Below are 56,786 nucleotides of genomic sequence, written 5' to 3'. Positions count from 1 at the left end.
AAGAAGCGGGCTGCGGTGAGATGGAACACGATGAGACGGCGCGCCAGGTCGCGACCGTCCGGAGAGCGGTGAATTTCGGTGCATGTCGTACTCGCCGGTGGGGGGACCGCCGGCCACATCGAGCCCGCGCTCGCCCTCGCGGACGCCCTGCGCAGGCAGGACCCCACCGTGGGCATCACGGCCCTGGGCACGGAGAAGGGCCTGGAGACCCGACTGGTCCCCGAGCGTGGCTACGAACTCGCGCTGATCCCCGCCGTACCGCTGCCCCGTAAGCCCACCCCCGAGCTGATCACGGTCCCGGGCCGGCTCCGCGGCACGATCAAGGCCGCCGAGCAGGTCCTGGAGCGCACGAAGGCTGACGTCGTGGTCGGCTTCGGCGGGTACGTGGCGCTGCCCGGCTACCTCGCGGCGAAGCGCCTCGGCGTGCCGATCGTGGTGCACGAGGCCAACGCCCGGCCCGGCCTCGCCAACAAGATCGGTTCGCGGTACGCCTCCCAGGTCGCCGTCTCGTCCCCGGACAGCAAGCTGCGGGACGCCCGGTACATCGGCATTCCGCTGCGCCGCACCATCGCCACCCTCGACCGTGCGCAGATGCGGCCCGAGGCCCGCGCCGCGTTCGGCCTCGACCCGAACCTGCCGACGCTGCTGGTCTCCGGCGGCTCGCAGGGCGCCCGCCGCCTCAACGAGGTCGTGCAGCAGGTCGTTCCGCATCTGCAGCGCTCCGGCATCCAGGTCCTGCACGCGGTCGGCCCGAAGAACGAACTGCCGCACGTGGACAACATGCCGGGTATGCCGCCGTACGTCCCGGTACCGTACGTGGACCGGATGGATCTCGCGTACGCCGCGGCCGACATGATGCTCTGCCGCGCGGGCGCGATGACCGTCGCCGAACTCTCCGCCGTCGGACTCCCGGCCGCGTACGTCCCGCTGCCCATCGGCAACGGCGAACAGCGGCTCAACGCCCAGCCGGTGGTCAAGGCCGGCGGCGGTGTCCTGGTCGACGACGCCGAACTGACCCCGGAATGGGTCCAGCAGAACGTGCTGCCGGTCCTCGCCGACCCTCACCGGCTGTACGAGATGTCCCGCGCCGCCGCCGAGTTCGGCCGCCGGGACGCCGACGAACTCCTCGTCGGCATGGTCTACGAGGCGATTGCGGCACGCCACCGGGCGTGAGAAGGCAGGGGAGCGTGGCCGGACCCACCACCGCCGAACGAGGCGAACGCAACCAGGGGGAAGCACCGGCCCGCCCACCCCGACCGACGGGCGGCGGCCGCCGACTTCGGCTGCCGCCGACCCGCACGCTCGTGATCGCGGGCGTCGTCGCCGTACTGCTCACGGCCGGAGTCGTCTGGCTGCTGTACGGCTCGCAGTGGTTGCGCGTGGAGCGCGTGAAGACCTCCGGCACCGAGGTGTTGACCTCCCAGGAGGTACGCGCGGCAGCGGAGGTTCCCGTCGGCGCACCGCTGATTTCCGTCGACACAGCGGCGATTGAGGATCGGCTCCGGAAGAAATTGCGCCGTATCGACACCGTCGACGTGGTCCGTTCCTGGCCGCACGGAATCGGTCTCAAGGTGACCGAACGCAAGCCGGTGCTCCTCATCGCCAAGAGCGGAAAGTTCGTCGAAGTCGACGCAAAGGGCGTGCCGTTCGCGTCCGTTGACCGCGCGCCGAAGGGCGTTCCGCTTCTCGAATTGGACGCCGCGTCGTCCCCGAGCCTCAAACGCTTCGGTACGGAACGGCTGTTGCGGGCCGCCGTGCGTGTGGCCGGAGACCTGCCCGATTCGGTCGCAAAAACGGCAAGAACCGTTCAAGTGCGTTCATATGACTCCATCTCAGTCGAGTTGCGGGGCCAACGCACCGTCGACTGGGGCAGCGTGGAGAACGGCGACGCGAAGTCCGCTTCGCTGGCCGCGTTGCTGAAAGCCGAACCCGACGCCCGGCACTACGACGTGAGTGCCCCCACCGCCCCTGCTGTGTCAGGGAGTTGACGCCCAAGTGCGCTGGCCAGCACCCTGGTTGGTCAGCGCAACGGCTGATCACATAGGGTGAAAAGAAAAACGGGAGGTTCGGCGTGTTCGTTGAACGTGCGCCACTTGTCGACTTAGTGTCCTGTTTCGAAGACTCCAGGGAACAGACACACTGGTAACCCTAAACTTCAGCGTTAGGGTTCGGGTCGGCGTTCGGACCGTCCCAATTCGGCATCAGTCGTCGCACCGCACGCACGGCGTTGCGGCGACACGTAACTCGAGGCGAGAGGCCTTCGACGTGGCAGCACCGCAGAACTACCTCGCAGTCATCAAAGTCATCGGTGTCGGCGGCGGTGGTGTCAATGCCATCAACCGGATGATCGAGGTCGGTCTCAAGGGCGTCGAGTTCATCGCCATCAACACCGACGCGCAAGCCCTGTTGATGAGCGACGCGGACGTCAAGCTCGACGTCGGCCGTGAACTCACCCGCGGACTCGGCGCCGGAGCGAATCCGGCAGTCGGACGCAAGGCGGCCGAAGACCACCGCGAGGAGATCGAGGAGGTCCTCAAGGGGGCCGACATGGTCTTCGTCACCGCCGGTGAAGGTGGCGGCACCGGCACCGGCGGCGCGCCCGTCGTGGCCAACATCGCACGCTCGCTCGGCGCACTCACCATCGGTGTGGTGACGCGCCCGTTCACCTTCGAGGGTCGCCGTCGCGCCAATCAGGCGGAGGACGGCATCGCGGAACTCCGCGAGGAAGTCGACACCCTCATCGTGATCCCCAACGACCGTCTGCTGTCCATCTCGGACCGCCAGGTGAGCGTGCTCGACGCGTTCAAGTCGGCGGACCAGGTGCTGCTTTCCGGTGTGCAGGGCATCACGGACCTCATCACCACGCCCGGCCTGATCAACCTCGACTTCGCGGACGTCAAGTCCGTGATGTCCGAGGCCGGTTCGGCCCTCATGGGCATCGGCTCGGCGCGCGGGGACGACCGCGCGGTGGCCGCCGCGGAGATGGCGATCTCCTCGCCGCTCCTGGAGGCGTCCATCGACGGCGCCCGCGGTGTGCTGCTCTCCATCTCCGGTGGCTCCGACCTCGGTCTCTTCGAGATCAACGAGGCGGCGCAGCTGGTCAGCGAGGCCGCCCACCCCGAGGCGAACATCATCTTCGGCGCGGTCATCGACGACGCGCTCGGCGACGAGGTGCGCGTCACCGTCATCGCCGCCGGCTTCGACGGCGGCCAGCCGCCGAACAAGCGGGAGAACGTGGTCGGTTCGAACTCGGCGAGCAAGCGCGAGGAGCCGGCCCCGGTGCGCAGCACCAGCACCGAGTCCCGCCCGGCGTTCGGCTCGCTCGGCAGCGTGACCCCGCGCGAGGAGCCGGCCCCGGTCGCCGAGCCCGCTCCCGAGCCGGCCCCGGTCAACGAGATCGCGACCGCGCCGGTCAGCCCGCCGCAGGTCCCGCCGGCCCGTCCGTACCAGGACAGCCCGGCCGAGGAGCTCGACGTGCCGGACTTCCTGAAGTGACCGACGTCAAGTGATAACTGCGCACAACACCGTGGACGGCGCGCACTTCGCCTTCACCGACAGGTGGGGCGGGGTGAGCGCCGTTCCGTACGAGGAGCTCAACCTCGGCGGGGCGGTCGGCGACGCCCCCGAGGCGGTCCGCGCCAACCGTGAACTCGCCGCCAAGGCGCTGGGTGTCGAGCCCGGCGCCGTGGTGTGGATGAACCAGGTGCACGGACGGGACGTCGCCGTCGTCGACGGACCGTGGCGTGATCAATCCGACATTCCTTGCGTCGACGCAGTGGTGACGGCCCGGCGGGGCATCCCGCTCGCCGTTCTCACCGCCGACTGCACGCCGGTGCTGCTCGCCGACCCGATCGCCGGAGTCGTCGGCGCGGCGCACGCCGGCCGGCCCGGACTCGTCGCCGGAGTCGTGCCCGCCGTGGTCGAGGCCATGACGGAACTCGGCGCCGAGGCCTCCCGGATCATCGCCCGCACCGGGCCCGCGGTCTGCGGCCGTTGCTACGAAGTACCGGAGCAGATGCGGGCCGACGTCGCCGCGGTCGAGAGCGCCGCCCACTCGGAGACGAGTTGGGGGACACCGGCGGTCGACGTGACCGCGGGAGTGCACGCTCAACTCGAGCGGCTCGGCGTGACGAACCGGGAGCAGTCGCCGGTCTGCACACTGGAATCCGAAGACCACTTCTCGTACCGCCGCGAGCGCACCACCGGTCGGCTCGCGGCCTATGTCTGGCTGGACTGATAGGGCATGACGGACCGTAAGGCGGAAATCGCCGCGAATCTGGCGAAGGTGGAGGAGCGCATCGCCGCGGCATGCGCGGCCGCCGGGCGTGCGCGGGACGAAGTGACCCTGATCGTGGTCACGAAGACCTACCCCGCGAGCGACGTGCGGATCCTCGCCGACCTCGGAGTGCGCCATGTCGCGGAGAACCGCGACCAGGACGCGGCGCCGAAGGCCGCCGAGTGCGCGGACCTGCCGCTGACTTGGCACTTTGTCGGTCAGCTGCAGACCAATAAGGTTCGTTCTGTTGTCAGTTATGCCGATCTGGTGCAGTCCGTGGATCGTCCCAAGCTCGTCACAGCTCTCTCCGCCGCGGCGGTGAAGGCGGAGCGCGAACTCGGCTGTCTGATCCAGGTCGCGCTCGACGCCGAAGAGGGCGGCCGGGGCGACCGGGGAGGCGTAGCACCTGATGGAATCGAGGAGTTGGCCGGACTTGTGGCGGAAGCTCCGGGGCTGCGGCTCGACGGTCTGATGACCGTCGCACCGCTCACCGGACCGTACGCGGGACGGCAACAGGCGGCGTTCCAGCGGCTGGTGGAATTCTCAACCCTCCTGCGCGCGGCCCATCCGGCTGCGAACATGGTGTCGGCAGGGATGAGTGCGGACCTCGAGGAGGCCGTTGCGGCCGGAGCGACACATGTGCGCGTCGGCAGTGCGGTACTCGGAGTCCGACCCAGGCTCCGGTAACGTCGCCAAGCAAGTCGGACCACAGCAGAAAATATGGTCATTCCCGCAGATCAGCGGGGGTGCCGAGTGGATCGCGAGCACCTGGTGGCACAGCGGATCCACCACAGAGCGGAGGACTCAGAGCATGGCCGGCGCGATGCGCAAGATGGCGGTCTACCTCGGCCTCGTGGAGGACGACGGATACGACGGCCGGGGGTTCGACCCCGATGACGAGTTCGAGCCCGAACTGGATCCGGAGCCCGAGCGGGACCGCCGGCGGCACGAGCCTGCACATGAACTGCCGCAGGACGAACCGGCGCGAAAGGCACAGACGCCTGCGCCGCGCGAACCGATGCCGGCGGCCACTCCGGTACCGGCTGAAATCGGACGTCCGGCACGAATCGCCCCCGTGGCATCTATCACACCTGAACGTCAGAGCCTGGAGAAGAACGCACCGGTGATCATGCCCAAGGTTGTCTCCGAGCGGGAGCCCTACCGCATCACGACTTTGCACCCTCGGACCTACAACGAGGCCCGTACCATCGGGGAACACTTCCGTGAGGGCACTCCGGTGATCATGAATCTGACGGAGATGGACGACACCGACGCGAAGCGACTTGTCGACTTTGCCGCCGGTCTGGTCTTCGGACTGCACGGCAGCATTGAGCGGGTAACGCAGAAAGTGTTCCTGTTGTCGCCTGCTAACGTCGATGTCACGGCGGAGGACAAGGCCCGCATCGCAGAGGGCGGGTTCTTCAACCAGAGCTGAGACGCAAGACCGGTTACGAGAAGTTCGAGACAGGGGAGAGGGAAGCGCGAACAATGAGCGTTGTCTGGGATGTGCTCTACATCGCGCTGATGTGTTTCCTGATCGTGCTGATCTTCCGGTTGGTCATGGACTACGTCTTCCAGTTCGCCCGCTCATGGCAACCCGGCAAGGCGATGGTGGTCGTTCTGGAGGCCACCTACACTGTCACTGATCCACCGCTCAAGCTTCTGCGGCGGTTCATCCCGCCGCTGCGTCTCGGGGGCGTGGCGCTCGACCTGTCCTTCTTCGTGCTGATGATCATCGTCTACATCCTGATCTCCGTCGTGAGCCGGCTGTGAGCGCGATGTCAACTACGTTCTTGCCGAATGCCGACGACTACGTTGAGGTGAAGAGATGCCGTTGACCCCCGAGGACGTGCGGAACAAGCAGTTCACGACCGTCCGCCTCCGAGAAGGCTATGACGAGGACGAGGTCGATGCCTTCCTCGACGAGGTCGAGGCCGAACTGACGCGACTGCTCCGCGAGAACGAGGACCTGCGCGCGAAGCTCGCCGCAGCGACCCGTGCCGCCGCGCAGAACCAGCAGCAGGGCGGCATGCGCAAGCCCGAGCCGCAGGACCAGCAGCAGCAACAGCGCGGTCCCGGCGCCCCGGTGCCCGCCGCAATATCGGGTCCGCAGCCGGTGCCGCCGCAGCAGCAACAGCACCTGGGTCCGCCCCAGCTGCCCGGTGGAGCGCCGCAGCTGCCCGCAGGTCCGAACGCCGGCCACGGTGGTCCGCAGGGCCCCGGTCCCATGCAGGGCGGCCCGATGGGCGGTCCCATGGGCGGTCACGGTCCGCAGCTGCCGCAGGGTGGCGGCGGCGGTCAGGGCGGTCCCGGTGGCGACAGCGCCGCCCGCGTCCTCTCGCTCGCGCAGCAGACCGCCGACCAGGCGATCGCGGAGGCCCGTTCCGAGGCCAACAAGATCGTCGGCGAGGCCCGTTCGCGCGCCGAGGGTCTCGAGCGTGACGCCCGTGCCAAGGCCGACGCCCTGGAGCGGGACGCGCAGGAGAAGCACCGCGTCGCGATGGGCTCCCTGGAGTCCGCCCGCGCCACGCTGGAGCGCAAGGTCGAGGACCTGCGCGGCTTCGAGCGCGAGTACCGCACGCGTCTGAAGTCGTACCTCGAGTCCCAGCTGCGTCAGCTGGAGACCCAGGCCGACGACTCGCTGGCCCCGCCGCGGACGCCGGCGACGGCTTCGCTGCCGCCGTCCCCCTCGATGGCTTCCGCCGGTGCGCCCTCCATGGGCGGCGGCAACCACACCATGGGCGGCAACCAGTCGATGGGCGGCCACGGAGGCACCTCCGGTGGCAACTCGTACGGCGGCCAGCAGCAGATGTCGCCCGCGATGACGCAGCCGATGGCGCCGGTGCGGCCGCAGGGTCCGCAGCCGATGCAGCAGGCTCCGTCCCCGATGCGCGGCTTCCTCATCGACGAGGACGACAACTGACGGCTGAGCGCGCGCAGCGCGCGTAGAGCGTCGGCAGCGCTAAAGGGCCTGGCCCCGGGAATTCTCCCGGGGCCAGGCCCTTTTGCCGTGCGTGCGGGGCGAGTTGGGGATCGGACACGGGTCGTGGGCGCAGCTGTGCCCCGGCACACAACGCCGAAGGCCCGGTGTCGCCCGATCCGTCGGATCGGGCGACACCGGGCCTTGCGGTTGACGGCCGGCGCCGGGCGGTCACACGCCTCGGTCGTGCCGGGCGGTCACGCCTCGGTCTTGCGGAGGCGGAACGTCAGGCCGAGGCCGTCGTCGGTGAACGGGGCGCCGTACGCCTCGTCGGCCTCGCCCTCGGCGAAGTCCAGGGCGAGGACCTCGTCCGCGATCAGGGCGGCGTGCTCGGCGAGGGCGTCCGTGGTGTCCCCGGAGGTGGCCGACCAGCGCACCGCGATCCGGTCCGCGACGTCCAACCCGCTGTTCTTGCGGGCCTCCTGGATCAGGCGGATCGCGTCCCGGGCGAGGCCCGCACGGCGCAGGTCCTCGGTGATCTCCAGGTCGAGCGCGACCGTGGCGCCGGCCTCGGAGGCGACCGACCAGCCCTCGCGGGGGGTCTCCGTGATGAAGACCTCGTCCGGGGTGAGGGTGACCGTCTCGCCCTCGACCTCCACCGTCGCCGAGCCGTCGCGCAGCGCCAGGGAGAGCGCGGCCGCGTCGGCGTTCGCGACGGCCTTGGCCACCGCCTGGACGCCCTTGCCGAAACGCTTGCCCAGGGCGCGGAAGTTGGCCTTGGCCGTCGTGTCGACGAGGGAGCCGCCCACCTCGGAGAGCGAGGCGAGGGAGGAGACGTTCAGCTCCTCGGTGATCTGGGCGCGGAGTTCCTCGCCGAGCGCGTCGAAGCCGTTGGCGGCGACCAGGGCGCGGGACAGCGGCTGGCGGGTCTTCACGCCGGACTCGGCACGCGTGGCGCGGCCCAGCTCGACGAGCCGCCGCACCAGCGCCATCTGCTGCGAAAGCACCGGGTCCACAAGGGAGTTGTCCGCCTCGGGCCACGTCGCCAGGTGCACCGACTCCGGGGCGTTCGGCGTCACCGGCACGACCAGGTCCTGCCAGACCCGCTCGGTGATGAACGGCGTCAGCGGGGCCATCAGCCGCGTGACCGTCTCGACGACCTCGTGCAGGGTGCGGAGCGCGGCCTTGTCGCCTTGCCAGAAGCGGCGGCGGGAGCGGCGCACGTACCAGTTGGAGAGGTTGTCGACGAAGGCCGAGAGGAGCTTGCCGGCGCGCTGGGTGTCGTACGACTCCAGGGCTTCCGTGGACTGTTCGACCAGGGTGTTGAGCTCGCTGAGCAGCCAGCGGTCCAGGAGCGGGCGGTCGGCCGGGGCCGGGTCGGCGGCCGACGGGGCCCACTTCGACGTACGGGCGTAGAGGGCCTGGAAGGCGACCGTGTTCCAGTACGTGAGGAGGGTCTTGCGGACGACCTCCTGGATCGTGCCGTGGCCGACGCGGCGGGCAGCCCACGGGGAGCCGCCGGCGGCCATGAACCAGCGGACGGCGTCGGCGCCGTGCTGGTCCATGAGCGGGATGGGCTCCAGGATGTTGCCCAGGTGCTTGGACATCTTGCGGCCGTCCTCGGCGAGGATGTGACCGAGGCAGACCACGTTCTCGTACGACGACTTGTCGAAGACCAGGGTGCCGACGGCCATCAGCGTGTAGAACCAGCCGCGGGTCTGGTCGATGGCCTCCGAGATGAACTGCGCCGGGTAGCGCGACTCGAAGAGCTCCTTGTTCTTGTACGGGTAGCCCCACTGCGCGAACGGCATCGAGCCCGAGTCGTACCAGGCGTCGATGACCTCCGGCACGCGGACCGCCTCGTGGGAGCAGCCCTCGTGGGTGCAGGCGAACGTGACGTCGTCGATGAACGGGCGGTGCGGGTCGAGGGACGACTGGTCCGTGCCCGTCAGCTCGGACAGCTCCTCGCGGGAGCCGACGCAGGTGAGGTGGCCCTCCTCGCAGCGCCAGATGGGCAGCGGGGTGCCCCAGTAGCGGTTGCGGGACAGGGCCCAGTCGATGTTGTTGTTCAGCCAGTCGCCGAAGCGGCCGTGCTTGACCGACTCGGGGAACCAGTTGGTCTTCTCGTTCTCCTCGAGGAGACGGTCCTTGACGGCGGTCGTCCGGATGTACCAGGACGGCTGCGCGTAGTAGAGCAGGGCCGTGTGGCAGCGCCAGCAGTGCGGGTAGCTGTGCTCGTACGGGATGTGCTTGAAGAGCAGGCCGCGTTCGTCGAGGTCCGCGGTGAGCTTTTCGTCGGCCTTCTTGAAGAACACGCCGCCGACGAGGGGGACTTCGGGCTCGAAGGTGCCGTCGGGCAGCACCGGGTTCACGACCGGCAGGCCGTACGCGCGGCAGACCTTGAGGTCGTCCTCACCGAAGGCGGGGGACTGGTGGACCAGACCCGTGCCGTCCTCGGTCGTCACGTACTCGGCGTTGACGACGAAGTGGGCCGGAGCCGGGAACTCCACCAGCTCGAACGGGCGTTGGTACGTCCAGCGCTCCATCTCGGCGCCGGTGAAGGACTCGCCGGTGGTCTCCCAGCCCTCGCCGAGCGCCTTCTCGACGAGCGGCTCGGCGACGACCAGCTTCTCGTTGCCGTCGGTGGCCACCACGTACCGGACGTCGGGGTGGACGGCGACCGCGGTGTTGGACACCAGCGTCCACGGCGTCGTCGTCCACACCAGGAGCGAGGCCTGGTCGGCGAGGGGGCCGGAGGTGACGGGGAAGCGGACGTAGACCGACGGGTCGACGACCGTCTCGTACCCCTGCGCCAGCTCGTGGTCGGAGAGGCCGGTGCCGCAGCGGGGGCACCAGGGGGCGACACGGTGGTCCTGGACGAGCAGGCCCTTGTCGAAGATCTGCTTCAGCGACCACCAGACCGACTCGATGTACTCGGGGTTCATCGTGCGGTACGCGTCGTCGAGGTCGACCCAGTAGCCCATGCGGGTCGTGAGGTCGGTGAAGGCGTCGGTGTGCCGGGTCACGGACTCGCGGCACTTGGCGTTGAACTCGGCGATGCCGTACGCCTCGATGTCCTTCTTGCCGTTGAAGCCGAGCTCCTTCTCGACGGCGAGCTCGACGGGCAGGCCGTGGCAGTCCCAGCCGGCCTTGCGCGCGACGTGGTACCCGCGCATGGTGCGGAAGCGCGGGAAGACGTCCTTGAAGACGCGGGCCTCGATGTGGTGGGCGCCGGGCATTCCGTTGGCGGTGGGCGGGCCCTCGTAGAAGACCCACTCGGGGCGACCCTCGGACTGCTCCAGGCTCTTGGCGAAGATCTTCTGCTCGCGCCAGAAGTCGAGCACGGCGTGCTCGAGGGCGGGCAGGTCGACCTGGGCGGGCACCTGGCGGTACTGCGGCTGCGTGTTCAACGAGCTTCCTCCGGCGGACACTGTTTCCGTCGGAGGGACGAGAGCCGGCCTGCGCCGTGCGGCGCGGGCTCCCGCGGTACCACCCTCCTTGGCCCGCCGGGCTCGGGACTGCGCCGGTGGGCCCCCTCATTGGGGTCGCGGCCGGGTCTACTCGCCGCCGCTGCCGATCGCTCGGCCGCTGCGGCTTTCTTCCGGCGGCTCCGGGGTGATCTTCACGTTCGCGCGGGCCCCCGGGCTCTCACCGTCCCCGGGTCGCTCCTGGCTGCGTACGGACGCTACTCGTCCCCATCCATGCCTTTTCGCTGTGCCCAGTGTACGGGGCCGCGGCGCGGTGGGCCGACCGGATTTCCCGGGGCGGTGGGGGCTCGGGGGCGGTGAGGGGTGGGGCGGTGCCGGGTCAGGCGTGTTCGGGGATCACGTCCTTGAGGTTGTCGCGGACCATCTTGCGCAGGTCGAGGCTGTCGGTGTGGCCGTGCACGGACACCGCGTGCTCGCTGGCGGCGCGGACCACTTCCTCTTCCTCGCCGGAGATGGTGAGGGTGCAGTTGGACTCGCTGGGGAAGTCGCGGCAGTCGGCTGTCTTGCGCATCGTGCACCTCCTTTGTAGCGCCTGGTTTTCGTTCAAGTTTATGCCCCGAAACAGGTGCAAAATAGGGCGCATCACTGGTGGATGGGCGGCGACGGTACGGGCTCCGGGGCTGACCCGAATGGCCACACGCGCGGTGCCGGATCCCGGCCCGGGGCCTGGGCCGGATTACCCGGCGGGGAGCTGGGCACAACGGATGCATGCCGGTCCCGGCGCAGCCGTGGGGCGGGCGGATCGGGCGGCGTGCCCCGTTGCCGCGGGCCTGGAGTCGATTTATCGTCCCAGCACGATTCGCGAGCAAGATCACAAAATGTGAAGGGGCCGCGGCCATGGTGGCGAAGAAGACCGCCGTATCGGAGTCGGCGTCCGCCAGATCCGCTGGTGCGGCGGCCGGTGACCTGACGGAGAAACAGGCCGCGGCCGAGCACGCGGAGGACCCGGAGCGGACGAAGAAGGCGGCGAAGAAGTCCGCGGCGAAGAAGAGCGCCGCGAAGAAGAGCAGCACGACGAAGACCGCGACCAAGAAGACGGCGGCAGCGAAGACCGCGGCAGCGAAGACCGCGAAGAAGGTCGTGACGAAGGCCGTGCCGGACGCGGACGCCGAGGCGGGTGCGGAGACGGACGCCGTCGAGGAGAAGAAGGCCGCCGCCAAGGCCACCGAGGCGAGCAGCGCCGCCAAGGGCGCCAAGGCCACGAAGTCCAGCAGCAAGACCACCAAGAGCACCAAGAAGACGGCCGCAGGCAAGAGCACGAAGGCGGCGGCCGGACGGGCCGAGGGCGAGGCGGAGAAGTCCGAGCCCGCCGAGGGCCGAGGGAAGGGCGCGACCAAGAAGGCCGCTGCTGAGGAGCAGACGGCCGAGGAAGCGGCGCACGCCGCGAAGAAGACGGGAGCCAAGTCGGTGGCTGCGAAGAAGACCGGGGCGACGGCGGCCGGGCCGTCGGCCCCTTCCGTACCGAAGGCGCGAGCGGTCGCGGCCGAGCCGGGCGAGCTCGCCGTACGGCCCGGCGAGGACCCGTGGACCCCGGAGGAGGTGGCCGAGGCGCGCACCCTGCTGTCGGAGGAGGCGGGCCGGCTGCGGACCGAGATCGTGGCGTCCGAGGAGTCGCTGCAGGGGCTGATGCGGGACTCCGGGGACGGGGCCGGCGACGACCAGGCGGACACCGGGACGAAGAACATCACGCGCGAGCACGAGATGGCGCTCGCGAACAACGCGCGGGAGATGCTGGAGCAGACCGAGCGCGCCCTGGAACGCCTCGACGCGGGGACCTACGGGCTGTGCGAGAACTGCGGCAATCCCATCGGGAAGGCGCGGATGCAGGCGTTCCCGCGCGCGACCCTGTGCGTGGAGTGCAAGCAGAAGCAGGAACGGCGCTCCTGAGGAGCAGTCACTGTGAGTGTGTGCCGTACCCTCGTCCTCAGTCGGAATCTAGGGTTGAGGGACTCACGTGGCAGAGGCGGAGCGCATCATCGGTACGCCGGACAGCGAGGACGCCGGGGCGGGTGCGGAGCCGGAGCGTGCGGACGGCACCCCGGCCCCGGCGGGCGCGGACGAGGCCACGGGGTCGGACGGTTCGGCCGAGGTGAGCGAGCGGCCCGATGAGCCGGCGGCCGAGGCCGGGTCCGAGCAGCCCACGGACGGGTCGGAGCAGCCCAAGGGACGCCGGAAGATCGCGATGCTGTTCGCGATCGCGGCGGTGGCGTACGCCCTGGACCTGATCAGCAAGGTGATCGTGGTCGAGAAGCTGGAGCACCACGAGCCGATCCAGCTCATCGGGGACTGGCTGCAGCTGCAGGCGATCCGGAACGCGGGCGCGGCCTTCGGCATCGGCGAGGCCTTCACCGTGATCTTCACGATCATCGCGGCCACCGTGATCGTCGTGATCGCCCGGCTCGCCCGCAAGCTCTACAGCCTGCCGTGGGCGATCGCACTCGGCCTGCTGCTCGGCGGTGCGCTCGGCAACCTCACCGACCGGATCTTCCGCGCGCCCGGCGTCTTCGAGGGCGCGGTCGTGGACTTCATCGCGCCGAAGGGCTTCGCGGTGTTCAATCTCGCGGACTCGGCGATCGTGTGCGGCGGCATCCTGATCGTGATCCTGTCCTTCCGCGGCCTGGACCCGGACGGCACGGTCCACAAGGACTGACCCCCTTCGCGTACGGGCGCTCGCACGGGCTCTCGTACGGGGCTGTCGTAGCCGTCCGGCATACTCGACGGGTGAGCACGATTCCCGAGATCCGCACCCTGCCCGTGCCCGACGGCCTGGAGGGCGAGCGCGTCGACGCCGCCATCTCCCGCATGTTCGGCTTTTCCCGCACCAAGGCCGCCGAGCTGGCCGCAGCCGGAAAGGTGCAGGTCGACGGCAGCGTCGTCGGCAAGTCCGAGCGCGTGCGCGGCGGGGCCTGGCTCGAGGTGGAGATGCCGCAGGCGGCGCCACCCGTGCAGGTCGTCGCGGAGCCGGTCGAGGGCATGGAGATCGTGCACGACGACGAGGACATCGTCGTGATCATGAAGCCGGTCGGCGTCGCCGCGCACCCGAGCCCCGGCTGGACCGGCACGACCGTGATCGGCGGCCTGGCCGCGGCGGGCTACCGCATCTCGACCTCCGGCGCCGCCGAGCGCCAGGGCATCGTGCACCGCCTGGACGTCGGCACGTCGGGCCTGATGGTCGTCGCCAAGTCCGAGTACGCGTACACGTCGCTGAAGCGCCAGTTCAAGGAGCGCACGGTCGACAAGCGGTACCAGGCGCTCGTCCAGGGCCACCCCGACCCGATGAGCGGCACCATCGACGCCCCCATCGGCCGCCACCCGAACCACGACTACAAGTGGGCGGTCACCGCCGAGGGCAAGCCCTCGGTGACGCACTACGACCTGGTGGAGGCGTTCCGGGCGGCCTCGCTGCTCGACATCAAGCTGGAGACCGGGCGCACGCACCAGATCCGGGTGCACATGTCGGCCCACCGCCACCCCTGCGTCGGCGACCTGACGTACGGCGCGGACCCCACGCTCGCCAAGCGGCTGGGCATCACCCGGCAGTGGCTGCACGCGGTGCGGCTCGGCTTCGAGCACCCCGGCGACGGCCGCTGGGTCGAGTTCGAGAGCGGCTACCCGGAGGACCTGCAGATCGCCCTCGACCGCGTCCGGGCCGAGAGCGCGTGACGTCCGGGCCGTTCGCGGTCCGGGCCGCCGAGTCCACGGCCGACCGCAAGGCTTGCTTCGCGGTGCGCCAAGAGGTGTTCGTCGCCGAGCAGGGCGTACCGGAGGAGATCGAGTACGACGCGTACGACGACGCCGCCCTTCATGTGCTCGCCGTCGGGGACGACGGGACGGCGCTCGGGACGGGCCGGCTGCTGCACGGTGCGGCGGCCGAGGCGAAGACCGGCGGCGACCCGGCCGTCGGCTCCCTCGGCCGGCTCGCGGTGACGCGGGCCGCGCGCGGGCGGGGTGTCGGGGCCGCCTTGGTGCGGGCCCTTGAAGAGGCGGCCGCCGGCCTGGGCCTCGCGGCGGTCGACCTGCATGCGCAGACACACGCCCTGGAGTTCTACGCACGGCTCGGATATGAGGCGTACGGCGAGGAGTTCCTGGACGCGGGGATCGTGCACCGGGCGATGCGGCGGAAGCTCGGGGCGACGGACGGGCGGTCGGCAAGGGGGTTAGGAAAGTTTCCTGTTCTTCTTGACGGGGGTGCTCAACGTCCCTAGTTTTCCCGGGAGTTGCCCCCTGCCCCCACAGGAGCTCCCATGCGTCAGGCCGTCTCCCGCAAGCACCGCAGGAACCCGCGCCGCCGCCGGGCCGTCGCCGCGTCACTGACCGCCGTAGGGGCCCTCGCCCTGGCCGGGGTCTGGAACGCCAACGCCACCGAGGTCGCCGCCCCGCTCTGGCAGGCCGACCCGGCCAAGGGCACCGCCGTCTTCGAGGGCGTCGAGAAGAAGCCCGGTGAGGTCTCCGTGGTGGACGACCCGAAGGGCACGTACGGGAAGTCGTACCGGCTGTACACCTCCGGTGAGAAGGTCACGCCCGAGGACCGGGTGCGGGTCGAGACGCGTGGGCACAAGCGGCCCGACGGGTCGCGGTTGCGCTTTGACGAGGGCGACACCGTCTACATCGGCTGGCGCTCGATGTGGGACCCGCTGCCCACCAAGTCCGGTGACTGGGTGGCCCTCTGGCAGCTCAAGGACTACGGCAGCGGCGCCGCCACCCCGCCCCTCTCGCTGCGGGCGCGCGGCGACGGCACGGTCGACCTGGAGTACTGCGACCCGGACATGAAGACCACCCGGCTCTGGGACACCCCGCTGCGCACCGGCGAGTGGCACCACTTCGTGGTCGGCGTCACCGTCTCCGCGGACCCGGACAAGGGCTCGGTGAAGCTCTGGTACGACGGTGAGCCGCAGCAGCTGGGGGGCGGTACGGCGTTCAAGGGCGCGACCCTGCGCGCCGACTGGGTCACCGACAAATGGGGCGTCTACCGCTCCGACGGCGTGAAGGGCGAGGCCACCGCGTACCTCAACGGGGCCCGGGTCGGGCGGAGTTACGACGAGGTGGCGCCCTGAACCACCCCGGGTGAGCGGTTTGCCGGAATTGCGTGGCAGGCTTGAAGGCGCGTTCCCGGTCTCCGGGGGCGCGCCCGTGCGCCGCCCCCCCGTGGCGCCGGCGCCCGTAGCGCACGCCTCCGGAGGCCCGCGAAGTGGACCAGTTGGCCCTGCTGTTCGTCCTGCTCCTCGGGGCCGTGCTGAGCGTGCCGCTCGGCGCGCGGCTCGGGCTGCCCGCGCCGGTGCTCATGACCGTCGCCGGAATCGTGCTCGCGCTGCTGCCGTTCGTGCCCAACGTCGAGATCCCGCCGGAGTTCATCCTTCCGCTGGTCCTGCCGCCGCTGCTCTACGCCTCCGTGCAGCGCACGTCCTGGCGCCAGTTCACCGCCAACCTGCGGCCGATCCTGCTGCTCGCGGTCGCCCTTGTCTTCGTCACCACGGCCGCGGTCGCGGTGGTCGCCAACGCCGTCGTGCCGGGGCTTCCGCTCGCTGCGGCCGTCGCGCTCGGGGCCCTCGTCGCGCCGCCCGACCCGGTCGCCGCCACCGCCGTCGCCGGTCAACTCGGGCTGCCCAGGCGGCTCGTGTCGATCCTGGAGGGCGAGGGCCTGTTCAACGACGTGACGGCGATCGTGCTCTACCACGTCGCCATCGCCGCCGCCGTCAGCGGCTCCTTCTCGGTGCCGCACGCCGCCCTCGAATTCCTGCTCTCCGCGGTCGTCGCGCTCGCCGTCGGCCTCGGCATCGGCTGGGCCGCCAACAAGCTGATGGGCTTCCTCGACGACGCCACGCTCCAGGTCGGCCTCACCCTCCTCGTGCCCTTCGTCTCGTACGTCCTGGCCGAGGAGTTGAAGGGGTCCGGGGTGCTCGCGGTGCTGGTGACCGCGCTGTTCCTGGCGGAGTACGCGGTGGACGCGGACGACGTGATGGGGCGGCTCGCGGGGCGCACGTTCTGGGAGGTCGTCGACACCCTCGTCACCGGGATCGCCTTCGGTCTCATCGGCCTCGAACTGCACAACGCCATCAGGACCGCCTCGGGCCGCTGGGGCGAACTCCTCGGCTGGGCCGCGGCGGTCACCGCGGTCGTCGTGTTCGTACGCCTCTTCTGGCTGCTGCCCGCGACCTGGATCGCCATGCGGCTGCACCACAAGCGCGACTACGACGAGGAGATCCCGGTCAGTTGGCGGGAGACCGTCGTCATGTGGTGGTCCGGGATGCGCGGTGTGGCGTCCGTGGCGCTGGCGCTCGCCATTCCGCTGGAGACGGACGCGGGGGAGCCGTTCCCGGTGCGCAACGAGATCATCTTCATCGCCTTCGGGGTGATCATGGCGACCCTCGTCCTGCAGGGCCTCACCCTGCCCTGGATGGTGCGGAAGCTCGGCGTCGAGGCCGACGCCGAGGCCGAGGAGGCGTACGAGCGGGAGCTCGCCGTACGGGCCGCGAAGGCGGCGAAGCGGCGGCTCAAGGAGATCCAGGAGGTCGAGGAGCTGCCGGAGGAGTTCGCCGAGCAACTGGCCCGCCGCGCCTACGACATCGGCGCCCGGATCAGCCCCGACATGGTCGACGAGGACCGCAGAGCCGCGTACGCCAAGCGCAGTGCGTGGGTGAAGCGGGTGCGGCGGATCCAGGGCGAGATGATGAGCGCCGCCCGGCACGAGGTGCTCGCCGCGCGCAACGAGCCGGGCTCCGACCCGGAGATCGTGGACCGGGTGCTGCGGCACCTCGACGTACGAAGCCTGCGCTGAGCCGCGGTGGCTAGCCCCGCCCCGTCCGCAGCTCCGGCTCCGCCACGTGCTTGACCTGCGGCGGCACCGGGGCCGGGGCCGTGGCGACGTGGGGGAGGGCGTACGCGTGGTGTTCCGCGAGCCAGCGCAGCAGCTGTTCGCGGACCGTGACGCGCACCGTCCAGACGTCGTCCGCGTCCTTCGCCGTGACCAGGGCGCGGACCTGCATCGTCGTCGGCGTCGTGTCCGTGACCGCGAGGCCCCAGTCGCGGCCGTCCCAGGCCGGGCAGTCGCGGAGGATGTCGTGCAGCTTCTCCCGCATCTCCGGCAGCGGCGCGCGGTGGTCCAGGTGGAAGAAGACGGTCCCGGTCATCTGGGCGCCGCCGCGCGACCAGTTCTCGAACGGCTTCGACGTGAAGTACGAGACGGGCATGGTGATCCGGCGGTCGTCCCAGGTGCGGACGGTCAGGAACGTGAGCGTGATCTCGTCGATCGTGCCCCACTCGCCGTCCACGACCACCGTGTCCCCGATCCGCACCATGTCGCCGAAGGCGATCTGCAGCCCCGCGAAGAGGTTGCCGAGCGTGGACTGGGCGGCGATGCCCGCGACGATGCCGAGCACCCCGGCCGAGGCGAGCAGCGAGGCGCCCGCCGTGCGCATCGCGGGGAACGTGAGCAGCATCGCCGCGCCCGCCACCACCGCGACCACGGCCGTCACCACGCGCTGGATCAGCGTGACCTGCGTACGCACCCGGCGCACCCGGGCCGGATCGCGGTGCGCCGCCGCGTACCGCGCGTACGAGGCGTCGACGACGGCCGTCGCGATCCGCACCACGAGCCAGGCGGACGAGGCGATGAGTATCAGGGCGAGGAGGTGGGTGACGCCGTCGCGGTGGGCCGCGAACAGGCCGGACTGGTCGTGCGAGGCGGTCAACAGGGCGGTGGCGAGCACCAGTTGGAGGGGCAGGCGGCAGCGGCGCAGCAGACCCCACAGCGGGGTCTCGGGATGCCGGGCGTCGACGCGTTGCAGCAGGCGGTCCACCAGCCAGCCCACGACCAGCGTGAGGACGACCGTGCCACCGAGGACGATCAGCGGACGCAGTACGTTCTCCATGCGTTCGAGGGTAAGTGCGCCTGGCACGATGGACGCATGGACATCATGCTTTTCCACTCGGCGCAGGGCCTGCGCCCGGCCGTGCACGCCGCGGCCGACCGGCTGCGCGCCGCGGGGCACGAGGTGCACGTGCCCGACCTCTACGACGGGCGGACCACCGACACCGTCGAGGAGGGGATGAAGATCAAGGAGGAGATCGGTTCGGACGAGCTGCTCCGCCGCGCCGTCGTCGCCGCCGCACCGTACTCCGAACGCGGCCTGCTGTACGCCGGGTTCTCGCTCGGCGGCTCCCTCGCGCAGAACCTCGCGCTCGCCGACGAGAAGGCCCGCGGGCTGCTCCTGCTGCACGGCACCTCGGACATCGCGGACGACGCGGCGGTGGACGACCTGCCGGTGCAGCTGCACGTCGCCGACCCGGACCCGTTCGAGCCGCACGACTGGCTGAACGCGTGGTACCTGCGGATGCGCAGGGCCGGCGCGGACGTGGAGGTCTTCCGGTACGCGGGCGCGGGGCACCTCTACACGGACCCGGACCTGCCGGACTTCGACGCCGAGGCGGCGGAGCAGACGTGGCGGGTCGCCCTCGACTTCGTCGCGTCGCTGTAGGTCCGGCAGGGCTCAGGAACGGTCCTGGTCGCGGACGCAGCGGCCGGTCGGGGCGGCGGCGGGCGGGCGGCACTGCAGGGGGAGGTCGGCCCGGTCGCGGCTGAGGTACCGGCCGACGCAGGTGTCGGGCGTGGTCCGGCCGAGGGTCGCGCAGTGCCGGAGGGCGGCCCGGCCGTCGGCGAACGGGCCCGGCACGTAGATCACCCACCAACCCGGCTTGAGCGAGGCGTAGTTGTCGCTGCGCAGGAAGCGGGCGCCGGGCGCGTTCTTGCGGATGGTGGCGAGCCGCTTGTCCCGGGCGGCCGTGCCCGCGGAGACCGGCTCCGAGTGCAGCTGGGCGATCCAGACCCCGGAGGCCGGCGGCGTCTGCGTACGGCCGGGCTTCCGCGTCGGCGTTCCGGTGGGGCCCGTACCGGGGCCGCGGCCCGGGGACTTGGACGGGTGCGGCGACGCGGCGCGGGTCGGCGTCGGGTTCGTACCGCCCTCCGTCCGCTTCCCGTCGGAGCCGCCGAGCGCGAACACCAGGCCGGTGCCGACGACCAGGGCGACGGCGAGCGCGACCACGCCGACGATCACGGGCGTACGACCGCGGCCGGAGGCGGGCGGCTGGTGCCGGGTGGGAGCCATCGGGTACGGGCTGCCGGGCGCTCCGTACGGGCCGGGCGCCCCGTGAGCCCCTTGCCCCGCCGGGCTGTCGACGGCCGTGGGCGGCGGGGGCGGCGGCGCCGCGTACGACGTGGTCTGCGTCGGGCGGTCCGGCCACAGCGGCGGCTCGCCCGACTCGACGCGCGTCAGCATCGCGTCCAGCTGCGCGGCGTCCGGGCGGGCGGCCGGGTCGCGGACGAGCAGCGCGGACAGGACCGGGGCGAGCGGGCCCGAGCGGACCGGCGGCGGGACGGGCTCGTCGAGGACCGCGGCGAGCGTGGCGAGCGTGGTGGCCCGGCGCATCGGACTGACGCCTTCCACCGCGACGTACAGGACGAGGCCCAGGGACCACAGGTCGGAGGCCGGGTCGTCGTCGGTGCCGCGGATGCGCTCCGGGGCGATGTACTCGGGCGAGCCGATGAGGTCGCCGGTGGCCGTCAGGGGCGACGTGCCCTGCAGGGCGGCGATGCCGAAGTCGGTGAGGACCGCGCTGCCATCCGTGCGCAGCATCACGTTGGCCGGCTTCACGTCCCGGTGCTGGATGCCGGCGGCGTGCGCGGCGCGCAGCGCGGAGAGCACCTGACGGCCGAGCCGCGCGGCCTCCTGCGGGCTCAACGGCCCCTGGGCGAGCCGGTCCTGAAGGGTGTGGCCGGGCAGCAGCTCCATCACCAGCCACGGGTGGCCGTCCGCCGCGGCGTCCACGATGTGGTGGATCGTGACCACGTGCGGATGGCTGAGCCGGGCGAGCGCGCGGGCCTCCCGCAGCACCCGCTCGCGCAGCACCCGGTCCGCGTCCGGGGACAGCGCCGGGTCGGGGGAGCGGACCTCCTTGAGGGCGACCTCGCGGTGCAGCACCGTGTCGCGTGCCCGCCACACGGTGCCCATGCCTCCGCTGCCGAGCCGCTCGATCAGCTCGAAGCGCCCGTCGACGATCCTGGTGCGGCCCGCGCCCCCGTCCCCGTTCATGCGGATCAGCGTACGGGCTGGTCCGCGCGCTCGACGCGCTGCGTGCCGGAAAGCGTCCGGTACGAGCGGATCCACGACGAGGTGGCCCGCGGGTCCTGCTTGTCGGACAGCGCGTAGTAGTCCATCTGCGAGCGCTCGGCGGTGACGTCCAGGACGCCGTAGCCGTGCGAGTCCATGTCGACCCACTTCACGTGCCGGTTGGCGGCCTTGATCGCGCCGGCCGCGACGAGGGACACGGTCTGCGGGGCGACCTTCAGGATGTCGTCGAGGTTGTCCGAGGTCACCGAGGTGACGACGAACTCGGTGGCGGCGGTCTGCGACAGCGGGTACGTGGCTGCCTTCACCGGCACGTCGTTGGCCCACGCCATGTGGATGTCGCCGGTGAGGAACACGGTGTCGCGGATGCCCCGGTCCGTGAGGTGGGCGAGGAGCTCCCTGCGGTCGTCGGTGTAGCCGTCCCACTGGTCGACGTTGATCGCGAGCCCCTCCTTCGGCAGCCCGAGCAACTCCGCGAGCGGACCGAGGAGATGGGCCGGTACGGAGCCGAAGGCCACCGGCGAGATCATCACCGAGGTGCCGACCAGCTTCCACCGCGCCTGCGAGGCGGCGAGCCCCTGCTTCAGCCAGTCCAGCTGGGCGCGGCCGGTGAGGGTGCGCTCCGGGTCGTCCACGTCGCCGTTGCCGACCGTCGTCTGCTGGGAGCGGAACGAGCGCAGGTCGAGCAGGTGCAGGTCGGCGAGCTTGCCGTAGCGGATGCGGCGGTAGACGGTGCCCTCGGTGGCGGGGCGGACCGGCATCCACTCGAAGTAGGCCTGCTTGGCGGCGGCCTGGCGCGCGGCCCAGTCGCCCTCGGCGCCCGGCGTGTGGTTCTCGGCGCCGCCGGACCAGGTGTCGTTGGCGAACTCGTGGTCGTCCCAGATCGCGATGACGGGGTGCCGGGCGTGCAGCGCCTGGAGGTCGGCGTCCGTCTTGTAGTTGCCGTGCCGGGTGCGGTAGTCGGCGAGGGAGACGATCTCGTGCAGCGGCTTGTGCTGCCGGAGCACGTCCTCGTCGACGGGGTAGCCGCCGGACTCGTACTCGTAGAGGTAGTCCCCGAGGTGCAGGACCGCGTCCAGGTCGGGGCGGTCGGCGAGGTGGCGGTACGCGGAGAACCAGCCGGCCTCCCAGTTCGCGCAGGACACCACGCCGAAGCGGACGTTGGGGGCGCTCGCCTCGTGGGCGGGGGTGGTGCGGGTGCGGCCGACGGGGGAGACGGCGGGGGCGGCGTCGGGGGAGCCGGTGTCCGAACTGCCCGCCGTGAAGCGGAAGTAATAGTCGGTCGCAGGGCGCAGGCCCCTTACATCGGCCTTCACGGTGTGGTCGGACGCCGCACGCGCGGTGACGGATCCGCTGCCCGCGATCCGTGCGAAGTCCCGGTCCTCGGATATCTCCCAACGCACCGCGGTGTCCGGTCCCTTGCCCGAGCCCGGCACGGCATCGGCGGTCGGCGTCACCCGGGTCCAGAGCAGCACCCCGTCGGGCAGCGGGTCGCCGGAGGCGACGCCGTGCAGGAAGGCCGGGCCGTTCTCGGCGGCGCGGGCGAGCGGCGCGGCCGCGAGCGGGACGGCGGCGGCGGTGGCCGCGGCGGCCTTGACGACCGTACGGCGACCGGGAGTTGAGGCGAGCGGGCCGGGGGTGCGGCCGGGAATCTGACTGCGGAGTCTACTGGTCACGAACGGTCAGATTACTGACCGGTATGAGCAAAGAGCGGGCGGACTTCGAAAGTTCGCCCGCTCTTCTCTCATGTGTCGTACGGCGATCAGCCCTTGAGAGCCGCGTCGATCGTCTTCGTGAACTGCTCGGCCGTCATCGGCGTGCCCTTCTGGCCGTCGGGGAACTCCGCCTCCAGCTTCTTGCCGTCCATCTTCAGCGTGGGCGTGCCCTCGACCCCGCTCTTCTGGAACACGTCCGACATCTCCAGGGCCCAGCGGTCGTACGTGCCGTCCTCGACCGCCTTCTGGAACTTCTTGTTGCCCTTGAGCTCCGGGACGTCGTTCGCGATGTCGATCAGGGCCGAGTCGTCCTTGAACTTGTCGTCCGTCTCCTCGGGGTGGTGCTCGGCCGAGTAGAGCGCCGACTTGTACTTCAGGAACGCCTCGGGGGAGACGTTCAGGGCGGCGCCGAGCGCGCTCAGGGCGTTCTTGGAGCCCTCGCCCTGCGCGGCGTTGTCGATGAACGAGGCGCCGACGAAGCGGACCTTGTACTTGCCGTCCTCGACGTCCTTCTCGATCGTCTTGCCCACGCCCTGCTCGAAGCTGGCGCACACGGGGCAGCGCGGGTCCTCGTACAGCTCCAGGGTCTTCTTCGCGCTGTCCTCGCCGATGACGACCGTCGTGCCGTTCTTGCCCGAGGTGTTGGCGGGGGCGACGACCTTCGCGGTCTTCGCGGCCTCCCAGGCGCTCGGCTTGCTCGCCTGCATCACGGCCCAGCCGACGCCGCCCGCTGCGGCAAGCACGCCGACGACGCTGACGCCGACGATCACCTGCCGGCGCATCTTGTCCTTCTTGGCCTGCCGCTCCCGCTCGGCCCGCAGCCGCTCGCGGGCCGCCGTCTTCGCCGCCTGGCTGTTGCGCTTGCTCATGGTTGTTCTCCGTAAGTCCGTGACGTGGGTGGGGTGGTCGTGCTCAGGCGAAAAGCGGGGCCTGGCACGGCGGTCCACGCCGGTTCACGGAGTGCGCGACGAGCCACGCGCGCGGCAGCCGCACCTGGTGCGCCCACGACCGGGCACGCCGTACGGGATCGATGCGCACGGACACGGCCGCCACCGCGAGCAGCAGCGGCCGGAAGGCGAGCTGGGCGGTGGCGCGGAGCAGCTGCGCGAGGGCGCTCTCCCCACGCCGCAGCCAGGCCGCGGCGAGCAGGCCCACGCCGACGTGCGCGGCGAGCAGCAGCCAGGCCGTGGCCGGGTCGGCGGAGGCGAGCAGGTCGGCGGCCGGGCGCTGCCCACCGCCCGCGGCCCGCGCGAGGGCCGCGCCGAGACCGTCACCAGCGCACAGGACGTCGAGGCCGAAGGAGCGCAGCGGGCCGGCGACCGGGCCGCCCGCCGCGCCGTAGCAGACGTGCTGGCCGGCCGTGAACACCGTGTCCGCGGCGAGTTCGAGCGGGACGAGCAGCGCGGCGATCCGCCAGAAGCCGCGCTCCCGCCCGGCAAGCAGATACGCGAGCGCGAAGACGACCGCGCTCACCGCGGCGACCGTGGTCAGCGGCAGCGGCACCCGGGACAGCAGCACGTGCGAGGCGGCGGACAGCGTCACGACGACCGCCGTGAAGAGCGCTGCCCGCGCCGCGCGGAGCTGCGTACCGGATATGTCCATGGCGCGAAAGTCTGCCATGCCTCGGTGTAAGCCCCCCTTCAAGATTTCCTGTGAACGCCCCGGCCCGGCCCCAGGCCTTGTCTCCCGGCCCGAACCCCGGTCCTCGCGCTCTGCGCCTACAGTCCCGGGATCCGGCCGTTGCGGAACAGGTCCACGAAGATCTGGTGGTCCGCCCGCGCCCGCGCCCCGTACGCGTGCGCGAAGTCCACGAGCAGGTCGCCGAAGCCGTCCTCGTCGGCCGCGATGGCCGCGTCGATCGCCCGCTCCGTGGAGAACGGCACCAGCTCGGAGTGCCCGCTCTCGTCGTCCGCCGCCGCGTGCATCGTGGCCGTGGCCCGGCCCAGGTCGGCGACGACCGCCGCGATCTCGTCCACCTCGTCGATGTCCGACCAGTCCAGGTCCACCGCGTACGGCGACACCTCGGCGACCAGCTGGCCCGCGCCGTCCAGCTCCGTCCAGCCGAGCCACGGGTCGGCGTGCGCCTGCAGGGCGCGCTGCGAGATGACCGTGCGGTGGCCCTCGTGCTGGAAGTAGCCCCGGATCTCCGGGTCCGTGACGTGCCGCGAGACCGCCGGGGTCTGCGCCTGCTTCAGGTAGATCACGACGTCGTTCTCCAGGGCGTCGGAATTGCCCTCGAGCAGGATGTTGTACGACGGCAGCCCCGCCGAGCCGATCCCGACCCCGCGCCGCCCCACGACGTCCTTCACCCGGTACGAGTCCGGGCGGGACAGGGACGACTCGGGCAGCGTCTCCAGGTACCCGTCGAAGGCGGCCAGGACCTTGTACCGCGTCGCGGCGTCCAGCTCGACGGCGCCGCCGCCCGCGCCGAAGCGGCGCTCGAAGTCGCGGATCTCCGTCATCGAGTCGAGCAGCCCGAACCGGGTCAGCGAGCGCGCCGAGCGCAGCGCGTCCAGGAGCGGGCCCTCGGCCGTGTCCAGGGTGAAGGGCGGCACCTCGTCGTCCTTCGCGCCGGTCGCGAGCGCGTGGATCCGCTCGCGGTACGCCGCCGCGTACGTCCGCACCAGGGCCGTGATCTGGTCGTCGGAGAGCGCCTTCGAGTACCCGATCAGGGCGACGGAGGCGGCGAACCGCTTCAGGTCCCACGTGAAGGGGCCCACGTACGCCTCGTCGAAGTCGTTGACGTTGAAGATCAGGCGGCCCTGGGAGTCCATGTACGTGCCGAAGTTCTCGGCGTGCAGGTCGCCGTGGATCCACACCTTGCCGGTGCGCTCGTCCAGGTACGGGCCGCCGTGCTGCTCGCGCTCCAGGTCGTGGTAGAAGAGGCAGGCCGTGCCGCGGTAGAAGGCGAACGCGCTCGCCGCCATCTTGCGGAACTTCACGCGGAACGCGGCCGGGTCGGCGGCGAGGAGCTCGCCGAACGCGGTGTCGAACACACTGAGGATCTGCTCACCGCGCTGCTCGGCGCTGAGCTCGGGGACCGACATCGCTGGTGCCTCCTGGTGCATGCCACATGGGACAGATGTTCCGCCCCTTCCAACGCACGAAGCTACCGCCGAGTGCCCGACGGCTGTCAGTCCCCGGACGTAGACTTCAGCGCTGTCCCCCACAGTCGCCCGCCCGTCTCCCGGCCACCACCCCTGATCGTGGCGCTTCGCGCCGCTGGTTCCCGAGTTCTTCCGGAGGTCTTCCACCGTGACCGCCTCGTCCAGGCCGCCCTTCACGCACCTGCACGTCCACACCCAGTACTCGCTGCTCGACGGTGCGGCGCGGCTGAAGGACATGTTCGAAGCCTGCAACGAGATGGGCATGACCCATGTCGCGATGACGGACCACGGCAACCTCCACGGGGCGTACGACTTCTTCCACTCCGCGAAGAAGGCCGGGGTCACCCCGATCATCGGCATCGAGGCCTATGTCGCCCCGGAGTCCCGGCGCAACAAGCGGAAGATCCAGTGGGGCCAGCCGCACCAGAAGCGGGACGACGTCTCCGGTTCGGGTGGTTACACCCACAAGACGATCTGGGCGGCGAACAACACGGGGCTGCACAACCTCTTCAAGCTCAGCTCGGACGCGTACGCCGAGGGCTGGCTGCAGAAGTGGCCGCGGATGGACAAGGAGACCATCGCCCAGTGGTCGGAGGGCCTGATCGCCTCCACCGGCTGCCCCTCCGGCGAGCTCCAGACCCGGCTGCGCCTCGGCCAGTTCGACGAGGCGCTCAAGGCCGCCTCCGAGTACCAGGACATCTTCGGCAAGGACCGGTACTTCCTGGAGCTGATGGACCACGGCATCGAGATCGAGCGCCGGGTCCGCGACGGCCTGTTGGAGATCGGCAAGAAGCTCGGCATCCCGCCGCTCGTCACCAACGACTCGCACTACACGTACGCGCACGAGTCGTCGGCCCACGACGCCCTGCTGTGCATCCAGACCGGCAAGAACCTCTCCGACCCGGACCGCTTCCGCTTCGACGGCACGGGCTACTACCTGAAGACGACCGACGAGATGTACGCGATCGACTCGTCGGACGCCTGGCAGGAGGGCTGCCGCAACACGCTCCTGGTGGCCGAGCAGATCGACACCACCGGCATGTTCGAGAAGCGCGACCTCATGCCGAAGTTCGACATCCCGGAGGGCTTCACCGAGGTCACCTGGTTCCAGGAGGAAGTCCGCCGCGGCATGGCCCGCAGGTACCCGGACGGCGTCCCCGAGGACCGCCAGAAGCAGGCCGAGTACGAGATGGACACGATCATCTCGATGGGCTTCCCGGGATACTTCCTGGTGGTCGCCGACTTCATCATGTGGGCCAAGAGCCAGGGCATCGCGGTCGGCCCCGGCCGAGGCTCCGCGGCCGGCTCGATCGTGGCGTACGCGATGGGCATCACCGACCTCGACCCGATCACGCACGGCCTGATCTTCGAGCGCTTCCTCAACCCCGAGCGCATCTCCATGCCCGATGTCGACATCGACTTCGACGAGCGCAGGCGCGTCGAGGTGATCAGGTACGTGACGGAGAAGTACGGCTCCGACAAGGTCGCCATGATCGGCACGTACGGCAAGATCAAGGCGAAGAACGCCATCAAGGACTCCGCCCGCGTCCTCGGCTACCCGTACGCGATGGGCGACCGCCTCACCAAGGCCATGCCCGCCGACGTCCTCGGCAAGGGCATCGACCTCGCCGGCATCACCGACCCCAAGCACCCGCGCTACAGCGAGGCGGGCGAGATCCGGGGGATGTACGAGAACGAGCCGGACGTGAAGAAGGTCATCGACACCGCGAAGGGTGTGGAGGGCCTGGTCCGGCAGATGGGCGTGCACGCGGCCGGCGTGATCATGTCCAGCGAGCCCATCGTCGACCACGCCCCGCTGTGGACCCGGCACACCGACGGCGTGACGATCACGCAGTGGGACTACCCGCAGTGCGAGTCGCTCGGCCTGCTCAAGATGGACTTCCTGGGCCTGCGCAACCTCACCATCATGGACGACGCCGTCAAGATGGTGCGGGCCAACAAGGGCATCGACCTGGAGATGCTCAACCTCCCGCTGGACGACCCGAAGACCTTCGAACTCCTCTGCCGCGGTGACACCCTCGGCGTCTTCCAGTTCGACGGCGGCCCGATGCGTTCGCTGCTGCGCCAGATGCAGCCCGACAACTTCGAGGACATTTCCGCCGTCTCGGCCCTGTACCGCCCGGGCCCGATGGGCATGAACTCGCACATCAACTACGCGGAGCGGAAGAACGGCCGCCAGGAGATCACCCCGATCCACCCGGAGCTCGAAGAGCCCCTGAAGGAGACCCTGGGTCTCACCTACGGCCTGATCGTGTACCAGGAGCAGGTGCAGAAGGCCGCCCAGATCATCGCGGGCTACTCGCTCGGCGAGGCCGACGTGCTGCGCCGCGTGATGGGCAAGAAGAAGCCCGAGGAGCTGGAGAAGAACTTCGTCCTCTTCCAGGCGGGCGCCCGCAAGAAGGGCTTCTCCGACGAGGCCATCCAGGCCCTGTGGGACGTCCTGGTCCCCTTCGCCGGATACGCGTTCAACAAGGCCCACTCGTCCGCGTACGGCCTGGTCACCTACTGGACGGCGTACCTCAAGGCGAACCACCCCGCCGAGTACATGGCGGCGCTGCTCACCTCGGTGAAGGACGACAAGGACAAGTCGGCCGTCTACCTCAACGAGTGCCGCCGCATGGGCATCAAGGTGCTCCCGCCGAACGTCAACGAGTCGGTGCACAACTTCGCGGCCCAGGGCGACGACGTGATCCTCTTCGGCCTGGAGGCCGTGCGGAACGTCGGCACGAACGTGGTCGAGTCGATCATCCGCTCCCGCAAGGCCAAGGGGAAGTTCACCTCCTTCCCCGACTACCTCGACAAGGTCGAGGCCACCGCCTGCAACAAGCGCACCACCGAGTCGCTGATCAAGGCCGGCGCCTTCGACACCATGGGCCACACCCGCAAGGGCCTCACCGCGCAGTACGAGCCGATGATCGACAACGTCGTGGCCGTCAAGCGCAAGGAGGCCGAGGGGCAGTTCGACCTCTTCGGCGGCATGGGCGACGAGTCCGGCGGCGACGAGCCGGGCTTCGGGCTCGACGTCGAGTTCTCCGAGGACGAGTGGGACAAGACGTATCTCCTCGCCCAGGAGCGGGAGATGCTCGGCCTCTACGTCTCGGACCACCCGCTGTTCGGCCTGGAGCACGTCCTGTCCGACAAGGCGGACGCGGGCATCGGGCAGCTCACCGGCGGCGACTTCTCGGACGGCTCGGTCGTCACCATCGGCGGCATCATCTCCGGCCTCCAGCGGAAGATGACCAAGCAGGGCAACGCCTGGGCGATCGCCACCGTCGAGGACCTCGCGGGCTCCATCGAGTGCATGTTCTTCCCGGCGACGTACCAGCTGGTGTCGACCCAACTCGTCGAGGACGCCGTGGTGTTCGTCAAGGGCCGCCTCGACAAGCGGGAGGACGTGCCGCGTCTGGTCGCCATGGAGATGCAGGTCCCCGACCTGTCCAACGCCGGCACCAACGCCCCGGTCCTGATCACCATCCCGACGGTCAAGGTCACCCCGCCCATGGTCAGCCGCCTCGGCGAGGTGCTCAGCCACCACAAGGGCAACTCCGAGGTCCGCATCAAGCTGGTCGGCGCCCGCAAGACCACGGTGCTCCGGCTCGACCGGCACCGCGTGCAGCCCGACCCGGCGCTCTTCGGCGACCTGAAGGTGCTGCTCGGCCCGCAGTGCCTGGCCGGCTAGACACCGCCACGACCACGCGCGAAGGGCGCGCCCCTTGCGGGGGCGCGCCCTTCGGCACTGTGCCGGGCGATGCGGCCAATGTCAGTTGTGGCCGAACTTCTTGCCTGCCTTCTTGCTGCGCTCGGCCAGGTTGGAAGGGCTCGGCGCTTCGCTCGACACGGCGGACTGCGCCTGCTGCTCGGCACTACGCTCCGTAGCCGCTTCCCGGCCACGGTTCTGCTGGGCCTGCTGCTGGCGATTCTTGTTCTTGGCCATGGTGATCTGCCTCCTGCGGGGGATCTAGGGGCCAGGGCCGGATCCAGATTCACACACGGCGACATCGCGCGCATTTCAGAGCATTACGGTGCGTAACTTTCGTACGGGGCAACGGAATCGGGGAGACCGCGCTGCCGACTTCCCGGAACGCCACGCCGAAGATCGAGTTCGGGACGTCAAGCCCCCCGCGTTCGGGCAGACTCGAAAGACAACCCGAACCGAACCCGCCCCCGATTCCCGCAGTCGGGAGCCACAAGGGAAAGAGGGTGGAAAGCGTGGACCGCTGCGTCGTCCTGGTGGACGCCGGATATCTGCTCGGTGCCGCCGCGAGTCTTCTCGCCAAGGAACCCTCACGGTCACGGATCACCGTCGACCACCCCGCGCTCATCCAGGCCCTCCGCGAACGCGCCGAGACCGAGACCGACCAGCCTCTGCTGCGGATCTACTGGTTCGACGGCGCCCCCGACCGCGTACCGCAGCCCGAGCACCGCAGGCTCCGCGTGATGCCCCGCGTCACCGTCCGGCTCGGCGCCCTGACCCGCAGCGACGGCCGCTGGGCGCAGAAGGGCGTGGACGCCGCGATGCACGCCGAGCTCACCGAACTCGCCCGCAACCGCGCCTGCTCCGACATCGTCCTGGTCACCGGCGACGGCGACCTGCTGCCCGGCCTGATGTCCGCCAAGGAGCACGGAGTCGCCGTCCACCTCTGGGCCGTACAGGCCGCCGACGGGGACTACAACCAGTCCGAGGACCTGGTCGCCGAGGCCGACGAGCGCCGCGTCCTCGACCGCGCCTGGATCACCCAGGCCGTACGCGCCAAGGAGATCACCGGCGTCTGCGCACCCCAGCCCGCGCCCCGGCCCGAGATCGCCGCAATCCTCTCCGCGCCGCTGCCCGAGTCCGCCCTTGCCGCGGCCGCCGAGCGCGCGCAGGAGGAGCCCGCGCCGCAGAACGGCGCCCCCGCCGCCCGTACGACCGAGCACGCCGGGCCCGAGCGCAGCCCCGCCAAACCCGGGGTGCCCACGCCCAAGGACCTCGCCGCGCTGCACGCGCCGGGCGCGCACGCCGGCAAGGACCACACCGGCGCCACCCTGCGCTGGTCCTCCGACAAGGGCTGGATCGACCGGTCCGGCGGCCCCGGCGAACCTCCCGAGATCGCCGCGCTGCCCACGCTCGCCCAGCTCACCACCGCCGAGCAGCGCTGGGCGGACCGCGAGGAGGACATCACGACCGTCGGCGGCGACCCGTTCGAGGTGGGCCAGGTCTTCGCCCGCCGCTGGATGGCCCGGCTGCCCGAGCCGGGCGAGGTCGGCAAGCTGTCCGGCATGTACCCGCGCATCCCGCACCGCATCGACGGCGAACTCCTGCGCTACGCCGCCCGGTTCGGGCTCCTCGCGCACAAGGACGACCAGATCGACGAGCACGACCGGTACGCGATTCGGGCCGGGTTCTGGCGTGAGGTCGACGTGCATGTGGCTGCGCCTGCGCCGTCGGGGGAGTAGGGGGTCGCTGCGCGTCCCCCTCAGCCCCCTGCCCCTCAGCGCTGTCGTTCGGCTGCCGCGCCGTCGTGGCTGATCGCGCAGTTCCCCGCGCCCCTTGGCGGCTGCCCGTTGGGCTGGTTCTTTCGGCTGCTGCGCCGTCGTGGCTGGGCGCGCAGTTCCCCGCGCCCCTTGGCGGCTGCCCCTTGGGCCGGTCTTTCGGCTGCTGCGCCGTCGGGGTTGCTCGCGCAGTTCCCCGCGCCCCTTCGGGGCACGTGGTCCGGCTCGTCCTGTCGTCCCGTAGTCTCGTCCCTCGTGAGTACGCGGACCGGCCACCCGAACGACGGTGCACACGGCGACGAGACCGTGTGCGCGACCCGTGAGCTGGTCAAGACGTATCCCGCCGCGCGCGGGCGCCGCGGTGCGCCCGGCACGCCCGCCGTGCGCGCCACCGACGCCGTCTCGCTCACCGTCCGCCGCGGCGAGATCTTCGGCCTCCTCGGCCCCAACGGCGCGGGCAAGTCCACCCTCGTACGACAGCTCACCGGGCTGATGCGGCCCGACTCCGGGAGCGTGCGGATCCTCGGGCACGACATCGTGCGGCACCCCGAGCGGGCCGCGCGGCTGCTCGCGTACCTCGGGCAGGAGTCCACCGCCCTCGACGAGCTGACCGTCGCCCTCGCCGCCGAGACCACCGGGCGGCTGCGCGGCCTCGACGTGCGCGCCGCCCGCGCCGAACGCGACGCCGTGCTCGACGAGCTGGGCCTCGCACCGCTCGCCGGGCGCCCCCTGAAGAAGCTCTCCGGCGGCCAGCGGCGCCTCGCCTGCTTCGCCGCCGCCCTCGTCGGCGAACGGCCGCTGCTCGTCCTCGACGAACCGACCACCGGCATGGACCCCGTGGCCCGCCGGGCCGTATGGGCGGCCGTCGACCGGCGCCGGGCCGAGCACGGCACGACCGTGCTGCTCGTCACGCACAACGTCATCGAGGCGGAGACCGTCCTCGACCGGGTCGCCGTCCTCGAACAGGGCCGCGTCATCGCCTGCGACACCCCCGCAGGTCTGAAGAGCGCCGTCGCCGGCGAGGTCAGGCTCGACCTCGTCTGGCGCGAGAGCGCCCCGCTCGACGTCCCCGAGGTCGCCGCCCTGCGCGCCGCCGCCGAGGAGACCGGCCGACGCTGGACCCTGCGGCTCGCCCCCGACGAGGCCCGCGCCGCGGTCGCCGCGGTCACCGGCGGCGAGGCCTTCGCGGCGCTCGACGATTTCACGTTGGCCACGCCGAGCCTGGAGGACGTGTACCTCGCGCTCGGCGGGCGTACGAAGGGTTTGGTGAAGGCGTGACGGTGTACGAGACGGGCACGGCGGTCGGGGCCGGGCGCGCCCCGGACGCGGCGGCCGGGGCCGAGGCGCCGCTCGCGCCCGCCGCGCGGCTGCTGCCCGCGCTCGGCGCCGTGTACCGGGCCCAGCTGTCCCGGGCGCGGGTCGCCCGCATCCCGCTGCTCTTCGTCGCGACCTTCCAGTCCGTCGGGATCATGGTCCTGATGCGCGGCGTCGTCGACGGCGGCACCGAGGCGCGGGCCGTCGTCGCCGGGTCGTCGGTCCTGGTCGTCGCGTTCGTCGCGCTCAACCTGCTCGCCCAGTACTTCGGCCAGCTGCGCGCCCAGGGCGGCCTCGACCACTACGCGACACTGCCCGTGCCGCCCGCCGCGGTGGTGCTGGGCGCGGCCGGTGCGTACGCCTCGTTCACCGTGCCCGGCACGCTCGTCACCGCCGTCGTCGGCAGCCTGCTCTTCGGGCTTCCACTGACGCACGTCTGGGTGCTCGTGGCCGTGATCCCGCTCGCAGGCGCGGCGCTCTCCGGGCTCGGCGCGGCCCTCGGACTGCTCGCACCGCGGCCCGAACTGGCCACGCTGCTCGGTCAGTTGGGCATGTCGGCGGCGCTGCTCCTCGGCGTGCTCCCGGCCGAGCGGATGCCGCTGCTGCTGCAGTACGCGCGTGACCTGCTGCCGTCGACGTACGGCGTCGAGGCGTTCGCGCGGACCTTCGACGCGCACCCGGACTGGGCGGCCGTAGGACTCGACCTCGCGGTGTGCGCGGGCGTCGGGGTCGTCTCGCTCGCCCTCGCGACGTGGGCGTACCGCAGGGCCGCCGTCCGCTGAGGCGCAGCGCCGCGGCGGAGCGGTGACCGCTGATCGGAGGTCCCGGCCCGCGCCGGTTCCCGCACGCCTGGCACGATGGCAGGGTGACCGCACCGCACACACCTTCCCACCAGCCGTCCGCCGACGACTCCTGGGCGGCCCCGCCCTCGTACGCCGTGGCCCCCGCGCCCGGTGACGACGGGCCCGGGCTGCCGGCCGAGCTGATCCAGGCGGCGGTGGTCGCGGTGGTGCTCACCGTCTCCGGTGCGCTGCTCGGCCTGCTGTGGGAGAAGCTGGCGCCGCGCGTTCCGCTGGTCGCCGACGAGAAGGCCGTGTTCCTCAAGGAGATCGAGGGCGAGCAGGCGATCGGCGCGGACGGCACGTTCATCCTGCTCGCGCTGGGCTTCGGCCTGGTCAGCGGCATCGCGGTGTTCCTGTGGCGCAGGCGCGGCGGGATCCCGCTGGTGGTCGGGCTCGCGCTCGGCGGTCTGCTCGCCTCGGTCGTGGCCTGGCGGCTCGGGCTGCTGTTCGGCCCCGGCGACGACGTGGTGGCCCGCGCCAAGGAGGTCGGACCGGGGGTCGCCTTCGACGCGCCGCTGAAGCTGAACGCGCTCGGCGCCCTGCTCGCCTGGCCGATCGCCGCCCTCGCCGCCCACCTCGGCCTCACGGCCCTCTTCGGCCCCCGCGACCCGGAGTACGCCCTGCACGCCGCCTGGCCGCCGGAGGCGTACCCCCACCCGCACCCGAACTCGCCGAACCCCGGCCTGCGCAAGGACGGCCCCGGGGCCTGACCTGGACCGAGCGTCGGCTGCACCTCCCCGAGCCATGAGGGAGGCGAGGGGCGGGCCTGGGCCGGTAGCCCGAGCTGCGACGGGGGCACGCGGACCGGAGGTCTTGCCCTCCGCCTTCGACTGCCTCCACGCACTGCGAGCGGTGGCGGTAACAGGAGAGGGGCCCCTGAGGCCTGGCGGGGGACCCGCGGCGAGGACCTGGACTCAGACCCGGGCAAGCACAGACCCGAGCAGGCACAGACCCCCGCAGGCACGGGCCCCGTACAAATCCGCCCCCCGGCACAGCACCCCCGTACGACCGACCCGACGCCCCCCCGCTACCCCCGTCCGATCGGGGCCAGCACTGCCCCCGTCAGTTTGGTCAGGTCCTTCGGGGAGAGTTCGACCTCCAGGCCGCGGCGGCCGGCCGAGATGCAGATGGTGGGGTGGGCGGAGGCCGAGTCGTCCAGGACCGTCGGGAGGCGTTTGCGCTGGCCGAGGGGGGAGATGCCGCCGCGGACGTACCCCGTGGTGCGCTCCGCGGCCGCTGGGTCCGCCATCGCGGCGCGCTTGCCGCCGACCGCCGCGGCCAGCGCCTTCAGGTCGAGCGTGCCCGCGACCGGTACCACGGCGACCGTGAGCGCCCCGTCCACGTCGGCGACCAGGGTTTTGAAGACGCGGTCGGGGGAGACGCCCATCGCCTCGGCCGCCTCCTCGCCGTACGACGGGTGGGACGGGTCGTGCTCGTAGGCGTGCACCGTGAACGGGACGCCCGCGTCGGTGAGGGCGACCGTCGCCGGAGTGCCGCCGGACTGCTGTTTCTTGCTCTTGGACTTCTTCGCCATCGGGCCCTCGCCTGTGCGCTGCGCGGTCAGTTCATGCTCGTCGGCCCGCGCGTCAGGTCGACGGCGGGCAGCGACGGCAGGTTACGGATCACCGCGGTCTCCGCGCGAAGGAGTTTCAGCTCGTCGCGCAGCCGGGACGCGGTGTCCGGGGCCTGCAGCAGCCGCTGCTTGGTCGGGGTGTCCAGGACGGCAGCCGCCGCCACCAGGTACGACACCACCGAGGGCTCGTCCGGAAGGTCGGCGCCCGTCGACAGGGAGCGCTCACGGGCGCCCGCGAGCCGCTTCTGGTAGTTGCGGAAGGCCCGGAGGACGCCCTCGGCGAGCGCCCCCGCCTCGTCGCCCGGGTCCTCCTCCAGCTCCTCCAACTCGGCGGTCAGATAAGGGCCGGTGGCGTCCACGGAGTGCAGCCGGACCCGGGTCGTGCCGGTGGCGAGGACCTCGAAGCTGCCGTCGGCGCGCTCCCGTACGGTCGCGGCGTCGGCGATGCAGCCGATCTTGTGGAACGACTTCAGCGGGTCGGGCCCGAACCCGGCGGCGGCGCCGCGTTCCGGCACCGCCGTCGCGTCGGGCATGCCGGGCTCGGCGGGCGCGACCTCGTGGCCGTCGCGGATGGCGACGACGGCGAACCTGCGCGGCTCGTCGGAGTCGTCGGGCGCGGCCTTGAGGAGGTCGCGCATCATCGCGCGGTAGCGCTCCTCGAAGACGTTCAGAGGCAGCACGAGTCCCGGGAACAGCACGGTGTTCAGCGGAAAGAGCGGAAGCCGGACGGTGGTCACGACGGACTAGCCTAATGGCCCCTCACCGTCGCCCGGAGCGGGTCCGCCCCGCTCGCACCCGCAGCGGGGTCGCGGCGGCCACCTCCAGGCGTACGCCGTCGCGGAGTTCGAGGAACTGGCCGAGCGGATCGTCCGCGACCCGGTCCCAGGGGAAGGACGTCGCGTGCGGCCCGATGAGCCGCATCTGCTCCAGGGCGTCGTCCCACCGCTCCAGCCGGACCAGGACGTACGCGAGCAGGTTGCGGACCTCCGCCGGGTACGGGTCGCCCGCCTCGTACGCCGTGGACAGCTCGATTGCGCAGTCCGCCGCCGCGTGCAGCCGGCCGGCGGGCACCGAGGAGCGGCCCGGCCCGAGCAGGTACGCGAACGCGCCCCGCGCCGGCAGGGCCCGCACGAGGGAGCCCGGCAGCGCGTCGGCCGCCGCCCGCTCGGCGAAGTCCAGGCACTCGCGGTGCGAGCCGTACCAGGACGCCGAGAGGTACTGCAGCGCCGCCGCGTGGCAGCCGTAGTGGTGCGGGGAGCGGCGCACCGCCTCGGCCCACAGCGCGTTGAAGGCGGTACGCGAGGAGCCGCAGCCGCGCGCGTGGTCGAGGGCGATGCGCCACGGCACCGGGTCGCGCGGGCCGGCCTCCGCCGCGGCGTTGATCAGCGGCGCCGTCTCGCGCAGCAGCTCGGCACGGGCCGGCGACTCCCAGGCGTGCCGGACCGCGAGCTCGGCCTTGACGAGCAGGGCGTCCGGGTCGTGCGGTGCGGCGGACTGCCAGGCCTCGAACCAGTCGCCGCGGGCCTGCGCGAACGTCGCGAGGCGCAGCAGGTACCGGTCCCGGTTCTCCCACTCGGCGGCCTCGCGCGTGCCCGCGAGCAGCTTGGCGGCCGGCTCGAACTCCCCGTGTCCGGCGGCGAGCAGCGCGGGGGCGAGGCGGTCGTCGGGCGCGTCGAGGAGCACCGCGTCGTCGGCGGGCAGACCCACCCCGAGCCGCGGCGCGTGCCGCACCATCCGGGCCGTACGGACCACGGCACGGAACAGAGCCATGACGTCGGGCCCTCCTCGCACATCGCACTTGCGGAGGGATGACGGCCCGGCGGCGCGGAGGGTTGTGCGGCGGCGGGTAACGGTTTGGGCGCGGGGCGGTGCGCGCCGGGCGCGGGGGCGGTACGCGGGCGGCTCCGCACCCGACGCGTGGCGCCCGGCACTCAGCGCGTGGCGCCCGGTACTCGGCGCGTGCCGCCCGCGCTCAGCGCGTGCCGCCCCGCCTCACCCCCGCCGCAGCAGCCGCGAAGCCCCCGCCGCGACCGTCGTCGCCAGGATCCAGCCGAGCAGGACCAGCGCCGCGGCCGCCCACTGCCAGTTGCCCTCCACGCGCCAGTGCCCGTCCTGGCCCAGGTTGATCACCGGGACGAGCAGGTCGAGCGCGTACAGGGACGGGTTCCACTCCGGGCCCTCGCCGTCCTTGATGCGCGGCGGGTCGTACTGCGCGAACGCGACCGCGCCGAGCGCCCACAGCACCGCCATCCACACCGCGGCCCGGCCCGGGCGGTAGCCGTACGCCACCGTCCAGTCCTGCGCGTACCCCCAGAGCTTGCCCGCGAGCGGGAGGGTTTCGCGGCGGCGGCGCTGCTTGGCGAGCAGGACCTCCCGGGCGTCGGCGTCCTCGCCGCTGTTGCGCAGCACCGTCGCCAGCTTCTCGTACGGCTCCGGGCTGTACTCCGGCGTCGCCGACAGTACCCACTCCAGGCGCCGGGCCAGCGGGAAGCTGCCGCGCGGGACCAGGTTCTCGTACGTGAAACCGCCGACGCGCAGCTGGCCGGGGCCGGGCCAACTCGTCGACTTGTCGACCAGGTTGACGATCTTCGCGCCGGACAGCACGACGCTGCCGCGCTGCGGCTTCTCGCCCAGGAAGCGGAGCTCCGGCGCCTGGATGCGGCGCAGCGACAGCTCCTGCTCGCTCTGCATGTCGAACCGGGCCTGCTCGAAGTCGACCGCGTCCCCGAACCGCCCGTCGTCCAGGCGGATCCCGCCCTGGCACTCGAACTTCTGCACCCGCACCCCGCGCGCCGGCGTCGACCCCCCGGTCAGCGGCGGGTTCGAGGCCGCGGCGGGCGTCATGTACAGCGTGCGCTCCACGGTCAGCTGCGGGGCGTTCAGCGCCTTGCTGCCGTACGGGTTGAGCAGCCGGCTGCCGCGCAGGCTCAGGGACACCCCGATCTGGGCGCCGCGCAGGCTCATCTCGCCGTGCGACTCCATCAGTTCGGCCTGGAAGTCCTGGCCGACCGTCAGCCCGTCCCCGGTGAGGGTGCGGCCCCGCCGGTCGCGGTGCACCACGGCCTGGTTGAGGAGCAGGTCGGTGCCGATCTGGGCGTCGGTGAGCCGGATGCCGCGGTGCACATGGCAGCGCGGCAGATGCAGATCGCCCTCGGTGTGCAGCCGCGCGCCCTCGAACCGCGGTATCGAGCAGTCCACCAGGCGCAGCGTGGAGAACCGGCTCTCCGGCAGCACGATCTCCTTCTCGAACCGGCAGCCCTTCATCTCCACGTACGGCTCCACCGTGCCGCCCGCGACGTCCAGCTTCCCGGTGATCTGCACCCCGGTCAGCTTGATCGACGAGACCCGGCCGGGCAGCGCGGGCGGGCCGTCCAGCATCAGCAGGCAGATCACCCGCGCCCGCACGCTGCGCTCCGGCCCCCAGGGATGGCCGCCGTGCGGGTCGTCCACCTCCTGGTCACCGGTGGTGAGGTCGTACCTGCTGCCGTTCTGGAAGGCCTGCCACATGCCGATCTCGGCCGCGGTCAGGCCGTCCGGCATGTCTGCGTGCTGCCCGTCGACCACTGCTGCGGTTCCTCCCCGTGACGCCCCGAATGTCCCCCTCGGCGCCGACCGCCCCGCGCGGACCGCGCCGTACAGCAGGTCATGCCCGCTGAGTGATGACGTGAACGCTAGCCGTGAAGCCGATCTTCGCGGGAGCCCTCAATTCCGTCTCGCCGCAGAAGAGGGGCTCGTATCAGCCATTGATACGGGCGACGGCCGCCGACGGCCGTCTGAGAGAATTGGTTCCGTGATCTCCCGAATCGATCTGCGCGGTGACGCCCTCCCCGAGGGTGGAGCCCTGCGCGACCTGCTGCCCCGTGCCGAGTTCGACGTCGCGGCCGCCCTGGACAAGGTGCGTCCGATCTGCGAGGACGTGCATCATCGTGGCGACGCGGCGCTGATCGAGTACGCGGAGAGGTTCGACGGTGTCGCCCTCCAGCAGGTCCGCGTCCCCGCCGAGGCCCTGACCAGGGCACTCGCGGAGCTCGACGCGGACGTACGGGCCGCGCTCGAGGAGTCGATCAAGCGGGCCCGCGCCGTCCACCGCGAGCAGCGCCGCGCCCCGCACACCACGCAGGTCGTGCCCGGCGGCACGGTGACCGAGAAGTGGGTGCCGGTCGAGCGCGTCGGGCTCTACGCCCCGGGCGGACGCTCCGTCTACCCCTCGTCCGTGATCATGAACGCGGTCCCGGCGCAGGAGGCGGGCGTCGCGTCCATCGCCCTCGCGTCGCCGCCGCAGAAGGAGTTCGGCGGCCTGCCGCACCCCACGATCCTCGCCGCCTGCGCCCTCCTCGGCGTCGACGAGGTGTACGCGGCGGGCGGCGCCCAGGCCGTCGCGATGTTCGCGTACGGCACCGAGTCCTGCCCGCCCGCCAACATGGTCACCGGCCCCGGCAACATCTGGGTGGCCGCCGCCAAGCGCTACTTCACGGGCCGCATCGGTATCGACACCGAGGCGGGCCCGACCGAGATCGCGGTCCTCGCCGACGACACGGCCGACCCGGCGCACGTCGCGTCCGACCTGATCAGCCAGGCCGAGCACGACCCGATGGCCGCCGCCGTCCTCGTCACCGACTCCGTCGCCCTTGCCGACGCGGTCGAGCGCGAGCTGGAGCCGCAGGTCGCCGCGACCAAGCACGTCGAGGACCGGATCCTGCCCGCCCTGCGCGGCGAGCAGTCCGCGATCGTCCTGGTCGACGGCCTGGAGGAGGGCCTCCGCGTGGTCGACGCGTACGGCGCGGAGCACCTGGAGATCCAGACCGCCGACGCCGCCGCCGTGGCCGGGCGCGTGCAGAACGCCGGCGCGATCTTCGTCGGTGCGTACGCCCCGGTCTCCCTCGGCGACTACTGCGCGGGCTCCAACCACGTGCTGCCCACGGGCGGTTGCGCCTGCCACTCGTCCGGCCTGTCCGTCCAGTCCTTCCTGCGCGGCATCCACATCGTGGACTACTCGCGGGACGCCCTCGCCGACGTCGCCCACCACGTGGTGACCCTCGCCGAGGCCGAGGACCTGCCGGCGCACGGCGCCGCGATCAAGGCGAGGTTCGACTGGAAGGTGCCGGAGAGCAAGGGGAAGGTGTCGGAAGCCCAGTGACCAGGATCGACGACCTCCCCATCCGCGACGAGCTGCGCGGCAAGTCCCCTTACGGCGCGCCCCAGTTGGACGTCCCGGTCCGCCTGAACACCAACGAGAACCCGTACCCGCTGCCCGAGCCGCTGGTCGAGCGGATCGCCGAGCGGGTGCGCGAGGCGGCCCGCGGCCTCAACCGCTACCCGGACCGGGACGCGGTCGAGCTGCGCACGGCCCTGGCCCGGTACCTCACGGACACGGGCGGGTACGAGGTGTCGCAGGCCAACGTCTGGGCGGCCAACGGCTCCAACGAAGTCCTGCAGCAGCTCCTGCAGACCTTCGGCGGCCCGGGCCGTACGGCGATCGGCTTCGAGCCCTCGTACTCGATGCACTCGCTGATCTCCCGCGGTACCGGCACCGGCTGGATCTCCGGCCCCCGCAACGACGACTTCACGATCAACACGGAGCTCGCCGAGAAGGCCATCGCCGAGAACCGCCCCGACGTCGTCTTCATCACCTCGCCCAACAACCCCACGGGCACCGCGGTCCCGGCCGAGACCGTCCTCGCCCTCTACGACGCGGCGCAGGCGGCCAAGCCGTCCCTGGTCGTGGTGGACGAGGCGTACGTCGAGTTCAGTCACGGCGCCTCGCTCCTTCCGCTGCTCGAAGGACGGCCGAATCTCGTCGTCTCCCGCACGATGTCCAAGGCCTTCGGCGCGGCCGGTCTGCGCCTCGGCTACCTCGCGGCCGACCCGGCGGTGGTGGACGCGGTGCAGCTGGTGCGCCTGCCCTACCACCTGTCGGCCGTCACCCAGGCCACCGCGCTCGCCGCCCTGGAGCACACCGACACCCTCCTCGGGTACGTGGACCAGCTCAAGCACGAGCGGGACCGGATCGTCCGCGAGCTGTGGGCGATGGGGTACGAAGTGACCGCGTCCGACGCGAACTTCGTGCAGTTCGGCCGCTTCGAGGGCGAGGGCGGCGCCCACGACGCCTGGCAGAAGATCCTGGACCGCGGCGTCCTGGTCCGGGACAACGGCGTCCCCGGCTGGCTGCGGGTCACCGCCGGAACCCCGGAAGAGAATGACGCGTTCCTCGATGCGGTTCGCGAACTCAAGAAGGAGCAGGAGCAGAGCGCATGAGTCGCGTCGGGCGCGTGGAGCGCACCACCAAGGAGACCTCCGTCCTCGTCGAGATCGACCTCGACGGCACCGGCAAGGTCGACGTGTCGACCGGGGTCGGCTTCTACGACCACATGCTCGACCAGCTCGGCCGGCACGGTCTGTTCGACCTCACCGTGAAGACCGAGGGCGACCTGCACATCGACAGCCACCACACCATCGAGGACACCGCCCTCGCCCTGGGCGCCGCCTTCAAGCAGGCCCTCGGCGACAAGGTCGGCATCTACCGCTTCGGCAACTGCACGGTCCCGCTCGACGAGTCCCTCGCGCAGGTGACCGTCGACCTCTCGGGCCGCCCGTACCTGGTGCACACCGAGCCGGAGAACATGGCGCCGATGATCGGCGAGTACGACACGACGATGACCCGGCACATCTTCGAGTCCTTCGTCGCCCAGGCGCAGATCGCCATGCACATCCACGTGCCCTACGGCCGCAACGCCCACCACATCGTGGAGTGCCAGTTCAAGGCCCTCGCGCGGGCCTTGCGGTACGCCTCCGAGCGGGACCCGCGGGCCGCCGGCATCCTCCCGTCCACGAAGGGCGCCCTCTAGCCATGAACGGCCTCTCGACCGTCCTCATCGTCGTCGGCCTCTTCCTGCTCGGCGGCGTCATCTCGTTCGTCAAGCAGGGCATGGGCAAGAGCCTCGTCACGCTCCTCTCGATCGGCGCGGCCATGTGCCTGGTCGCGGGCGTCCTGCGGCTCGACTACTGGAACTGACATGACTGACAAGAAAGTTGTCGTCTTCGACTACGGCTTCGGCAACGTCCGCTCCGCCGAGCGCGCCCTCGCCCGCGTCGGCGCCGACGTCGAGATCACCCGCGACTTCGACAAGGCCATGAACGCCGACGGACTCCTCGTCCCCGGCGTCGGCGCCTTCTCCGCCTGCATGCAGGGGCTCAAGGAGGCCCGCGGCCACTGGGTCGTGGACCGGCGGCTGTCCGGCGGGCGGCCCGTGATGGGCATCTGCGTCGGCATGCAGATCCTCTTCGAGCGGGGCATCGAGCACGGCGTCGAGGCCGAGGGCCTGGACGAGTGGCCCGGCACGGTCGGCCCGCTCAAGGCCGACGTCGTCCCGCACATGGGCTGGAACACCGTCGAGGCCCCCGAGGGCTCCGAGCTGTTCGCCGGCCTCTCCCCGGACGAGCGCTACTACTTCGTGCACTCGTACGCCGTGCACGACTGGACCCTCGAGGTCACCAACCCGGCGATGCGCGCCCCGCACGTCACCTGGGCCACGCACGGCGAGAAGTTCGTGGCCGCCGTCGAGAACGGCGCCCTGTGGGCGACGCAGTTCCACCCCGAGAAGTCCGGCGACGCCGGAGCGCAGCTGCTGAAGAACTGGATCGGAACCCTTTAAATGGCCCCGAAGCTTGAACTCCTGCCCGCCGTCGACGTCCGCGACGGCCAGGCCGTCCGCCTCGTGCACGGCGAGTCCGGCACCGAGACCTCGTACGGCTCGCCCCTCGAAGCCGCCCTGGCCTGGCAGAACTCCGGCGCCGAGTGGCTGCACCTGGTCGACCTGGACGCCGCGTTCGGCACCGGCGACAACCGCGCCCTGATCGCCGAGGTCACCGCGGCCATGGACATCAAGGTCGAGCTGTCCGGCGGCATCCGCGACGACGACACGCTCGCCGCCGCCCTCGCCACCGGCTGCACCCGCGTCAACCTCGGCACCGCCGCCCTGGAGACCCCCGACTGGGTCGCCAAGGTCATCGCCGAGCACGGCGACAAGATCGCCGTCGGCCTCGACGTCCGCGGCACGACCCTGCGCGGCCGCGGCTGGACCCGCGACGGCGGCGACCTCTACGAGACCCTGGAGCGCCTCAACGCCGAGGGCTGCGCGCGGTACGTGGTGACGGACATCGCCAAGGACGGCACGCTGCAGGGCCCCAACCTGGAGCTGCTGCGCAACGTCTGCGCGGCCACGGACCGCCCGGTCGTCGCGTCGGGTGGTGTCTCGTCCCTGGACGACCTGCGCGCCATCGCCGAGCTGGTCCCGCTCGGCGTCGAGGGCTCGATCGTCGGCAAGGCCCTCTACGCCAAGGCGTTCACCCTGGAAGAGGCCCTGGAGGCCGTGTCGTCATGAGCGACGTACGACGCGTGCAGAGCGGCAGCCCCTGGGAAGAGGCCTTCGGTTTCGCACGCGCCGTAGCGGCGGGCGACCGGGTCGTCGTCGGCGGCACCACCTCCTTCAAAGGGATGGTGCTTTACGGCGAGGGCGACCCGTACGAGCAGACCCGCGTCGCCATCGCCAACGCCCTCGACGCGATCGGGGAGTTCGGCATCGGCGCCGAGTCCGTCATCCGCACCCGCCTCTTTCTGACCCATGCGCGGGACGTCGACGAAGTAGGCCGGGCGCACCAGGAGTTCTTCGGCTCCGTGCGCCCGGTGACGACCATGGCCGTCGTCACCGGCTTCGTCGACCCGCGCATCCTGGTCGAAGTGGAACTAGAAGCTTTCCTGGGCGGCGCCCGGGACCCGTACGAGGAGCCCGATCAGTCATGACCCTGGCGGTCCGAGTCATCCCCTGCCTGGACGTGGACAACGGCCGGGTCGTCAAGGGCGTCAACTTCCAGAACCTGCGCGACGCGGGCGACCCCGTCGAGATGGCCAAGGTGTACGACGCCGAGGGCGCCGACGAGTTGACGTTCCTGGACATCACCGCGTCCTCCGGCAACCGCGAGACGACGTACGACGTGGTCCGCCGCACCGCCGAGCAGGTCTTCATCCCGCTCACGGTCGGCGGCGGCGTCCGCACGGCCGAAGACGTCGACAAGCTGCTGCGCGCGGGCGCGGACAAGGTCGGCGTCAACACGGCCGCGATCGCCCGCCCCGAGCTGATCCGGGAGATCGCCGAGCGCTTCGGCCGCCAGGTCCTGGTCCTGTCGGTCGACGCCCGCCGCACCGAGTCCGGCTCCTTCGAGGTGACGACCCACGGCGGCCGCCGCTCCGCCGGCATCGACGCCGTCGAATGGGCCCACCGGGCCGCCGAGTTGGGCGCGGGCGAGATCCTGCTCAACTCCATGGACGCGGACGGCACCAAGGACGGCTACGACATCGAGATGATCGAGGCCGTACGCAAGCACGTCACCGTCCCCGTCATCGCCTCCGGCGGCGCGGGCCGCCTCGACCACTTCCCGCCCGCGGTCTCCGCCGGCGCGGACGCGGTCCTCGCGGCCTCGGTCTTCCACTTCGGCGACCTGCGGATCGGCGAGGTGAAGGACACGCTCCGGTCGGCGGGGCACCCGATTCGGTAGTCACGGCAGGTCGGTCCAGCCCGCGGACGACGCCGATGACCTTCGCTCCGGCGGCCTTGCCGCGCTGGACGGCGGCGGAGCCGACCCCGCCGGCGGCGGAGTGCACGAGCAGCGTCTCGCCGGGCTGGTCGGCACGGACCCGCAAGTCGCGCTTGCTGCTGAGGTGGACGGTGACGTCCTTGGACGCGTTCTCCTCCGTCAGGGTGTGCGGCCCGCTGACCGGGTTCGCCGGCACCTCGTCCCCGAGGGCTGGGGGCGGCCCGGGGCCTGGTCGGGGAGGGGTCGGGATCCGGGCCCGGGAGCGGCCCGGATTCGACTGGAGGTCCGGCTCCGGGGCGTAGAAATCGCTTGCGTCGTACGGGAGTCGGGCGGATCATCCGGCTCTGTGACCGCAAGCGACCCCGCTCTCCGGAAGTCTCCGCCTGCCCATCGCGATCCGCACGTGCTGCGCTGGCTCGTCGCGTACGCGCTGTCCGTGATGGGGGACAGCGTCTACTTCATGGCGCTCGGCTGGGCCGCCGCGCAGGTCGGCGGGCCCGCGCAGGTCGGGTTCGTGATGGCCGTCGGCGCGGTGCCGCGGGCGGTGCTGATGCTGGTCGGGGGAGTGGTCGCCGACCGGTTCGACCCGCGCCGGGTCGTCATCGGCTCGGACGCGGCCCGCGCCCTGATGATCGTCGGCGTCGCCGCGGCGCTGTGGTTCGCGCGGCCGGGGCTCTGGCTGCTCGTCGTGGTCGCCCTCGCCTTCGGCGTCGTCGACGCGCTGTTCATGCCCGCCGTCGGCGCGCTCGCACCCCGCCTCACCGGGCCCGACCAGTACGTACGCGTCCAGGGCCTGCGCATGCTCGTCACCCGCGCCGGGCACACCGCGGGCCCGCCGCTCGCCGGGTTCGCGATGGCGTACGGGCAGAGCGCGGCGGCCTTCGCGATCGCGGGCGCCCTCTTCGTCCTCTCCCTCGTGCTGCTGTTCTTCGTACGCGTCGGGCCGCTGCCGCCGGACGAGGCGCAGGCCCGGCCGACCACGCCCTGGCGGGACTTGACCGACGGGCTGGCGTACATCCGGCGCCATCCGATCGTCGGCCCCCTCGTCCTGTCCGGCGCGCTCAGCCAGCTCGGCATCGTGCCGCCGCTGCAGGTCGGTGCCGTGCTGCTGGCCGCCGAGCGGGGCTGGGACGCGGCGGGCGTCGGCTGGATCATGGCCGCGTTCGCCGTCGGCGCCGGGGTGAGCGGGCTCGCCCTGACGGTGCGCGGCCGGGCCCGGCACGCGGGCTTCGCGCAGAACGTCCTGCTCGTCGTGGCCTCCGCGGCCATCGGTGCCATCGGCGTGCTGCCGACCGTCCCCGGCGCCGTCGCGGTCGCCCTCGGCGCGGGGCTGCTCAGCGGGGTGTGCGGCGGGCTCGCAGGCGCCCTGATCCAGACCCACACCACGGCCGCGTTCCAGGGCCGGGTCGCCGCGGTGAACGCCCTCACCCACGTGGGCATCGCCCCGCTCGCCTTCCCGCTGTTCGGCGCGGGGGCGGGCGCGTTCGGGGTGGGGCCGATGTTCCTCCTCGGCGGGGCGATCAGCGCGAGCGGCGCGATCGTCGGGTTCCTCTCCCGCGAGCTGCGCCGCGCGGACCTCCCCGCCCCTGGCGCGCCGGCGGAGCCTCCGGTCGGCGGCAAGGGGCGGGGCTCCAGGGGTTCTCGGGGCTCCCGAGTGCAGTGAGGGGCCGGGGCCGGCGCGGGGCGAGGGACGGGGCGTGCTGCGGGGCGAGGGCGGGGGACCGGCGAGCGTGGTGCGGGGCGAGGGCTAGCGCGGGGCGCTCAGCCTCTCCACCTCCGCGACCAGCGCCGCCGTCTCCGGTGCCGCCACCCCGTGCCGGTCCGCCGCCCGCAGCAACGCCCCGCCGATCGCGTCCACTTCGACCGGCCGGCCCGCCTCGGCGTCCCGCTGCATCGACGAACGCGTCGCCTCCGGTACCGCGTCGATGAACTTCAACAGCGCCGGTACGTCGAGGGGCGCGCCCTGCGCCTCGGCCACCTCCGCGAACTCCCCGATCACGGCCAGCATCCGGTCCCGGTGCGCCGTACGCACCTCGCCGACCGGCACCCCGTACCGCGTCGACAGAAGTGCCATCGGCAGCAGGAACGACAGCTTGCCCCACAGCATCACCGTCTCGTCCGGCACCACGTCCACCTGCTGGCCGGCCCCGCGCAGCACCTCCGCGAACGCCTGCACGCGCGCGGGCGGAGCGGTCGAACTCGCCAGCTCGATCCGGGCGTTGAGCCCGCCGTGCTCGATCACACCGGGCGCCACCCGCGTCGACTCGACCCGGATCGTCCCCGGCACCACCTGCCCGGCCGGGTAGCGCTCCCGCAACACGTCGACATGCTCGAACCCGTTCAGGAGCGGCACGACCAGGCCCTCGCCGAGCGCCGCCCGCGGCACCCGTTCCAGCGCGGCCCGCAGACCCGTCTCCTTCGGCGCCACGATCAACGCGTCCACGGGCTCCCGCAGTTCGGTGTCCGCCGCCACACGCGCGGTGAAGTCCCCGAACGTCCCGCTGCGCACCGTCAGCCCCCGCTCGGCGAGCACACCGACGGTCTCCTCCCGCGCCAGGCAGATCACCCGATGCCCCGCCCGCGCCAACAGCCCGGCACAAAGCCCTCCGACTCCACCCGGCCCGAGCACGGCCACGGTCCACTGTCCTGAAGTAGTCGTCATGACAGGCAGCTTGGCAGAGTCGCGACGAGATTGTGCAAAATTAATTGCGCAACATTTCTTTTGCATCTACGGTCGGAGACATGGCGAGGAAGAGCAGGGGCGCTGAGCGCCGAGCGGAGGCAGGTCGCCCGGTCGCTGAGCAAACGGGCATTGGCGGCGAGGAGTTGGACGGCAGCGGTGAACAGGCCGATGCCGGTGAGAGGGCGCCCGCGAGCGTCGAGCTGCGACGAGCCGCCACCCGAGAGGCCCGCCGGCGCTCCAAGGGCGCGCCACGCGACATCGAGGACATCGCCACCCTCAAGGCCCTCGGCCATCCCCTGCGCATGAAGCTCTACCGTGCGCTGTACGTCGCAGAGACCGCCACCGCGTCCCAGCTCGCCGCAACCGTCGACGAGGCCGTGTCGCTGGTCAGTTACCACCTGCGCAAGCTCGCCGAGCACGGCCTGATCGAAGACGCCGACTCCCCAGGAGGCGACGGACGCGAGCGCTGGTGGCGGACCGCGTCGGACGGCGTGCGCACCCGTGACGTGGACTTCAGCGAGGCCCCGGAGGACGTCGTGGCGCACAGTGCGCTGTCCCGCCTCTCCCTGGAGCAACGCGGCGAGCTGTACCGCGACTTCATCGACGCTCGGTCCGCCTGGAGCCCTGACTGGCGGGCGGCCGCGTTCAGTTCCGAGGTCTTCACCCGTATGACCGTGGAGGAACTGCGGCAGCTCAGCACCGAACTGCACGCCCTCGTCCAGCGCCACAAGGACCGCGCCATCGCCGCCGAGGAAGCGGGCGATCGTGAAGGGCGCGAACACGTCGCGCTGCACTTCTACGGCTTCCCCTTCCGGCCGTGAACGCCATGACGCAAGCCTCGCCCGGTGTGCACCCGCCAGCGCCGCCCGCTGCGGACCGCCCGGCTCACCGCGACGGCAACGTCTGGCGCTGGCTCCTGGCCTACACCGCGTCGATGGTCGGCGACGCGGTCTACTTCGTCGCCCTCTCCTGGGCCGCCGCCCGCACCGGAAGCCCCGGGCAGGCCGGACTCGTTCTCGCGCTGGGCGCCGTGCCGCGCGCGGTGCTGATGCTCGGCGGGGGAGTCGTCGCCGACCGGTTCGGGCCCCGCCGCGTCGTCATCGCCACAGACACGGTGCGCTGCCTGGTGATCCTCGCCGTCGCCGCGCTGCTGTTCCTCGCCGAGCCCGGCATGTGGCTGCTCGCCCTGGCCGCGCTCGTCTTCGGCGCCATGGACGCGCTGTTCCTGCCCGCCGTGGGCGCGCTGCCGCCACGCCTCACCGCGCCCGGCCAACTCGCCCGCGTACAGGGCATGCGCGGCGTCGCGGCCCGCGTCGGCCTCGTCACCGCGGGGCCGCTCGGCGGCATGGCCGTCGCCCTGGGAAGCTCGGCCGCCGCGTTCGCCACCGCAGGCGTGCTCTTCGCCCTCTCCCTCGCCCTGCTCACAACGGTACGCATCCGCCCCTTGCCCCCCGTCCCCCAGTACGCCGACCCCAGCACCGCAATCGCCGACCTCGCCCCCGGCACCGCAAACGGCCGCTTCAGTCCCGCCGGTGCCGTTGGAAGGCCATGCTTCTCCTGAGCCCGTCCCGGCAACGCCCGCGGACAGCCTCGCCCCGGCTCCTGCCTCGGTGACACGACCGACCGCGTCCGCCCCCACGTCGCCCCCGGACGACCCCGGCCACACGGCACCCGTCCCATCCCCTCCGCGAGGCCACGCCTCCGCCGCCTCCGCCGTGACACGGCACCCGGCCTCCGCTGTTTCCGGCCGACCGGAGTCCTCCGTCAAGGCTGTCGAGGACGCAACGCCCCGGAGCCCCGACGAGCCCGCCCCGCCGATGACGACGGCCGGACCCGCTTCCGCCCACCTCGAAGCGACCGCCCATGGCCCGTGCCCTGCGGGGGCCGCCGACCCGACCACGCCCACGGTCGCCTCCGCCCCCGGCCGGTCGACGCCCTCCGCAGACCGGCCCGCCTCCCTCCACGCCCAACTCGTCGACGGCCTGCGGTACATCGCAAGACACCCCGTCCTGCGGCCACTCGTCCTCGTCCTTGCCGTCGCCGAACTCGGCTTCGCCGGGCCCGCCAACCTGGGCATCTTGCTGCTCGCCCACGAGCGGGGCTGGGGCGCGTCCGGGCTCGGCTGGATCATCGCGGGCTTCGGCGTGGGCGCAGGCGGAGCCTCCGCGCTCCTCGCGATACGCGGGCGCCTCCCGCGCCCCGGAATGGTGCAGGGCGCCGCCCTCATCGTCGGGGCCGCCTCGCTCGCCGCCATCGCGTACGCCCCCACCGTGCTCCTCGCCGCGCTCGCCGCCGGCTGCACAGGGCTCGCCGTGGGTCTCGCCGGGGCCGTCTGCTCGGCGCTCCAGCAGACCGTCACCGACCCGGCCCGCCTCGGCCGCGTCACCTCCGTCTGCACCCTCTTCACCATGGGCGTCGCACCCCTCTGCCACCCCCTGGTCGGCGGTGCCGTCGGAGCCTGGGGCACCGGTCCCGTCTTCCTCGCTGGCGCCTCCCTCAGCGCGGCCGGCGGCGCCATCGCCCTCTGCGCACCCGCCCTGCGATCCGTCAGGCTGGCCGCCTGACACGTCCGCCGGCCCCTGTGGCACTCAACACGCCGCGGAATCCGGACAGTTGGGCCCCCTCGCCGGCCTTCGGACCCGGCCGAAACAGGGCGCTCGTCGGGGCGCGGCGGGGGTAGCGTCCGAGAGACGTGACCCTCGTACGTACCGTCGTACGCGTCGTACCCGTGAGGAGCGCCATGCCCTCGGCCCCCGCCCTGGACCTCGAGGAACTCGGCCCGGACTTCGTCCGCGACCCCTACCCGGTGTACGCCGCGCTGCGCGCCCAGGGCCCCGTGCACCACGTACGGCCCCCGGAGGGCGAGGAGTTGTGGCTCGTCGTCGGGCACGAGGCCTGCCGGGCCGCGCTCGTCGACCCGAGGCTCACCCGCGACGTCCGCAAGGTCGACCTCGCCCTGCACCCCTACGGCGAGGGCGGCGGCGCCGACAACCCCGCGCTCAGCCACATGCTGCTGCGCGACGCCCCCGACCACACCCGGCTGCGGCGGCTCGTCGCCCGGGAGTTCAGCCCCCGCCGGATCGCCGCGCTCACCCCGCGCATCCAGCGCATCACCGACGACCTCGTCGACGCGATGCTCGCCGACGGCTCCCGGCGTGCCGACCTCGTGGCCGCCCTCGGCTTCCCGCTCCCGATGATCGTCATCTGCGAGCTCCTCGGCGTCCCCTCCGCCGACCGGGACGACTTCCGCCGCTGGTCCAACGAGATCGTCGCCCCCACCGGACAGGAACGGCTCCACGCGGCCTACGGCGACATGGTCGACTACCTGCGCCGCCTCACCGTCGCCAAACGCGAGCAGCCCGGCGACGACCTGCTCAGCGCGCTCATCCACACCGTCGACGAGGGCGGCGACCGGCTCTCCGGCGACGAACTGATCGGCATGGCGTTCCTGCTGCTCATCGCCGGCCACGAGACCACCGTCAACCTCATCGGCAACGGCATGCGCGCCCTCTTCGCCCACCCCGACCAGCTGGACCTGCTGCGCGCCGACCCCGACGGGCTGATCGACGGCGCGATCGAGGAGATGCTGCGCTACGACGGCCCCGTCGAGACCGCCACACCCCGCTGGACGACCGAGCCCGTCACCATCGGCGACACCCTCGTCCCCGCCGGCGCCACCGTCCTCGTCGCCCTCGCCGACGCCGACCGCGACCCGGCGCGCTTCGCCGAACCCGATCGTTTCGACATCCGCCGGGACGCCCGCGGCCACATCGCCTTCGGCCACGGACTGCACTACTGCCTGGGCGCCCCGCTCGCCCGCCTCGAAGGGCGCATCGCCGTACGCGCCCTCCTCGAACGCTGCCCGGACCTCGGCCTCGACGCCGACGTCACCGCCCTGCCCTGGGTGCCGGGCCTGCTGATGCGCGGCGTACGCACCCTGCCCGTGCGCTGGTGAGCGCCGGGCGGTCACGTCCGCCGGGTGCGGCCTACAGGCCCAACTGCTTGGCGCCGTGGAGGAGTTCGATGGCCTCCTTGTCGCCGTCGAGCTCCACGCGCGCGTGCTCCTGTCTGCCGAACAGGAACATCGTCAGCTCGCCCGGCTCCCCGGTGACCGTCACCACCGGGGTGCCGCGGTGCGCCACCGCCGTACGGCCGTCGGGGCGGCGCAGCACCAGGCCCGTCGGCGACTTGCGGCCGAGCACCCGGGCCGTCCGCTCCAGCCGCGTCCACAGGCCGTCCGCGAACACCGGGTCGAGCTCGCGCGGGCTCCAGTCCTCCTGCGCCCGGCGCACGTCCTCGGCGTGCACGTAGAACTCCACCGCGTTCGCCGCCTCGTCCAGCTGCTTCAGGGCGTACGGCGAGAATCTCGGCGGGCCCGTACGAATCAGCTGGATCAGCTCCTCGTACGGCTTGTCCGCGAACTCGGCCTGCACCCGTTCGAGCCGGTCGGCCAGGGCCTTGACCAGGAGTCCGCCCGCCGCGTCCGGGCGCCGCTCGCGCACCACCACATGCGCGGCCAGGTCCCGGGCGGTCCAGCCCTCGCACAGGGTGGGCGCCTCGGGGCCGGCCGCCTCCAACAGGTCCGCCAGGAGCAGCCGTTCACGCTTCGCATGGGTCGACATGCTGCAAGGCTAAGCCCGCGAGGTTGACGCCGCCCACCTTGTCCACAGGCACAAACCGGCCGCCGGGCATTCGTACGACCGCAGCGTTCACCCTGTGGACAACGGGACCGGTTCGTCCGCGCCACCCGGCACAATGGGCGCATGAGCAGCAACCTCGACCCCGCCATCGCCGCCCGCCTCAAGCGCAGCGCCGACGGCCTCGTCCCCGCCATCGCCCAGCAGTACGACACGGGCGAAGTCCTGATGCTCGGCTGGATGGACGACGAGGCGCTGCATCGCACGCTCACCACCGGCCGCTGCACGTACTGGTCCCGCAGCCGCCAGGAGTACTGGGTGAAGGGCGACACCTCCGGCCACTTCCAGCACGTCAAGTCGGTCGCGCTCGACTGCGACGCCGACACCGTCCTCGTGCAGGTCGACCAGGTCGGCGCCGCCTGCCACACCGGCGCGCGCACCTGCTTCGACGCGGACGTCCTGCCCGTGACCGCACCGGCCGGGCAGGCGCCGGTCGACCAGCCCGGCACCGCCGGTCAGTAGGGTCGGCCGACATGGATCGCATGGATCTCGACACCTTCCGCAAGCTCGCCGCCGACCGCCGCGTCATCCCCGTCAGCCGGAAACTCCTGGCCGACGGCGACACCCCGGTCGGCCTCTACCGCAAGCTGGCCGCCGAACGCCCCGGCACGTTCCTCCTGGAGTCCGCGGAGAACGGCAGATCCTGGTCCCGGTACTCGTTCGTGGGCGTCCGCAGCTCCGCCACGCTCACCGAGCGGGACGGCCAGGCCCACTGGCTGGGCGGCGCCCCCGTCGGCGTGCCCACCGAGGGCGACCCGCTGAAGGCGCTGCGCGCCACCGTCGAGGCCCTGCACACCCCACGCGACCTGCACGACGACGGCATGCCCCCGTTCACCGGCGGCATGGTCGGCTATCTCGGGTACGACATCGTGCGCCGCCTGGAGAAGATCGGCCCCGGCGAGCGGGACGACCTGAAGCTGCCCGAGCTGACGATGCTGCTCACCAGCGACCTCGCCGTGCTCGACCACTGGGACGGCTCGGTCCTGCTCATCGCCAACGCCATCAACCACAACGACCTGGACACCGGCGTCGACGAGGCGTACGCGGACGCGGTCGCCCGCCTCGACGCCATGGAGGCCGACCTCGCCCGGCCCGTCGCGCAGTGCCCCTCGGCCCTGCCGGACGCGGCGCTGCCCGAGTTCACGGCCCTGTGGGGCGGCGCCGAGTACCAGGACGCGGTCGAGGACATCAAGGAGCGCATCCGGGCCGGCGAGGCCTTCCAGGTCGTGCCCTCGCAGCGCTTCGAAACCCCCTGCACGGCAAGCGCGTTGGACGTGTACCGCGTGCTGCGGGCCACCAACCCCTCGCCGTACATGTACCTGTTCCGGTTCGACGGCTTCGACGTGGTCGGCTCCTCGCCCGAGGCGCTCGTCAAGGTCGAGGACGGCCGGGCGATGGTCCACCCCATCGCCGGCACCCGGCCGCGCGGCGCCACCCCGCAGCGGGACCAGGCGCTCGCCGAGGAGCTGCTCGCCGACCCCAAGGAGCGCGCCGAGCACCTGATGCTGGTCGACCTGGGGCGCAACGACCTGGGCCGGGTCTGCACCCCCGGCTCCGTCGAGGTGGTCGACTTCATGTCGATCGAGAAGTACTCGCACGTGATGCACATCGTGTCGACGGTCACCGGCCAGGTCGCCGAGGGCCGCACCGCGTTCGACGTCCTGACGGCCTGCTTCCCCGCGGGCACCCTCTCCGGCGCCCCCAAGCCCCGCGCGATGCAGATCATCGACGAGCTGGAGCCCTCCCGCCGCGGCCTCTACGGCGGCTGCGTCGGGTACCTCGACTTCGCGGGCGACTCCGACACCGCCATCGCCATCCGCACGGCCCTGCTCCGCGACGGCACGGCGTACGTGCAGGCCGGCGCCGGTGTCGTGGCCGACTCGGACCCGGTCGCCGAGGACACCGAATGCCGCAACAAGGCGGCGGCCGTGCTGCGCGCGGTGCACAGCGCGAACCGCCTGAGTGATCGTCCGGACCGTGAGGGATAGTGGAGGCGTGACTTCCGCAGCCGTACCCCAGCCCCGCGCGGAGACCCCGCGGACCAAGGCCCCCGCCGCCCGGCGCAGCCTCGCCGCAGCCCTGCTGCTCGGCGCGCTCGGTGCGGCGATCGCCCTGCTCGCCTCCCGGCAGACCTGGGCCGAGGGCGACGCCGCCACGGCGGGGGGTGCCCTGCACCAGATCGCCAAGGGCAGCGATGTGACGGGCGTGCCCGCCGCGCTCGCCATAGTCGGCCTCGCCGCGCTCGTCGCCGTCTTCGCGGTCCGCCGGGCCGGCCGGGTCGTCGTCTCCGGACTGCTCACGCTCAGCGGCGCGGGCACGATCGCCGCGGCTCTGCTCGGCGCGCAGGACTCCGCCGCCCTCGACGAGAAGGCGGCGACGGCCAGCGGCCAGGCGGGCGCCACGATCGACGCGGTCACGTTCACGGCCTGGCCGTTCGTCGCCGCGCTCGGCGGCCTGCTGCTCCTGACCGCCGGCGTCCTCGCCCTCCGCTTCGGCGCGAGCTGGCCCGCGATGTCCGGGAAGTACGAGCGGGGGAGCGGTCCCGCAAAGGCCGCCCCGAAGGTCGACCCGGACCGTCCCGAGGACCTGTGGAAGGCCCTGGACCGAGGCGAGGACCCCACCCGCTAGAGCCCGGTCGAGCTCGGCGCGGGGGCTGCGCGGAAGGAGCTCCGCGGCGGTCCATACAATGGGCGAGAGCGTTCGACTTTCAGCAAACGAGGAGCAAGTCATGGCGGGCAGCAGCCACGGACACACCCCGGCCGCCTGGACCGGCGTCATCATCGCGTTCATCGGCTTCTGCATCGCCGGTGCCTTCATGGTGATGAACCAGCCGCTGGGCTTCTGGGGCGGCATGGTCGTCGTCGCCCTGGGCGGTGTGGTCGGCATGGCCATGCGCGCCGCGGGCATGGGCCAGCCGAAGACCGCGCACCACGTGGTCGTGCGCGCCGAGAGCTGAGCCTCGCCGAGGGCTGAGCCTGCTCGCAGGCGCGGGGCACGCGTTGCTCACGTGAAGGGGCGGAACCGGGAGAACCGGTTCCGCCCCTTCCGTCTGCGGACCCGTCCGTCCGCAGACACCCGCTCGGCGCCGTACCGACGCACAGGCGCGCCGCCGCCCGGAACCAGGGCCCGCCCGGACGACGGCGACGCCCCTCCACCCTGCCGCCGCCCAGGCCGCCCGCGCCCGGGCCGAAGGCCCCGAACGCCCCCGGCCACAGGTCCCGTTCCGGTGGCGTACGCCCTCGGGCGCGGGCCTCGGCGGCAGGGCAGAATGCGGGGGTGACCGCAGAACGCACCGCCACCCCGCGCCCGCCGCAGCAGCAGCCCGGCGCGGACCTGGTTCCGCACACGCCGCCCCCCACCCACGGCACCCCGCACGAGGCCCACCCCGCGGGCGCAGACGAGCCCACCCCCGCAGCCCCGCACGAGCCCGCCCACGGCACCCCGCACGAGGCCCACCCCGCGGGCGCAGCCGAGCCCGCCCCTGCAGCCCCGCACGAGCCCGCCCCCGCAGCCCCGCGCGAGTCCGCCCACAGCACCCCGCACGAGGCGCACCACGGCACCGCACGCGAGGCGCACCACGGCACCCCGCGCGAGCCCGCCCACGGCACCCAGCAAGAGGCGCACCACGGCCGAGCCCCGCACCAGGCACCGACGCCGCTCCCGCCTTCACCCCCGGCCTACGTCGCCCCCGCCCCCGACATGCGCCCGCAGGCCGTCGCCAAGCGGCTGCTCGTGCCCGTCGGGGTGCTCGGTTCGGTCGTGGCGGCGTTCGCGTACGTCGGGTCGGTCGATCCCAACGAGCCGGGGCACTACCCGACCTGTCCGCTGCTCGCGCTCACCGGGATCCTCTGCCCCGGCTGCGGCGGCCTGCGCAGTGCGCACGCGTTCGTCCACGGCGACCTGCTCACCGCGCTCGGCGCCAACGCGGCGGCCGTCGTCGGATATGTGGTCTTCGCCGTCGGCTGGGTCGCGTGGACCGTCGCCTCGGCCCGCGGTCGGGCCTGGCGGCCGAATCCGAGCTCCGCGCAGCTGTGGACGGTCGGCGCGCTGCTCGCGGTCTTCAGCGTTGTCCGCAACCTGCCCTTCGGCGCCTGGCTGGCGCCGTGAAGGCGGTGCGGAGCGGAGCCGGCCGAGGCGTGAACGTCCAGGTAGTGGGACCGTGGTCCCACCGATGCGAAGCCTCGGCCAGTGTCCGGATACCATCGCAGTGCCTACCGGAATGCGCCCATGGCGCGGCAGTTCCGGCGGGACAGTTCCCCACCGGATCCGCGGGACCCGGTGCAGTCAGCTCGCTTAGCCGTCAGGGAAGGGGGCCGCTCGCGTGAGTGTGCTCGACGAGATCATCGAAGGCGTGCGTGAGGACCTCGCCGAGCGGCAGGCGCGCGTCAGCCTCGACGAGCTCAAGGAGCGAGCGGCGAAGGCGCCCGCGGCCAAGGACGGAGTGGCCGCGCTGCGCGGCGACGGCGTCAAGGTGATCTGCGAGGTCAAGCGCTCCAGCCCGTCCAAGGGCGCGCTCGCCGCGATCGCCGACCCGGCCGGCCTCGCCGCCGACTACGAGGCGGGCGGCGCCGCCGTCATCTCCGTCCTCACCGAGCAGCGGCGCTTCGGCGGCTCGCTCGCCGACCTGGAGGCGGTCCGCGCGAAGGTCGACATCCCCGTCCTGCGCAAGGACTTCATCGTCACCTCGTACCAGCTGTGGGAGGCCCGGGCGTACGGCGCCGACCTCGTGCTGCTGATCGTCGCCGCCCTCGACCAGGAGGCGCTCGTCTCCCTGATCGAGCGGGCCGAGTCCATCGGGCTCACCCCGCTCGTCGAGGTGCACGACGAGGAGGAGGTCGAGCGCGCGGTGGCCGCCGGCGCGAAGATCATCGGCGTGAACGCCCGCGACCTGAAGACGCTCAAGGTCGACCGCTCCACCTTCAGCCGCGTCGCCCCCGAGATCCCGCCGCACATCGTGCGCATCGCC

53 protein-coding genes and 2 pseudogenes (2 of these 55 only partly in view) are annotated in these 56,786 nt (G+C 72.1%); 40 read left to right on the top strand and 15 right to left on the bottom strand.

Annotation, left to right across the window (positions count from 1 at the left end):
• From ftsW to ACIDOF_RS04445, 9 genes are all read left to right on the top strand, one after another.
• A protein-coding gene (ftsW, locus tag ACIDOF_RS04485; protein WP_409004309.1) for a putative lipid II flippase FtsW crosses the window boundary here: on the top strand, positions 1-72 show its 3' portion. 1,278 nt of this gene lie to the left of the window's left edge; 72 of the gene's 1,350 nt are visible here — the last part of the coding sequence; the start codon falls outside the window, past its left edge; the stop codon is at positions 70-72.
• Positions 73-78: 6 nt separating this feature from the next.
• Complete coding sequence (gene murG, locus ACIDOF_RS04480) at positions 79-1,173, top strand: undecaprenyldiphospho-muramoylpentapeptide beta-N-acetylglucosaminyltransferase (RefSeq protein ID WP_409004308.1); 1,095 nt, start codon at positions 79-81, stop codon at positions 1,171-1,173.
• 14 nt (positions 1,174-1,187) lie between these two features.
• Entirely contained in the window at positions 1,188-1,988 is an 801-nt protein-coding gene (locus ACIDOF_RS04475; RefSeq protein ID WP_409004307.1) for a cell division protein FtsQ/DivIB, read from the top strand.
• A gap of 277 nt (positions 1,989-2,265) precedes the next feature.
• Complete coding sequence (gene ftsZ, locus ACIDOF_RS04470) at positions 2,266-3,495, top strand: cell division protein FtsZ (protein WP_409004306.1); 1,230 nt, start codon at positions 2,266-2,268, stop codon at positions 3,493-3,495.
• Between the two features lie 31 nt (positions 3,496-3,526).
• Positions 3,527-4,237, top strand: a complete 711-nt coding sequence (gene pgeF, locus ACIDOF_RS04465) for a peptidoglycan editing factor PgeF (RefSeq protein ID WP_409004495.1) — start codon at positions 3,527-3,529, stop codon at positions 4,235-4,237.
• A 6-nt stretch (positions 4,238-4,243) separates the two neighbouring features.
• The gene (locus tag ACIDOF_RS04460; RefSeq protein WP_409004305.1) at positions 4,244-4,963 is read left to right on the top strand and encodes a YggS family pyridoxal phosphate-dependent enzyme; all 720 of its coding nucleotides are present in this window, start codon (positions 4,244-4,246) and stop codon (positions 4,961-4,963) included.
• A gap of 124 nt (positions 4,964-5,087) precedes the next feature.
• Complete coding sequence (locus tag ACIDOF_RS04455) at positions 5,088-5,711, top strand: cell division protein SepF (protein ID WP_409004304.1); 624 nt, start codon at positions 5,088-5,090, stop codon at positions 5,709-5,711.
• Between the two features lie 53 nt (positions 5,712-5,764).
• Positions 5,765-6,049, top strand: coding sequence for a YggT family protein (locus ACIDOF_RS04450; RefSeq protein WP_161698509.1), 285 nt, complete (start codon positions 5,765-5,767; stop codon positions 6,047-6,049).
• A gap of 55 nt (positions 6,050-6,104) precedes the next feature.
• Positions 6,105-7,199: a DivIVA domain-containing protein gene (locus tag ACIDOF_RS04445; RefSeq protein WP_409004303.1), complete on the top strand. Its 1,095-nt coding sequence runs from the start codon at positions 6,105-6,107 to the stop codon at positions 7,197-7,199.
• 254 nt (positions 7,200-7,453) lie between these two features.
• On the opposite strand, the gene ileS is transcribed toward ACIDOF_RS04445, so the two are convergent.
• Positions 7,454-10,606 (bottom strand): isoleucine--tRNA ligase, encoded by a 3,153-nt coding sequence (gene ileS / locus ACIDOF_RS04440; RefSeq protein ID WP_409004302.1) that lies wholly within the window; start codon positions 10,604-10,606, stop codon positions 7,454-7,456.
• Positions 10,607-11,003: 397 nt separating this feature from the next.
• Entirely contained in the window at positions 11,004-11,195 is a 192-nt protein-coding gene (locus tag ACIDOF_RS04435) for a DUF1059 domain-containing protein (protein WP_409004301.1), read from the bottom strand.
• Positions 11,196-11,521: 326 nt separating this feature from the next.
• Between ACIDOF_RS04435 and ACIDOF_RS04430 the strand changes: the two genes are divergently transcribed.
• From ACIDOF_RS04430 to ACIDOF_RS04405, 6 genes and pseudogenes are all read left to right on the top strand, one after another.
• On the top strand, positions 11,522-12,571 hold the full coding sequence (locus tag ACIDOF_RS04430) for a TraR/DksA family transcriptional regulator (protein ID WP_409004300.1): 1,050 nt from the start codon (positions 11,522-11,524) through the stop codon (positions 12,569-12,571).
• A 67-nt stretch (positions 12,572-12,638) separates the two neighbouring features.
• Positions 12,639-13,334: a signal peptidase II gene (gene lspA / locus ACIDOF_RS04425; protein ID WP_409004299.1), complete on the top strand. Its 696-nt coding sequence runs from the start codon at positions 12,639-12,641 to the stop codon at positions 13,332-13,334.
• Between the two features lie 71 nt (positions 13,335-13,405).
• Complete coding sequence (locus ACIDOF_RS04420; protein WP_409004298.1) at positions 13,406-14,347, top strand: RluA family pseudouridine synthase; 942 nt, start codon at positions 13,406-13,408, stop codon at positions 14,345-14,347.
• Positions 14,344-14,811 (top strand): annotated as a pseudogene (locus ACIDOF_RS04415) (GNAT family N-acetyltransferase); the annotation flags it as partial. The gene ACIDOF_RS04420 and the pseudogene ACIDOF_RS04415, both read left to right, overlap by 4 nt.
• 117 nt (positions 14,812-14,928) lie before the next feature.
• Positions 14,929-15,738 (top strand): heparin lyase I family protein, encoded by an 810-nt coding sequence (locus ACIDOF_RS04410; protein WP_409004297.1) that lies wholly within the window; start codon positions 14,929-14,931, stop codon positions 15,736-15,738.
• A 134-nt stretch (positions 15,739-15,872) separates the two neighbouring features.
• Entirely contained in the window at positions 15,873-17,459 is a 1,587-nt protein-coding gene (locus tag ACIDOF_RS04405; RefSeq protein WP_409004296.1) for a Na+/H+ antiporter, read from the top strand.
• Between the two features lie 10 nt (positions 17,460-17,469).
• Here ACIDOF_RS04405 and ACIDOF_RS04400 read toward each other — a convergent pair whose 3' ends face one another.
• Positions 17,470-18,552 (bottom strand): mechanosensitive ion channel family protein, encoded by a 1,083-nt coding sequence (locus tag ACIDOF_RS04400; protein WP_409004295.1) that lies wholly within the window; start codon positions 18,550-18,552, stop codon positions 17,470-17,472.
• A 36-nt stretch (positions 18,553-18,588) separates the two neighbouring features.
• Here ACIDOF_RS04400 and ACIDOF_RS04395 point away from each other — a divergent pair, with 36 nt between their 5' ends.
• A complete protein-coding gene (locus ACIDOF_RS04395) occupies positions 18,589-19,158 on the top strand; it encodes a dienelactone hydrolase family protein (protein ID WP_409004294.1) in 570 nt (189 codons plus the stop codon).
• A 12-nt stretch (positions 19,159-19,170) separates the two neighbouring features.
• On the opposite strand, the gene ACIDOF_RS04390 is transcribed toward ACIDOF_RS04395, so the two are convergent.
• The 5 genes from ACIDOF_RS04390 to ACIDOF_RS04370 form a co-directional block, all read right to left on the bottom strand.
• Positions 19,171-20,769, bottom strand: coding sequence for a serine/threonine-protein kinase (locus ACIDOF_RS04390; protein ID WP_409004293.1), 1,599 nt, complete (start codon positions 20,767-20,769; stop codon positions 19,171-19,173).
• Positions 20,770-20,774: 5 nt separating this feature from the next.
• Positions 20,775-22,481 (bottom strand): alkaline phosphatase D family protein, encoded by a 1,707-nt coding sequence (locus ACIDOF_RS04385; protein WP_409004292.1) that lies wholly within the window; start codon positions 22,479-22,481, stop codon positions 20,775-20,777.
• Positions 22,482-22,567: 86 nt separating this feature from the next.
• Positions 22,568-23,389 (bottom strand): DsbA family protein, encoded by an 822-nt coding sequence (locus ACIDOF_RS04380; RefSeq protein ID WP_409004291.1) that lies wholly within the window; start codon positions 23,387-23,389, stop codon positions 22,568-22,570.
• 43 nt (positions 23,390-23,432) lie between these two features.
• Positions 23,433-24,122, bottom strand: a complete 690-nt coding sequence (locus ACIDOF_RS04375; protein ID WP_409004494.1) for a hypothetical protein — start codon at positions 24,120-24,122, stop codon at positions 23,433-23,435.
• Between the two features lie 116 nt (positions 24,123-24,238).
• On the bottom strand, positions 24,239-25,567 hold the full coding sequence (locus ACIDOF_RS04370) for a DUF2252 domain-containing protein (protein ID WP_409004290.1): 1,329 nt from the start codon (positions 25,565-25,567) through the stop codon (positions 24,239-24,241).
• A 208-nt stretch (positions 25,568-25,775) separates the two neighbouring features.
• Here ACIDOF_RS04370 and dnaE point away from each other — a divergent pair, with 208 nt between their 5' ends.
• Entirely contained in the window at positions 25,776-29,327 is a 3,552-nt protein-coding gene (gene dnaE / locus ACIDOF_RS04365) for a DNA polymerase III subunit alpha (RefSeq protein WP_409004289.1), read from the top strand.
• Between the two features lie 81 nt (positions 29,328-29,408).
• Here dnaE and ACIDOF_RS04360 read toward each other — a convergent pair whose 3' ends face one another.
• Entirely contained in the window at positions 29,409-29,582 is a 174-nt protein-coding gene (locus ACIDOF_RS04360) for a hypothetical protein (RefSeq protein ID WP_409004288.1), read from the bottom strand.
• Positions 29,583-29,857: 275 nt separating this feature from the next.
• On the opposite strand from ACIDOF_RS04360, the gene ACIDOF_RS04355 reads away from it, so the two are divergent.
• The 4 genes from ACIDOF_RS04355 (at position 29,858) to ACIDOF_RS04340 (ending at position 33,986) form a co-directional block, all read left to right on the top strand.
• Entirely contained in the window at positions 29,858-31,084 is a 1,227-nt protein-coding gene (locus tag ACIDOF_RS04355; RefSeq protein WP_409004493.1) for an NYN domain-containing protein, read from the top strand.
• A gap of 342 nt (positions 31,085-31,426) precedes the next feature.
• A complete protein-coding gene (locus ACIDOF_RS04350) occupies positions 31,427-32,398 on the top strand; it encodes an ABC transporter ATP-binding protein (protein ID WP_409004492.1) in 972 nt (323 codons plus the stop codon).
• A 2-nt stretch (positions 32,399-32,400) separates the two neighbouring features.
• A complete protein-coding gene (locus ACIDOF_RS04345; protein ID WP_409004491.1) occupies positions 32,401-33,216 on the top strand; it encodes an ABC transporter permease in 816 nt (271 codons plus the stop codon).
• Between the two features lie 83 nt (positions 33,217-33,299).
• Positions 33,300-33,986 carry a hypothetical protein gene (locus tag ACIDOF_RS04340; protein ID WP_409004287.1) on the top strand — a complete coding sequence of 229 codons (687 nt, stop codon included), beginning with the start codon at positions 33,300-33,302 and terminating at the stop codon, positions 33,984-33,986.
• Between the two features lie 317 nt (positions 33,987-34,303).
• Here ACIDOF_RS04340 and ybaK read toward each other — a convergent pair whose 3' ends face one another.
• From ybaK to ACIDOF_RS04320, 4 genes are all read right to left on the bottom strand, one after another.
• Positions 34,304-34,810 carry a Cys-tRNA(Pro) deacylase gene (gene ybaK, locus ACIDOF_RS04335; RefSeq protein WP_409004286.1) on the bottom strand — a complete coding sequence of 169 codons (507 nt, stop codon included), beginning with the start codon at positions 34,808-34,810 and terminating at the stop codon, positions 34,304-34,306.
• A 26-nt stretch (positions 34,811-34,836) separates the two neighbouring features.
• The gene (locus ACIDOF_RS04330) at positions 34,837-35,586 is read right to left on the bottom strand and encodes an LON peptidase substrate-binding domain-containing protein (RefSeq protein WP_409004285.1); all 750 of its coding nucleotides are present in this window, start codon (positions 35,584-35,586) and stop codon (positions 34,837-34,839) included.
• A 22-nt stretch (positions 35,587-35,608) separates the two neighbouring features.
• Positions 35,609-36,619 carry a hypothetical protein gene (locus ACIDOF_RS04325; RefSeq protein ID WP_409004284.1) on the bottom strand — a complete coding sequence of 337 codons (1,011 nt, stop codon included), beginning with the start codon at positions 36,617-36,619 and terminating at the stop codon, positions 35,609-35,611.
• A gap of 222 nt (positions 36,620-36,841) precedes the next feature.
• Entirely contained in the window at positions 36,842-38,389 is a 1,548-nt protein-coding gene (locus ACIDOF_RS04320; RefSeq protein ID WP_409004490.1) for an oxidoreductase, read from the bottom strand.
• A 250-nt stretch (positions 38,390-38,639) separates the two neighbouring features.
• Here ACIDOF_RS04320 and hisD point away from each other — a divergent pair, with 250 nt between their 5' ends.
• From hisD to ACIDOF_RS04275, 9 genes are all read left to right on the top strand, one after another.
• Entirely contained in the window at positions 38,640-39,986 is a 1,347-nt protein-coding gene (hisD, locus tag ACIDOF_RS04315; protein WP_409004283.1) for a histidinol dehydrogenase, read from the top strand.
• Positions 39,983-41,104 carry a histidinol-phosphate transaminase gene (locus tag ACIDOF_RS04310; protein WP_409004282.1) on the top strand — a complete coding sequence of 374 codons (1,122 nt, stop codon included), beginning with the start codon at positions 39,983-39,985 and terminating at the stop codon, positions 41,102-41,104. The genes hisD and ACIDOF_RS04310 overlap by 4 nt, the downstream gene beginning before the upstream one ends.
• A complete protein-coding gene (gene hisB, locus ACIDOF_RS04305; RefSeq protein ID WP_282516216.1) occupies positions 41,101-41,694 on the top strand; it encodes an imidazoleglycerol-phosphate dehydratase HisB in 594 nt (197 codons plus the stop codon). Before ACIDOF_RS04310 ends, hisB begins: the two co-directional genes overlap by 4 nt.
• A gap of 2 nt (positions 41,695-41,696) precedes the next feature.
• On the top strand, positions 41,697-41,861 hold the full coding sequence (locus tag ACIDOF_RS04300; RefSeq protein ID WP_409004281.1) for a hypothetical protein: 165 nt from the start codon (positions 41,697-41,699) through the stop codon (positions 41,859-41,861).
• Position 41,862: 1 nt separating this feature from the next.
• The gene (gene hisH, locus ACIDOF_RS04295) at positions 41,863-42,501 is read left to right on the top strand and encodes an imidazole glycerol phosphate synthase subunit HisH (RefSeq protein ID WP_409004280.1); all 639 of its coding nucleotides are present in this window, start codon (positions 41,863-41,865) and stop codon (positions 42,499-42,501) included.
• Positions 42,502-43,230, top strand: coding sequence for a bifunctional 1-(5-phosphoribosyl)-5-((5-phosphoribosylamino)methylideneamino)imidazole-4-carboxamide isomerase/phosphoribosylanthranilate isomerase PriA (gene priA, locus ACIDOF_RS04290; RefSeq protein ID WP_409004279.1), 729 nt, complete (start codon positions 42,502-42,504; stop codon positions 43,228-43,230).
• Positions 43,227-43,649 carry a RidA family protein gene (locus ACIDOF_RS04285; protein WP_282540927.1) on the top strand — a complete coding sequence of 141 codons (423 nt, stop codon included), beginning with the start codon at positions 43,227-43,229 and terminating at the stop codon, positions 43,647-43,649. The genes priA and ACIDOF_RS04285 overlap by 4 nt, the downstream gene beginning before the upstream one ends.
• Positions 43,646-44,401 (top strand): imidazole glycerol phosphate synthase subunit HisF, encoded by a 756-nt coding sequence (gene hisF, locus ACIDOF_RS04280; RefSeq protein ID WP_409004278.1) that lies wholly within the window; start codon positions 43,646-43,648, stop codon positions 44,399-44,401. Before ACIDOF_RS04285 ends, hisF begins: the two co-directional genes overlap by 4 nt.
• A gap of 442 nt (positions 44,402-44,843) precedes the next feature.
• On the top strand, positions 44,844-46,103 hold the full coding sequence (locus tag ACIDOF_RS04275; protein ID WP_409004277.1) for an MFS transporter: 1,260 nt from the start codon (positions 44,844-44,846) through the stop codon (positions 46,101-46,103).
• Positions 46,104-46,187: 84 nt separating this feature from the next.
• Here ACIDOF_RS04275 and ACIDOF_RS04270 read toward each other — a convergent pair whose 3' ends face one another.
• Entirely contained in the window at positions 46,188-47,102 is a 915-nt protein-coding gene (locus tag ACIDOF_RS04270; RefSeq protein ID WP_409004276.1) for a ketopantoate reductase family protein, read from the bottom strand.
• 221 nt (positions 47,103-47,323) lie between these two features.
• On the opposite strand from ACIDOF_RS04270, the gene ACIDOF_RS04265 reads away from it, so the two are divergent.
• The 4 genes and pseudogenes from ACIDOF_RS04265 to ACIDOF_RS04250 all read left to right on the top strand — a co-directional run bounded on the left by ACIDOF_RS04265 (position 47,324) and on the right by ACIDOF_RS04250 (position 51,078).
• Entirely contained in the window at positions 47,324-47,944 is a 621-nt protein-coding gene (locus tag ACIDOF_RS04265; RefSeq protein ID WP_409004489.1) for an ArsR/SmtB family transcription factor, read from the top strand.
• A 5-nt stretch (positions 47,945-47,949) separates the two neighbouring features.
• Positions 47,950-48,627, top strand: a pseudogene (locus ACIDOF_RS04260) (MFS transporter); the annotation flags it as partial.
• A 313-nt stretch (positions 48,628-48,940) separates the two neighbouring features.
• Positions 48,941-49,687: a hypothetical protein gene (locus tag ACIDOF_RS04255; protein ID WP_409004275.1), complete on the top strand. Its 747-nt coding sequence runs from the start codon at positions 48,941-48,943 to the stop codon at positions 49,685-49,687.
• 176 nt (positions 49,688-49,863) lie between these two features.
• Entirely contained in the window at positions 49,864-51,078 is a 1,215-nt protein-coding gene (locus ACIDOF_RS04250; RefSeq protein WP_409004274.1) for a cytochrome P450 family protein, read from the top strand.
• 31 nt (positions 51,079-51,109) lie between these two features.
• Here the strand turns inward: ACIDOF_RS04250 and ACIDOF_RS04245 are convergent, their stop codons facing one another.
• On the bottom strand, positions 51,110-51,745 hold the full coding sequence (locus ACIDOF_RS04245) for a TIGR03085 family metal-binding protein (protein WP_409004273.1): 636 nt from the start codon (positions 51,743-51,745) through the stop codon (positions 51,110-51,112).
• A 141-nt stretch (positions 51,746-51,886) separates the two neighbouring features.
• Between ACIDOF_RS04245 and hisI the strand changes: the two genes are divergently transcribed.
• From hisI to trpC, 6 genes are all read left to right on the top strand, one after another.
• Positions 51,887-52,282, top strand: coding sequence for a phosphoribosyl-AMP cyclohydrolase (hisI, locus tag ACIDOF_RS04240; protein WP_409004272.1), 396 nt, complete (start codon positions 51,887-51,889; stop codon positions 52,280-52,282).
• A 20-nt stretch (positions 52,283-52,302) separates the two neighbouring features.
• Positions 52,303-53,808, top strand: coding sequence for an anthranilate synthase component I (locus ACIDOF_RS04235; RefSeq protein ID WP_409004488.1), 1,506 nt, complete (start codon positions 52,303-52,305; stop codon positions 53,806-53,808).
• Positions 53,809-53,815: 7 nt separating this feature from the next.
• Complete coding sequence (locus ACIDOF_RS04230; RefSeq protein ID WP_409004271.1) at positions 53,816-54,448, top strand: TIGR02234 family membrane protein; 633 nt, start codon at positions 53,816-53,818, stop codon at positions 54,446-54,448.
• 100 nt (positions 54,449-54,548) lie between these two features.
• Positions 54,549-54,776 (top strand): HGxxPAAW family protein, encoded by a 228-nt coding sequence (locus ACIDOF_RS04225; protein WP_409004270.1) that lies wholly within the window; start codon positions 54,549-54,551, stop codon positions 54,774-54,776.
• A gap of 743 nt (positions 54,777-55,519) precedes the next feature.
• The gene (locus tag ACIDOF_RS04220; RefSeq protein WP_409004487.1) at positions 55,520-55,927 is read left to right on the top strand and encodes a DUF2752 domain-containing protein; all 408 of its coding nucleotides are present in this window, start codon (positions 55,520-55,522) and stop codon (positions 55,925-55,927) included.
• 214 nt (positions 55,928-56,141) lie between these two features.
• Positions 56,142-56,786, top strand: the 5' portion of a protein-coding gene (gene trpC, locus ACIDOF_RS04215) for an indole-3-glycerol phosphate synthase TrpC (RefSeq protein WP_409004269.1). 165 nt of this gene lie beyond the right edge of the window; the window shows 645 of its 810 coding nt (coding positions 1-645); the start codon lies at positions 56,142-56,144; its stop codon lies beyond the right edge, outside the window.

The sequence above is a fragment of the Streptomyces sp. Da 82-17 genome, assembly GCF_046098215.1.
Lineage (GTDB): Bacteria > Actinomycetota > Actinomycetes > Streptomycetales > Streptomycetaceae > Streptomyces.
Note: the sequence above shows the minus strand (reverse complement) of the source record. Positions and strands in the feature narration are given on the sequence as shown.

Coding starts and splice junctions, on each gene's coding strand:
- ACIDOF_RS04460 (WP_409004305.1), top strand. CDS start 4,244: ATGACGGACCGTAAGGCGGAAATCGCCGCGAATCTGGCGAAGGTGGAG.
- ACIDOF_RS04455 (WP_409004304.1), top strand. CDS start 5,088: ATGGCCGGCGCGATGCGCAAGATGGCGGTCTACCTCGGCCTCGTGGAG.
- ACIDOF_RS04450 (WP_161698509.1), top strand. CDS start 5,765: ATGAGCGTTGTCTGGGATGTGCTCTACATCGCGCTGATGTGTTTCCTG.
- ACIDOF_RS04445 (WP_409004303.1), top strand. CDS start 6,105: ATGCCGTTGACCCCCGAGGACGTGCGGAACAAGCAGTTCACGACCGTC.
- ACIDOF_RS04435 (WP_409004301.1), bottom strand. CDS start 11,195: ATGCGCAAGACAGCCGACTGCCGCGACTTCCCCAGCGAGTCCAACTGC.
- ACIDOF_RS04430 (WP_409004300.1), top strand. CDS start 11,522: ATGGTGGCGAAGAAGACCGCCGTATCGGAGTCGGCGTCCGCCAGATCC.
- ACIDOF_RS04410 (WP_409004297.1), top strand. CDS start 14,929: ATGCGTCAGGCCGTCTCCCGCAAGCACCGCAGGAACCCGCGCCGCCGC.
- ACIDOF_RS04400 (WP_409004295.1), bottom strand. CDS start 18,552: ATGGAGAACGTACTGCGTCCGCTGATCGTCCTCGGTGGCACGGTCGTC.
- ACIDOF_RS04395 (WP_409004294.1), top strand. CDS start 18,589: ATGGACATCATGCTTTTCCACTCGGCGCAGGGCCTGCGCCCGGCCGTG.
- ACIDOF_RS04390 (WP_409004293.1), bottom strand. CDS start 20,769: ATGAACGGGGACGGGGGCGCGGGCCGCACCAGGATCGTCGACGGGCGC.
- ACIDOF_RS04380 (WP_409004291.1), bottom strand. CDS start 23,389: ATGAGCAAGCGCAACAGCCAGGCGGCGAAGACGGCGGCCCGCGAGCGG.
- ACIDOF_RS04375 (WP_409004494.1), bottom strand. CDS start 24,122: ATGGACATATCCGGTACGCAGCTCCGCGCGGCGCGGGCAGCGCTCTTC.
- ACIDOF_RS04370 (WP_409004290.1), bottom strand. CDS start 25,567: ATGTCGGTCCCCGAGCTCAGCGCCGAGCAGCGCGGTGAGCAGATCCTC.
- ACIDOF_RS04360 (WP_409004288.1), bottom strand. CDS start 29,582: ATGGCCAAGAACAAGAATCGCCAGCAGCAGGCCCAGCAGAACCGTGGC.
- ybaK (WP_409004286.1), bottom strand. CDS start 34,810: ATGGCGAAGAAGTCCAAGAGCAAGAAACAGCAGTCCGGCGGCACTCCG.
- ACIDOF_RS04325 (WP_409004284.1), bottom strand. CDS start 36,619: ATGGCTCTGTTCCGTGCCGTGGTCCGTACGGCCCGGATGGTGCGGCAC.
- ACIDOF_RS04320 (WP_409004490.1), bottom strand. CDS start 38,389: ATGCCGGACGGCCTGACCGCGGCCGAGATCGGCATGTGGCAGGCCTTC.
- hisB (WP_282516216.1), top strand. CDS start 41,101: ATGAGTCGCGTCGGGCGCGTGGAGCGCACCACCAAGGAGACCTCCGTC.
- ACIDOF_RS04300 (WP_409004281.1), top strand. CDS start 41,697: ATGAACGGCCTCTCGACCGTCCTCATCGTCGTCGGCCTCTTCCTGCTC.
- hisH (WP_409004280.1), top strand. CDS start 41,863: ATGACTGACAAGAAAGTTGTCGTCTTCGACTACGGCTTCGGCAACGTC.
- priA (WP_409004279.1), top strand. CDS start 42,502: ATGGCCCCGAAGCTTGAACTCCTGCCCGCCGTCGACGTCCGCGACGGC.
- ACIDOF_RS04285 (WP_282540927.1), top strand. CDS start 43,227: ATGAGCGACGTACGACGCGTGCAGAGCGGCAGCCCCTGGGAAGAGGCC.
- hisF (WP_409004278.1), top strand. CDS start 43,646: ATGACCCTGGCGGTCCGAGTCATCCCCTGCCTGGACGTGGACAACGGC.
- ACIDOF_RS04270 (WP_409004276.1), bottom strand. CDS start 47,102: ATGACGACTACTTCAGGACAGTGGACCGTGGCCGTGCTCGGGCCGGGT.
- ACIDOF_RS04255 (WP_409004275.1), top strand. CDS start 48,941: ATGACGACGGCCGGACCCGCTTCCGCCCACCTCGAAGCGACCGCCCAT.
- ACIDOF_RS04250 (WP_409004274.1), top strand. CDS start 49,864: ATGCCCTCGGCCCCCGCCCTGGACCTCGAGGAACTCGGCCCGGACTTC.
- ACIDOF_RS04245 (WP_409004273.1), bottom strand. CDS start 51,745: ATGTCGACCCATGCGAAGCGTGAACGGCTGCTCCTGGCGGACCTGTTG.
- hisI (WP_409004272.1), top strand. CDS start 51,887: ATGAGCAGCAACCTCGACCCCGCCATCGCCGCCCGCCTCAAGCGCAGC.
- ACIDOF_RS04235 (WP_409004488.1), top strand. CDS start 52,303: ATGGATCTCGACACCTTCCGCAAGCTCGCCGCCGACCGCCGCGTCATC.
- ACIDOF_RS04225 (WP_409004270.1), top strand. CDS start 54,549: ATGGCGGGCAGCAGCCACGGACACACCCCGGCCGCCTGGACCGGCGTC.
- ACIDOF_RS04220 (WP_409004487.1), top strand. CDS start 55,520: ATGCGCCCGCAGGCCGTCGCCAAGCGGCTGCTCGTGCCCGTCGGGGTG.